56 protein-coding genes, 4 pseudogenes and 1 riboswitch (2 of these 61 cut by a window edge) are annotated in these 55,333 nt (G+C 67.4%); of the genes and pseudogenes, 38 read left to right on the top strand and 22 right to left on the bottom strand.

Translation table 11 applies throughout. The features are described 5' to 3' along the window. From LXE91_RS26870 to LXE91_RS26880, 3 genes are all read left to right on the top strand, one after another. Positions 1–664: the 3' portion of a LysR family transcriptional regulator gene (locus LXE91_RS26870; protein ID WP_039369879.1), read on the top strand. 257 nt of this gene lie to the left of the window's left edge; 664 of the gene's 921 nt are visible here — the last part of the coding sequence; its start codon lies off the left edge, out of view; its stop codon occupies positions 662–664. Positions 665–895: 231 nt separating this feature from the next. After that, entirely contained in the window at positions 896–1,246 is a 351-nt protein-coding gene (locus LXE91_RS26875; protein ID WP_039369881.1) for a hypothetical protein, read from the top strand. A 141-nt stretch (positions 1,247–1,387) separates the two neighbouring features. Next, positions 1,388–1,948, top strand: coding sequence for a hypothetical protein (locus LXE91_RS26880; RefSeq protein ID WP_039369883.1), 561 nt, complete (start codon positions 1,388–1,390; stop codon positions 1,946–1,948). Here the strand turns inward: LXE91_RS26880 and LXE91_RS26885 are convergent, their stop codons facing one another. Next, positions 1,949–2,824, bottom strand: a complete 876-nt coding sequence (locus LXE91_RS26885; RefSeq protein WP_034181902.1) for a LysR family transcriptional regulator — start codon at positions 2,822–2,824, stop codon at positions 1,949–1,951. Positions 2,825–2,985: 161 nt separating this feature from the next. Here LXE91_RS26885 and LXE91_RS26890 point away from each other — a divergent pair, with 161 nt between their 5' ends. The 3 genes from LXE91_RS26890 (at position 2,986) to LXE91_RS26900 (ending at position 5,245) form a co-directional block, all read left to right on the top strand. Further along, complete coding sequence (locus LXE91_RS26890; protein ID WP_039369888.1) at positions 2,986–4,305, top strand: DUF3422 family protein; 1,320 nt, start codon at positions 2,986–2,988, stop codon at positions 4,303–4,305. A gap of 34 nt (positions 4,306–4,339) precedes the next feature. After that, the gene (locus LXE91_RS26895; protein WP_039369922.1) at positions 4,340–4,543 is read left to right on the top strand and encodes a hypothetical protein; all 204 of its coding nucleotides are present in this window, start codon (positions 4,340–4,342) and stop codon (positions 4,541–4,543) included. A gap of 267 nt (positions 4,544–4,810) precedes the next feature. Further along, positions 4,811–5,245 (top strand): GNAT family N-acetyltransferase, encoded by a 435-nt coding sequence (locus tag LXE91_RS26900; RefSeq protein WP_039369890.1) that lies wholly within the window; start codon positions 4,811–4,813, stop codon positions 5,243–5,245. Positions 5,246–5,391: 146 nt separating this feature from the next. On the opposite strand, the gene LXE91_RS26905 is transcribed toward LXE91_RS26900, so the two are convergent. The 3 genes from LXE91_RS26905 to LXE91_RS26915 form a co-directional block, all read right to left on the bottom strand. Then, entirely contained in the window at positions 5,392–6,675 is a 1,284-nt protein-coding gene (locus LXE91_RS26905) for a cystathionine gamma-synthase family protein (RefSeq protein WP_039369893.1), read from the bottom strand. Positions 6,676–6,821: 146 nt separating this feature from the next. Next, positions 6,822–7,715 (bottom strand): LysR family transcriptional regulator, encoded by an 894-nt coding sequence (locus LXE91_RS26910; protein WP_046196719.1) that lies wholly within the window; start codon positions 7,713–7,715, stop codon positions 6,822–6,824. Positions 7,716–7,731: 16 nt separating this feature from the next. Beyond that, positions 7,732–7,854, bottom strand: a complete 123-nt coding sequence (locus LXE91_RS26915) for a hypothetical protein (protein ID WP_256093562.1) — start codon at positions 7,852–7,854, stop codon at positions 7,732–7,734. Between LXE91_RS26915 and tam the strand changes: the two genes are divergently transcribed. After that, complete coding sequence (gene tam, locus LXE91_RS26920) at positions 7,853–8,638, top strand: trans-aconitate 2-methyltransferase (protein ID WP_039353938.1); 786 nt, start codon at positions 7,853–7,855, stop codon at positions 8,636–8,638. The genes LXE91_RS26915 and tam overlap by 2 nt on opposite strands. Before the next feature lie 51 nt (positions 8,639–8,689). Here the strand turns inward: tam and LXE91_RS26925 are convergent, their stop codons facing one another. After that, complete coding sequence (locus tag LXE91_RS26925) at positions 8,690–9,280, bottom strand: GNAT family N-acetyltransferase (RefSeq protein WP_039353940.1); 591 nt, start codon at positions 9,278–9,280, stop codon at positions 8,690–8,692. 258 nt (positions 9,281–9,538) lie between these two features. Here LXE91_RS26925 and LXE91_RS43765 point away from each other — a divergent pair. After that, positions 9,539–9,793, top strand: a pseudogene (locus LXE91_RS43765) (porin); the annotation flags it as partial. Positions 9,794–9,843: 50 nt separating this feature from the next. Here the strand turns inward: LXE91_RS43765 and LXE91_RS26935 are convergent. The 4 genes and pseudogenes from LXE91_RS26935 to LXE91_RS43770 all read right to left on the bottom strand — a co-directional run. After that, positions 9,844–12,294 (bottom strand): phosphocholine-specific phospholipase C, encoded by a 2,451-nt coding sequence (locus LXE91_RS26935; protein ID WP_039353946.1) that lies wholly within the window; start codon positions 12,292–12,294, stop codon positions 9,844–9,846. A gap of 44 nt (positions 12,295–12,338) precedes the next feature. Then, positions 12,339–12,476: a hypothetical protein gene (locus LXE91_RS26940; protein WP_223274263.1), complete on the bottom strand. Its 138-nt coding sequence runs from the start codon at positions 12,474–12,476 to the stop codon at positions 12,339–12,341. A 169-nt stretch (positions 12,477–12,645) separates the two neighbouring features. Further along, positions 12,646–12,759, bottom strand: a pseudogene (locus LXE91_RS26945) (HAD-IB family hydrolase); the annotation flags it as partial. 74 nt (positions 12,760–12,833) lie between these two features. Beyond that, positions 12,834–12,968 (bottom strand): annotated as a pseudogene (locus LXE91_RS43770) (IS200/IS605 family transposase); the annotation flags it as partial. Between the two features lie 74 nt (positions 12,969–13,042). On the opposite strand from LXE91_RS43770, the pseudogene LXE91_RS26950 reads away from it, so the two are divergent. The 3 genes and pseudogenes from LXE91_RS26950 (at position 13,043) to LXE91_RS26960 (ending at position 15,551) form a co-directional block, all read left to right on the top strand. After that, a pseudogene (locus tag LXE91_RS26950) lies at positions 13,043–14,244 on the top strand (RNA-guided endonuclease InsQ/TnpB family protein). Between the two features lie 386 nt (positions 14,245–14,630). After that, complete coding sequence (locus LXE91_RS26955) at positions 14,631–15,122, top strand: molybdopterin-dependent oxidoreductase (protein WP_039353952.1); 492 nt, start codon at positions 14,631–14,633, stop codon at positions 15,120–15,122. Between the two features lie 105 nt (positions 15,123–15,227). Continuing rightward, complete coding sequence (locus LXE91_RS26960; protein ID WP_034188511.1) at positions 15,228–15,551, top strand: winged helix-turn-helix domain-containing protein; 324 nt, start codon at positions 15,228–15,230, stop codon at positions 15,549–15,551. Positions 15,552–15,660: 109 nt separating this feature from the next. Here the strand turns inward: LXE91_RS26960 and LXE91_RS26965 are convergent, their stop codons facing one another. From LXE91_RS26965 to LXE91_RS26990, 6 genes are all read right to left on the bottom strand, one after another. Further along, positions 15,661–17,007 carry a DUF2325 domain-containing protein gene (locus LXE91_RS26965; protein WP_039353956.1) on the bottom strand — a complete coding sequence of 449 codons (1,347 nt, stop codon included), beginning with the start codon at positions 17,005–17,007 and terminating at the stop codon, positions 15,661–15,663. Positions 17,008–17,356: 349 nt separating this feature from the next. Next, positions 17,357–18,304, bottom strand: coding sequence for a flagellar motor protein MotB (motB, locus tag LXE91_RS26970; RefSeq protein ID WP_039353959.1), 948 nt, complete (start codon positions 18,302–18,304; stop codon positions 17,357–17,359). Positions 18,305–18,314: 10 nt separating this feature from the next. After that, entirely contained in the window at positions 18,315–19,184 is an 870-nt protein-coding gene (gene motA, locus LXE91_RS26975; protein WP_039353960.1) for a flagellar motor stator protein MotA, read from the bottom strand. A gap of 420 nt (positions 19,185–19,604) precedes the next feature. Further along, positions 19,605–21,086 (bottom strand): aldehyde dehydrogenase family protein, encoded by a 1,482-nt coding sequence (locus LXE91_RS26980; protein ID WP_278068136.1) that lies wholly within the window; start codon positions 21,084–21,086, stop codon positions 19,605–19,607. Between the two features lie 22 nt (positions 21,087–21,108). Continuing rightward, positions 21,109–22,059 carry an agmatinase gene (gene speB / locus LXE91_RS26985; protein ID WP_039353965.1) on the bottom strand — a complete coding sequence of 317 codons (951 nt, stop codon included), beginning with the start codon at positions 22,057–22,059 and terminating at the stop codon, positions 21,109–21,111. A 165-nt stretch (positions 22,060–22,224) separates the two neighbouring features. Further along, positions 22,225–23,109: a helix-turn-helix transcriptional regulator gene (locus tag LXE91_RS26990; RefSeq protein ID WP_039353968.1), complete on the bottom strand. Its 885-nt coding sequence runs from the start codon at positions 23,107–23,109 to the stop codon at positions 22,225–22,227. A gap of 198 nt (positions 23,110–23,307) precedes the next feature. Between LXE91_RS26990 and LXE91_RS26995 the strand changes: the two genes are divergently transcribed. The 5 genes from LXE91_RS26995 to LXE91_RS27015 all read left to right on the top strand — a co-directional run bounded on the left by LXE91_RS26995 (position 23,308) and on the right by LXE91_RS27015 (position 27,811). Beyond that, positions 23,308–23,652 carry a cupin domain-containing protein gene (locus LXE91_RS26995; protein ID WP_039353971.1) on the top strand — a complete coding sequence of 115 codons (345 nt, stop codon included), beginning with the start codon at positions 23,308–23,310 and terminating at the stop codon, positions 23,650–23,652. Between the two features lie 83 nt (positions 23,653–23,735). After that, positions 23,736–25,193, top strand: coding sequence for an NAD(P)/FAD-dependent oxidoreductase (locus LXE91_RS27000; RefSeq protein ID WP_039354599.1), 1,458 nt, complete (start codon positions 23,736–23,738; stop codon positions 25,191–25,193). 106 nt (positions 25,194–25,299) lie between these two features. Then, complete coding sequence (locus LXE91_RS27005) at positions 25,300–26,490, top strand: MFS transporter (RefSeq protein WP_039353973.1); 1,191 nt, start codon at positions 25,300–25,302, stop codon at positions 26,488–26,490. A gap of 133 nt (positions 26,491–26,623) precedes the next feature. After that, on the top strand, positions 26,624–27,544 hold the full coding sequence (locus tag LXE91_RS27010; protein WP_039353976.1) for a LysR family transcriptional regulator: 921 nt from the start codon (positions 26,624–26,626) through the stop codon (positions 27,542–27,544). A gap of 144 nt (positions 27,545–27,688) precedes the next feature. After that, a complete protein-coding gene (locus LXE91_RS27015; RefSeq protein WP_256093561.1) occupies positions 27,689–27,811 on the top strand; it encodes a hypothetical protein in 123 nt (40 codons plus the stop codon). A gap of 57 nt (positions 27,812–27,868) precedes the next feature. Here the strand turns inward: LXE91_RS27015 and LXE91_RS27020 are convergent, their stop codons facing one another. The 4 genes from LXE91_RS27020 to LXE91_RS27035 all read right to left on the bottom strand — a co-directional run bounded on the left by LXE91_RS27020 (position 27,869) and on the right by LXE91_RS27035 (position 31,146). Then, complete coding sequence (locus tag LXE91_RS27020) at positions 27,869–29,254, bottom strand: MFS transporter (RefSeq protein ID WP_039353979.1); 1,386 nt, start codon at positions 29,252–29,254, stop codon at positions 27,869–27,871. Positions 29,255–29,436: 182 nt separating this feature from the next. Further along, on the bottom strand, positions 29,437–30,306 hold the full coding sequence (locus tag LXE91_RS27025) for an XAC2610-related protein (RefSeq protein WP_039353982.1): 870 nt from the start codon (positions 30,304–30,306) through the stop codon (positions 29,437–29,439). Positions 30,307–30,353: 47 nt separating this feature from the next. Next, a complete protein-coding gene (locus LXE91_RS27030; protein ID WP_039353986.1) occupies positions 30,354–30,722 on the bottom strand; it encodes a hypothetical protein in 369 nt (122 codons plus the stop codon). A 31-nt stretch (positions 30,723–30,753) separates the two neighbouring features. Continuing rightward, positions 30,754–31,146: a winged helix-turn-helix transcriptional regulator gene (locus LXE91_RS27035; protein ID WP_039353988.1), complete on the bottom strand. Its 393-nt coding sequence runs from the start codon at positions 31,144–31,146 to the stop codon at positions 30,754–30,756. A 136-nt stretch (positions 31,147–31,282) separates the two neighbouring features. On the opposite strand from LXE91_RS27035, the gene gstA reads away from it, so the two are divergent. The 10 genes from gstA (at position 31,283) to arsH (ending at position 41,581) form a co-directional block, all read left to right on the top strand. Then, positions 31,283–31,915: a glutathione transferase GstA gene (gene gstA / locus LXE91_RS27040; RefSeq protein WP_039353992.1), complete on the top strand. Its 633-nt coding sequence runs from the start codon at positions 31,283–31,285 to the stop codon at positions 31,913–31,915. A gap of 87 nt (positions 31,916–32,002) precedes the next feature. After that, a complete protein-coding gene (locus tag LXE91_RS27045) occupies positions 32,003–32,386 on the top strand; it encodes a hypothetical protein (protein WP_039353996.1) in 384 nt (127 codons plus the stop codon). A gap of 92 nt (positions 32,387–32,478) precedes the next feature. Then, positions 32,479–33,771 carry a TolC family protein gene (locus LXE91_RS27050; protein ID WP_039354000.1) on the top strand — a complete coding sequence of 431 codons (1,293 nt, stop codon included), beginning with the start codon at positions 32,479–32,481 and terminating at the stop codon, positions 33,769–33,771. Positions 33,772–33,782: 11 nt separating this feature from the next. Next, positions 33,783–35,324 carry an efflux RND transporter periplasmic adaptor subunit gene (locus tag LXE91_RS27055; protein WP_039354004.1) on the top strand — a complete coding sequence of 514 codons (1,542 nt, stop codon included), beginning with the start codon at positions 33,783–33,785 and terminating at the stop codon, positions 35,322–35,324. Further along, positions 35,321–38,527: an efflux RND transporter permease subunit gene (locus tag LXE91_RS27060; RefSeq protein ID WP_039354006.1), complete on the top strand. Its 3,207-nt coding sequence runs from the start codon at positions 35,321–35,323 to the stop codon at positions 38,525–38,527. The genes LXE91_RS27055 and LXE91_RS27060 overlap by 4 nt, the downstream gene beginning before the upstream one ends. Then, positions 38,524–38,892, top strand: coding sequence for a copper-binding protein (locus LXE91_RS27065; protein ID WP_039354008.1), 369 nt, complete (start codon positions 38,524–38,526; stop codon positions 38,890–38,892). The genes LXE91_RS27060 and LXE91_RS27065 overlap by 4 nt, the downstream gene beginning before the upstream one ends. Positions 38,893–39,023: 131 nt before the next feature. After that, entirely contained in the window at positions 39,024–39,356 is a 333-nt protein-coding gene (locus tag LXE91_RS27070) for an ArsR/SmtB family transcription factor (RefSeq protein WP_039354011.1), read from the top strand. Then, on the top strand, positions 39,353–40,423 hold the full coding sequence (arsB, locus tag LXE91_RS27075) for an ACR3 family arsenite efflux transporter (RefSeq protein WP_039354013.1): 1,071 nt from the start codon (positions 39,353–39,355) through the stop codon (positions 40,421–40,423). Before LXE91_RS27070 ends, arsB begins: the two co-directional genes overlap by 4 nt. A 20-nt stretch (positions 40,424–40,443) precedes the next feature. After that, complete coding sequence (gene arsC, locus LXE91_RS27080; protein WP_039354016.1) at positions 40,444–40,866, top strand: arsenate reductase (glutaredoxin); 423 nt, start codon at positions 40,444–40,446, stop codon at positions 40,864–40,866. Next, positions 40,859–41,581, top strand: a complete 723-nt coding sequence (arsH, locus tag LXE91_RS27085; RefSeq protein WP_039354601.1) for an arsenical resistance protein ArsH — start codon at positions 40,859–40,861, stop codon at positions 41,579–41,581. The genes arsC and arsH overlap by 8 nt, the downstream gene beginning before the upstream one ends. An 81-nt stretch (positions 41,582–41,662) precedes the next feature. Here arsH and LXE91_RS27090 read toward each other — a convergent pair whose 3' ends face one another. Beyond that, complete coding sequence (locus LXE91_RS27090; protein WP_039354019.1) at positions 41,663–42,673, bottom strand: sodium:calcium antiporter; 1,011 nt, start codon at positions 42,671–42,673, stop codon at positions 41,663–41,665. A gap of 73 nt (positions 42,674–42,746) precedes the next feature. Further along, positions 42,747–42,922: riboswitch (yybP-ykoY riboswitch) on the bottom strand. A gap of 120 nt (positions 42,923–43,042) precedes the next feature. Between LXE91_RS27090 and LXE91_RS27095 the strand changes: the two genes are divergently transcribed. The 4 genes from LXE91_RS27095 to LXE91_RS27110 all read left to right on the top strand — a co-directional run bounded on the left by LXE91_RS27095 (position 43,043) and on the right by LXE91_RS27110 (position 46,126). Then, entirely contained in the window at positions 43,043–43,318 is a 276-nt protein-coding gene (locus LXE91_RS27095; protein WP_039354022.1) for a metal/formaldehyde-sensitive transcriptional repressor, read from the top strand. A gap of 12 nt (positions 43,319–43,330) precedes the next feature. Then, positions 43,331–44,608: a CDF family Co(II)/Ni(II) efflux transporter DmeF gene (gene dmeF, locus LXE91_RS27100; protein WP_039354024.1), complete on the top strand. Its 1,278-nt coding sequence runs from the start codon at positions 43,331–43,333 to the stop codon at positions 44,606–44,608. A 2-nt stretch (positions 44,609–44,610) separates the two neighbouring features. Further along, positions 44,611–44,796 (top strand): DUF1289 domain-containing protein, encoded by a 186-nt coding sequence (locus LXE91_RS27105; RefSeq protein ID WP_082139547.1) that lies wholly within the window; start codon positions 44,611–44,613, stop codon positions 44,794–44,796. Between the two features lie 121 nt (positions 44,797–44,917). Further along, complete coding sequence (locus tag LXE91_RS27110) at positions 44,918–46,126, top strand: MFS transporter (RefSeq protein ID WP_039354029.1); 1,209 nt, start codon at positions 44,918–44,920, stop codon at positions 46,124–46,126. Here LXE91_RS27110 and LXE91_RS27115 read toward each other — a convergent pair. Beyond that, positions 46,123–47,544: a heavy metal sensor histidine kinase gene (locus LXE91_RS27115; RefSeq protein ID WP_039354032.1), complete on the bottom strand. Its 1,422-nt coding sequence runs from the start codon at positions 47,542–47,544 to the stop codon at positions 46,123–46,125. The genes LXE91_RS27110 and LXE91_RS27115 overlap by 4 nt on opposite strands. After that, positions 47,541–48,212, bottom strand: coding sequence for a heavy metal response regulator transcription factor (locus LXE91_RS27120; RefSeq protein ID WP_039354035.1), 672 nt, complete (start codon positions 48,210–48,212; stop codon positions 47,541–47,543). The genes LXE91_RS27115 and LXE91_RS27120 overlap by 4 nt, the downstream gene beginning before the upstream one ends. A 244-nt stretch (positions 48,213–48,456) precedes the next feature. Between LXE91_RS27120 and LXE91_RS27125 the strand changes: the two genes are divergently transcribed. The 8 genes from LXE91_RS27125 to LXE91_RS27160 form a co-directional block, all read left to right on the top strand. After that, the gene (locus LXE91_RS27125) at positions 48,457–48,861 is read left to right on the top strand and encodes a hypothetical protein (protein ID WP_039354038.1); all 405 of its coding nucleotides are present in this window, start codon (positions 48,457–48,459) and stop codon (positions 48,859–48,861) included. An 89-nt stretch (positions 48,862–48,950) separates the two neighbouring features. Beyond that, on the top strand, positions 48,951–49,232 hold the full coding sequence (locus LXE91_RS27130) for a hypothetical protein (protein WP_039354040.1): 282 nt from the start codon (positions 48,951–48,953) through the stop codon (positions 49,230–49,232). Next, the gene (locus LXE91_RS27135) at positions 49,229–50,725 is read left to right on the top strand and encodes a TolC family protein (protein ID WP_039354043.1); all 1,497 of its coding nucleotides are present in this window, start codon (positions 49,229–49,231) and stop codon (positions 50,723–50,725) included. Before LXE91_RS27130 ends, LXE91_RS27135 begins: the two co-directional genes overlap by 4 nt. A 1-nt stretch (position 50,726) precedes the next feature. After that, the gene (locus tag LXE91_RS27140; protein ID WP_039354046.1) at positions 50,727–52,022 is read left to right on the top strand and encodes a multicopper oxidase family protein; all 1,296 of its coding nucleotides are present in this window, start codon (positions 50,727–50,729) and stop codon (positions 52,020–52,022) included. A 68-nt stretch (positions 52,023–52,090) separates the two neighbouring features. Then, positions 52,091–52,438, top strand: a complete 348-nt coding sequence (locus tag LXE91_RS27145) for a copper-binding protein (protein ID WP_039354048.1) — start codon at positions 52,091–52,093, stop codon at positions 52,436–52,438. 14 nt (positions 52,439–52,452) lie between these two features. Beyond that, on the top strand, positions 52,453–52,833 hold the full coding sequence (copC, locus tag LXE91_RS27150; RefSeq protein WP_039354604.1) for a copper homeostasis periplasmic binding protein CopC: 381 nt from the start codon (positions 52,453–52,455) through the stop codon (positions 52,831–52,833). Further along, positions 52,830–53,771, top strand: a complete 942-nt coding sequence (locus LXE91_RS27155; protein WP_039354050.1) for a CopD family protein — start codon at positions 52,830–52,832, stop codon at positions 53,769–53,771. The genes copC and LXE91_RS27155 overlap by 4 nt, the downstream gene beginning before the upstream one ends. 221 nt (positions 53,772–53,992) lie before the next feature. Continuing rightward, positions 53,993–55,333: the 5' portion of an ExeM/NucH family extracellular endonuclease gene (locus LXE91_RS27160; protein ID WP_039354052.1), read on the top strand. It continues 474 nt past the right edge of the window; only the first 1,341 of its 1,815 coding nucleotides appear in the window; its start codon is at positions 53,993–53,995; its stop codon lies off the right edge, out of view.

Genomic DNA, 55,333 nt, shown 5'->3' on the forward strand with positions numbered 1-55,333 from the left:
CCAGGTGCAGAACGACGCGATCCTCGCGCTGAAGCAGGCGAGCAGCGACCGCGGCGTCGTGCGCTTCGGGCTGCCCGAGGACTATGCGGAGCTGTGGCTGCCCGACCTGCTGAAGTCGTTCTATGCGATGCGGCCGGGCGCACGCCTGCACGTGCATTGCCGGATGTCGCTCGAGCTGCTCGAACGGCTGCAGGCCGGCGAGCTCGACGTGGCGCTCGTCGTGCGGCACGGGCCCGGCGCGGGCGGGCGGGTGCTCGGCCGGCACGACGTCGTGTGGGCCGCGCACCGCGATTTCGCGCTCGACCGCCATGCGTCGGTGCCGCTCGCGCTGTTCCCGGAAACGTGCTGCTACCGGCAGCGCGGGCTGCAGGCGCTCGCGACGGCCGACCGGTCGTTTCATGTCGTCTACACGAGCCAGAGCCCGACCGGCATCAAGATCGCGGTGAACCACGGCGCGGCCGTGACGATGATCGATCGCTGCACGCTGCCCGAGAACTGGCGCGTGCTCGACGAGTCGGACGGCTTTCCGTCGCTGCCGGCGGCCGACCTCGAACTGCATCGCTCGCCGGGCATCTGCGATCCGCTGACCGACGATCTGGTGTCGCTGATCGAATCGATGGTCGACGAGCGGCGGCGCGCGTCGCTCGAGGCGTTCGCCGCGTAACGGGAACAACGCACAGGCGAGCGCGGCGCTGGTGAGAGCGACGCGAGCCGCGGCGCGCGATCACCGTGCGCGGACGGCGGCGCACCGCCGGCCGCCGGTCGCCGCACTGTGAAGTGATGTGTCCCCCCATGCCGTTTTTTGCATCGGCGGTCCGTTTTTTTGCACGACGTTTATGTCGTCTCTTCTAAGCTGGGGACGTGTCGAACAGCCGAGACGGCTTCCGTCCGCTCCATGACCTTCATTCGTCCCGTTCCCGCCTTCCATGTCGCCGGCCGCCCGGTGCGCGCCGGCGCACGCAACAACGTCATTCCCTTCCCGCCGCCGTGCCCGCGCCTGCAGTTGCCCGTCACGCTGACGGCCGACTCCGGCGAACACGCGCACGCCCGGCTCGCCGCGCTGCTGCATTCCCCGCTCGGCGTGTACGTCGTCAGCGCGCGCGCCGTGCGCGACGTGGTTCACGTGCACTTCGACATCGCGCCGGAAGACCTGGATTTCACGCTGCACATGCTGATCGCGCAGCAGGCCGACGCGGTGATCGGGCCGGTTGCGCGCCGCTTGCGCATCGGGCCGAAGGCGCGGTGAAGCGAGGAACGGTTGTTGCTCGCTCCTGGAGGACTTGTCCGATCCGTCGCCCGATTGCCGGCTGCCGTGCTGTCCGTCGCGAGACGGCGGACAGGCGTGCGGCACCGCGTGCGCGGCGCCGATCCTGAATATGGAGGGGTCATGGACCTCATGGAAGCAGTACCTGTCGCGCGGCCGGAAAGCCGCCGCGCGCGGACGGTGTCGCTGCCGTCGGGCCAGCAGCTCGCGCGTCAGCTCGTGACGACGGTGCGCGTGGCCGAAGTGCTGCTGCATCAGGCGATCGTCGTGCCCGCCCGGCATCAGTGGTCGGTCGACACCGAACGGGTCGACGCGGCCGGCGGGCCGCTCGCGGCGTGGGAAACCTGCGTGACCTGGCGAATCGGCAAGGTGTTCGCGTCGACGGTCACCCCGGCCGCGCGTGTCAACGATCGCGACCAGGTGGCGGTCGAGATCCGGCTCTATTTGCCCGAACAGGACTACGTGGCGGGGCGGCACGTGAACACCTTCGGCCTGCGCCACGGCAATGCCTTCTGCGCGACGTTGTCGGTCGCGTCGGGCGCGCAGTGGAGCTGGCAACGCAAGGAACACGTCGCGCCGGAACACCGGCATGTGCGCGGCGACACGCTCGAGGCGCTCGTCGATACGGTGGCCGCGAACGTCAACGCGGCGCTCGGCGCGGCCGGGTTCGGCCCGAAGCGCTGATCACGCGTCGCCGGTCTGCCCGGTCTGCCGCTGCAGGTCTTCCATCAGCTGCTCCGCGAGAAAGTCGCACGGCGGCCGCTTCGATTTCGTGCTGCGCGCGAGGATCAGTTCGAGCGGCGGCAGGTCGGGCAGCCCGTGCGAGCGGCCGAGCATCGACAACTGCGCGGGAATCGCGCAGCGCGCGAGCGGCGCGACGGCCAGGCCGGCTTCGACCATGCTGAGCAGCCCGAGCAGGCTCGGGCTCTCATAGGAGGTGCGGTACGGCACCTTGGCGCGCTCCAGGCTGCGGATCGCGTTCTCGCGCGCGACGCTGCCCGGCATGAACACCGCGATCGGCAGCGGCCGTTCCTCCCACACGCGCGGCCCGTTCGTCATCGCGGCCCACGCCATCGGCTCGTGGCGGATGAAGTCGCCGGTGAGCCCCTTGATGCGCGTGCCGCACACGAGATCGACGGTGCCGTCCTTGATCAGCGGCGCGAGCGCGCTGCTGGGCAGTCCCATCACCTGGATCTCGACCTTCGGGTAGGTCGCCGAGAATTTCTTCAGGACCGACGGCAGCAGCGACGACGCGTAGTCGTCCGGCACGCCGATCACGACCTTGCCGGTCACCTCCGGCCGCACGACGGCCGCCCATGCCTCGTCGCGCAGCGCCAGCATTCGTCTGGCGAATCCCAGCAGCACTTCGCCTTCGCGCGTCAGCACGATGCTGCGCGGCTTGCGCACGAACAGCGGCCGGCCGATCGCGTCTTCCAGGCTCTTGATCTGCATGCTCACGGCCGACTGCGAGCGGTTCACGGCCTCGGCGGCGCGGGTCATGTTGCCGGTTTCCGCGACGGCGACGACGGTGGCCAGCACGTCGTGATCGAGCATCTTCATGGGTATCAAGAAAACTGAACGTAACGATCAGCATTATGCGTTTTTATTGTTGCTGTGTGTCTGCCATAGTGCGATCACGCTGACGTTTCACCCGAGGGTGGCGCGGCGTTCGGGCCGGCCGAGCCGGCGTGCAGCACTGAACAGGAAAGCGTGGTGTCTCGATGATGGACCATCCGTTGCGCGCCGCACTGGCCGCGGAATTGCATGCGCGGCCGTTCCTGCGGCTCGCCGAAGCCGTATCGCTCACGCATTACGCGATCTACGCGGACGGCCAGCCCGACATCCACGAAACGCTGCTGCACACGCTGTGCCGCGAGACCGGCATCGCCGCGCCGCACGAAGGCGCGACGCACTATGCGGTGCAGTCGCCGAGCGGCTGGCACCTGAAGTGGGAACGCCACACCGAATTCTCGACCTTCACGTTCGTCGCGCCGCGTCGCGACACCGGCTATTTTGACGATCTCGCGATCGAAGGCATTCCGGCCGCGTGGTTCGCGCGGCTCGCCGGCATCCGCTTCGTCGCGGTGCGCATGGAGCTGCTGAGCGGCGACGCCGCGCGGCTCGTGTGCGCCGACCTGCGCCGCTGGATCGACGGGCCTGCGCTCGTCGGCAGCAACGTGCTCGGCGGCGGCAAGGTGTTCTGCGACTGGCACGTGCGCGACGACGGCTTCATGCGCTTTCTGGTGGTCGACGAGGATTTCCGCGAGGAGCAGGGCGGCCGGCTGCTGCAGCGCCTGTACGAAATCGAAACGTACCGGATGATGGCGCTGCTCGCGCTGCCCGTCGCGCGCCGGATGAGCCGCGAGCTCGACGAGATCCACGCGGCGCTGCACGCATTGATGCAGCGGATGGACGCGAGCGGCGCGGACGGCGACGATACGGCGCTGCTCGTCAAGCTCACGCATCTCGCGGTGCGGGTCGAATCGCTGTCGGGATCGGGCGCGCGTTTCAGCGCGTCGCGAGCGTACGAAAAGCTCGTGCTGGCCCGCATCCACGAGCTGCGTGAGGAGCGCATCGAAGGCATGCCGACGATCGCCGAATTCATGGAGCGCCGTTTCGCGCCGGCGATGGAAACCTGCCGCAGCGTATGGGCGCGCCACGAGCAGATCGCCGCGCGGATCGCGCGGGCGGTCGACCTGCTGCGCACGCGCGTGAACCTTGCCCAGGAAAAGGACGTGACGCGCCTGCTGGCGGGCATGGAGCGTACCGCACGCAATCAGCTTCACTTGCAGCACGCCGTTGAAGGGCTGTCGGTGGCGGCCATTTCGTACTACGTGCTGTCGCTCGCGACGGCGGCGTTCAAGGCGCTGCACGTGATGAACCTGCCGGTCGATCCGGAGCTGGCGGAAGGCCTGCTGATCGCGCCGGTCGTGTTCGCGGTGATTCACATCACGCGGCGCACGCGCGCGCAGCTGGCGCGATCGGAGGCCGCGCACGACGGCACGCCGGTGCCTGCGGCGGCATTGAAGCAGGTCGGTTAGAACATCGAAAACACAATCAATGAAAGGAATGGAGATGACTTTTTCGCACAAGCAAGCGGCGTTCTTCAGCGGTTTCGATGCCGCGTTCGATGAGCCGACACTGGATGAGCCGGGTGCGTCGGACGAGCCGCGCGTGACGTCGTATCAGGCCGTGCTGCAGGAGCCGATGACGTCGCTCGTCGGGAATACGATCGATCGGCCGGACGTCGCGGCGGTGGCGATTCTCGGGTACAACTGACGCACGGTTGCTTGCGGTTTCGACGTCACGCGGCTGTTCAGGTTGGCTGACGGGCTGCACGTCTGCGTGCAGCGGCTTCGTGTTGCGCCGGGCGCTGCCCGAATTGAGCCGGGCGATTTCCCGCGCGTCGCACGCGCACGTCCGTTTCGAATCGACCTTGCTGCCGGGTGCGCGGCCGGCGCCCTGCGTCGCGACACGCTATAGTCGTGCGACACCCGCGGTGCGTGCTGCGCACCCGGCGGCCCGTCCACGCACGCATTCGCTCCGATGACAGCCCATTCTGACGTGACGCTTCGACTGACCGACACCGAGCAGCCGGCCGCACACGACTTCATCAGCCGCAAGCTCGGCGAATTCAATCACGCGATGACGGGGCGCGCCGACGCGGCCACGCTCGACGTCTACGTGACCGATGCTGCGACCGGCGAGATCCTGGGCGGCCTCACGGGGCGCACGTCGCTCGGCCTCTTCTTCATCGATCTGTTCTACCTGCCTGAATCGCTGCGCGGCGGCGGCTTCGGCAGCCGGCTGCTGCGCGAGGCCGAAGCCGAAGCGAAACGACGCGGCTGCGCGCGTGCGGTGCTCTACACGATCTCGTTCCAGGCGCCGGATTTCTACCGGAAGCAGGGCTACGAAGCGTTCGGCGAAGTGCCGTGCGAGCCGGACGGCGCGTCGCGCGTGTTCATGGTGAAGGTGCTTTGAACCGGTTCTTGCGGCTCGCGTCGCGTGGCAAACAAGCTGGCGTAGCGCGAATGCCTGCAGCCGGCGCGGGCGGCGCCGCTGAGTCCCCGCACCGCGCCCGCCGGCTTCACCCCGTGCGAACCGCCACGGGGCGCATGTCGCCCGCGTCAGCAATGCTCCAGCGCGTACGACAGGTCGGCGATCAGGTCGTCCGGATGCTCGAGCCCGACCGACACGCGAATCAACCCTTCCGATACCCCCGCCGCCGCACGCGCATCGGCCGGCACGCCCGAATGCGTGGTCGACGCCGGATGGCAGATCAGCGACTCCGTGCCGCCTAGACTGACCGCCGACTTGAAGAGCGTCAGGTGGTTGATGAACCTGAACGCCTGCTCGCGGCCGCCGTCGAGAATGAACGCGAACGTCGAGCCGGGCCCGGTGCATTGGCGCTGATAGACGGCCTGGTAAGCCGGATCGTCGATGAGCTCGGGATGCAGCACGCGCACCGGCCGGTGCGGATTGTCGGCGAGCCAGCGAGCGACGGCGCTGCCGCTGCGCGCGGCCTGCTGCATGCGCAGCACGAGCGTTTCCATCGAGCGCGTGATCATCCACGACGAATGCGGGTCGAGCTGCGAGCCGAGCGTGCTGCGGACCGAGCGGATCTTCGTGATCAGCGCGCGATCGCCGGTGACGCCGCCGGCGACGAGGTCGCTATGCCCGCCGATGTATTTCGTCAGCGAGTACACGCTCAGGTCGATGCCCTGCCGCGACGGCTTCTGGTACAGCGGCCCGAGCAGCGTGTTGTCGCAGACCGACAGCGGGCGATAGCCGTGGCGTGCCTCGAACGCGTCGATCTCGCTGCGCAGCCCTTCGAGGTCGAACAGCGCGTTGGTCGGGTTGGCCGGCGTCTCGATGTAGCACATCCGCACGTTGCCCTTTTGCGCGGCCGCTTCGAGCGCGGCGCGGATCGCATGGGTGGACAGCCCGTCGGCGATCACTTCGGAGCGAATGCCCCACTCGGGCAGGAACTTCGAGATCAGCGTTTCGGTGCCACCGTAAAGCGGCACCGACTGGACGACGCAGTCGCCCGGCCGCAGGAAGGTCAGCAGGATCGCGGCGATGGCCGACATGCCGCTCGACGTCACGACGGCCGCTTCGGAATCGTCGAGCAGCGCGAGGCGATCCTCGACGATCTCCAGGTTCGGGTGATTGAACCGGCTGTAGACGAGGCCCGCGCCTTCGCCTTCGGGTGAAGGCTTGCGTCCGGCCACGACGTCGAAGAATTCGGCGCCGTCCTCGGCCGTGCGGAACGCGAACGTCGATGTGAGGAACACCGGCGGCTTCACCGATCCTTCCGACAGGAACGGATCGTAGCCGTACGACATCATCTGGGTTTCGGGATGGAGTTCCCGGTCTGCAATCTTGCGCTTGTGGTAGTTGCGATAGGCCATGCGGTGCTCCGTGCAGGGGTGGTGAGGAACGGCCGTTGCAGTGGTGGCATGACGCGCGCGGTGCCGGGTAGGCACCGGCCGTCGCGACCGCGTGTGGCGATACTACCGCGAAGGCGCTGCTTCGTGACGCACCCCTGACACTATCGTCAGGGTGTTGCCTGTTCGACGATCATGTCGTACAACGCACGGGCGGCCGGCGACAATTGCGCGCTCCTGCGCGTGACGAGCACGAGCGTGCGCGACACCGCCGGCTCGACGAGCTCGATCGTGCGGATCATCGGATACGCGTTCTTCTGGATCGCGAGCTTCGGCACCACGGCCGCGCCGAGCCCTTCCGCGACGAGCCCGAGCGCCGTCGAGCTGCGCTGGACCTCGTAGAACGAATGCAGCGATACGCCGCTCGTCTTCAGCGCGCCGTCGAGCAGCCCGCGATTGCCGCTCACTTCGCCGGCGAAGATCAGCGGGTGCGGCTGCAGTGCGGCCCAGCGAATGCGCCGCCGCCGCTTCGCGAGCGGATGATCGTCGCGGCACACCAGCACGTACGGATCGCTCGTCAGCGGCACGTTGACCAGTTCGGGATGCTGATCGCCGGCGATGCCGATGCCGAACTCGGCTTCGCGATGCAGCACGGCCTGCAGGACGGACGCCGACGCATGATCGAGGATCTTCACGCGATCGTGCGGCCGGTGCGCGGAGAACGCGCGCAGGATGCGGGGCAGGTATTGCACGCCGACCGTCGGCACGCACGCAATCGTGACGTCGCCACGCTGGCTCAGGCCGGTTTCGCGAATTTCGGTGAGCGCATCGGACAGCTCGTTCAGCAGCCGGCGCGCTTGCGGCAGGAAACGCCGGCCGATTTCGGTGAGTGTGGTGCGGCGCGTGGTGCGCTCGACGAGCGCGACGCCGAGGAAGGTTTCGAGCTTGCGCAGCCGCTGCGTGATGGCCGTCTGCGTGACGTGCAGCGTGTCGGCTGCCTGCCGGAAGCTGCCGCCGTCGGCGATTGCGACGAAGGCCTGGACACCGAGCGTATCGATTTTCATTAGATATATGAATCAATCACGATATTAAATTCATTTTACTGAACTCCGTGACGATCGCAGAATGCGGTGCATCGACGGCCACCGGCATCCCACGCGCATGGAAGGCCACGCCGTCCACGCCGACCAGGAGAAACGACATGACGACCCCACTCGATCGATACGCTGCGCAGTACGTGCAATTCGAGGACGAACGCACGCGGCCGATCCGCGACCTGCTGGCCGCCGTGCCGAACACGCCGATCCATACCGCGATCGACATCGGCTGCGGGCCCGGCAATTCGACCGAGGCGCTGATCGCACGTGCGCCGCACGCAACGGTCCACGGGATCGATGCGTCGGCGGACATGATCGACGCCGCGCGCAAGCGCCTGCCGGACGTGCGATTCGATGTCGTCGATATTTCGACATGGGACGATCCGGGCGGCTACGACCTGATTCTCGCGAATGCGGTGCTGCAATGGGTGCCCGCCCACGACACGCTGTTTCCGGCACTTGTCGGCCGGCTCGCGCCGGGCGGCCATCTCGCGGTGCAGATGCCCGACAACCTCGACGAACCCGCGCACCGGCTGATGCGCGAAGTCGCCGCGGCCGGGCCGTGGGCGGACAAGCTGAAGGGTGCTGCGCGTACCGAGCGGTTCGATGCGCGCTACTACCACGCGCTGCTGTCGCCGTTGTGCTCGCGGGTGGACGTGTGGCGCACGACTTACTACCACCCGCTGCGCGGCGGTGCCGACGCGGTCGTCGAGTGGTTCAAGGGCAGCGCGCTGCGACCGTTCCTCGCGGCGCTCGACGATGGCGAGCGCGCGGCGTTTCTCGCGCAGTATCGCGATGCGGTCGCCGGCCCGGGCGGCTATCCGGCGCTCGCTGACGGCACCGTGCTGCTGCCGTTCCCGCGCCTGTTCATCGTCGCGACGCGGGCGTAAAGCGGCAATGATTCGGCCATGATTCGGCCATGACGCGCGGGCAGCCGCGCGTCAGCGCGCCGGCCGCACCGACTCCGGGTCGACCGTACGGATGCGTGCGGTCTGCCCGTCACGCAGGTCCTTGTACCAGAACAGCGCCACTTCGCCGTCGTTCTCGTCGTCCGCGTACAGCAGGCGATCGTGTCCGCCCAGCACGAAGCCCGAGCGGGCATACGTGCTGCACGCGGCGATGTTGTTCGACTGCGTTTCCAGCCGCATGAAGCCGAACCCGTGGCTGCGCGCCCACGATTCGGCCGTCGCCAGCAGCAACTGCCCGATCCCTTGCCGCCGATACTGGCGGTCGACGGCCAGCTCCGCGATCTCCGCCATCCCGTTCCAGCTCTGGCCGATGGCCACGAACCCGGCGAGCCGGCCGCCGGCCGTCGCATGAAAGAGCGCCGTCTTGCCGGTCGCCTCGTCCGCCCAGCCGGCCGGATCGAAGCCGTAGTTCTTGCGGCGTGCAGGCAGCGCGCGCAGATCGAGCAAGTCCTGATACGGCGCATTCAATTCCCAGGCGATGTCGAACGAGAAGTCGCATCGGTCCAGTTCGTCGGCGGGCAGCCCGCTCGTCTGTTCGATGCTGATGTGCTCGGCTCGGTCCATGTGTCGGTGTCCTGTCTTCTGCGGGATGCGTGGTGGTGTCCGTGATGCGATCGCCGGCGCCATGATATGCGCCGCATCGAGTGTGTTCCTGCTTCGATTTTTTGCACCTGCACAATTCGCCGCGCGCGAGACAGGCACAGACAGGTTGCGTCCGTGGCGGTGGAGCGCGCTCAGGCGATGAACCGGACAGTCGCGCAAACGTGTGCGGAGTCCAGGCGCCGGCTGAGGCGCTCGTTCGATCGCCTGATTATGCTGGATTTCGGCGTTGGCCTGGTGAGCGCATCGAGTGCCGCATACACGAACATGCGGTTCCCGAACGGTGGGCCGCCCGCATTCGGCGTGAGTCTCGCGAACATCGGCAGGCAAGGGGTGCGCGACCTCGAGAGGGTCGGCGTTGGCGCGCGGGATGCGATCGCGGCGGCTCTCGTGTGGGCGAACTGGACGCGCACGAAGTTCGTGCCACTGTCGAGCGAAACATCGAAAGCATTCGGGCGCAACGGGGGACGTCGCGCCCGAGTGCGCGTCGGCCCCGTGCGGGCGGCCGACGCGGTCCGGCCACGCCGTCAGATCGTGATCGTGACGGGGCCCGCGAGCGGCGTGTAGCCGTCGTCGAACAGGTACCACGCATCGTACTGCCCCGAGCCCAGCGTGCTGTTGGCCGTGGACGAGAACAGCAACGAACCCGTGCTCTTCGGCAGGTACGCCCACGACTTGTAGCTGCCCTTGGTCGGCTGCGCACCACGCGCAAAGATACCCACCCAGTTCTTCGGGCTGTGGCTCCACGGCGGCGCGACGTAGTCGAACCGCAACGTGCCGAACGTCGAGCCCTGCGACGCGAGCGACGCGACGAACTTCTTGCTGGTATTGCCGATCGCCGAATCCGTGAGCAGCGTGCCGGATTGCGTCTGCACGCAACCGGCCACCCGACGCAGGAAGTTCGGATCGTTCGCGTCGCGGATGCTGGCGTCATACCAGCCGCCGTCGCCGTACCACGTGACCGCTTGCGTCGCGCCGGCGGCGACGGTGAACGACTGCCTCGTGTTCATCCCGTAGGCGTTGTCGGTGAGCTGAAACGTGGTCGCGCTGGCGCCCGCCGAGTTGTCGAGCGTGATCTGCACGTTGCCGTTCGCGACGTCGTAGCACAGGCTGATTTCGGCGGTCGAACCCGTGTTGCCCGACGAACCGATGCTGCCGCGGAACGTCTGCAGGAAACCATTCGGTCCGTAGATCGAATAGTCGTAGCCGCCGCCGCTGGTTAGCGCGAGCGAGTCCGACAGGTTCGCGCACTGGTTCGTGCCGGCCGCGATCGTGTAGTGCCGGGGGATCGTGCTCGTGCCGTCGACCCAGGCCTGCAGGTGCACGCCCGCGGTGCCGGTATTGGTCATCGTCAGCGCGAGCGCGCGGCCGGCGCGGTTGACCTTGCCTTGCACGAAGAACTCGTAGGGCAGGCGGCACGCGGTGCTGCGGCCGGCCGCCTGGGCCGGCACCGCGGTGGTGGTCGGGTAGGGGATCAGGACGGCCGGGCCGTTCGGGTTCATGTTGCTCGCGGGCGGCTGGATCGCGGGAACCGCCTGGTCGGCGTTCGAGAAATCGAAGGCCGACGTCAGGTCGCCGCACACCGTGCGCCGCCACGGCGTGATGTTGGTTTCCTGCAGCCCGAAGCGCGCCTCCAGAAAGCGGATCACCGAGGTGTGATCGAACACCTGCGAATTGACCTTGCCGCCCTTCGACCACGGCGAGATCACGAACATCGGCACGCGCGGGCCGAGCCCGATCGGCACGTCGCCGCTGGCCGAGCCGTCCGATGCGGCGCCGCTGCCGGAGACGAATTCGGCGGCCGTCGAGACCGTCGACTGCCCGGTGCCGGCAGCGGAGCTGGCGGGGACGGCCGGCGGCACGTGATCGAACAGCCCGTCGTTCTCGTCGTACATGACGAGCAGCACCGTGCTGGCCCAAACCGCCGGATTCGACGTCAGCGCATTGAGGACGTTGCTCACGTACCATTCGCCGCCGCTCGCGGCCCACGACGGATGCTCGCTGTACGCGTACGGTGCGGCGATCCACGATACCTGCGGCAGCGTGCCGTTGGCGACGTCGGCCCGCAGCTGGCTGAAGAGGTTCGTGTCGTATTCCTTGCCGCCGCCTGACGGGTCGATCTGCGTGCCGTTGAGCGCCGGCGCGAGCGGATCGCTGGCGCCGAGGTTCTGGTACTGCCTGAAGTTCAGGATGACGTTGTCGCCGTAATTGCCGTTCCACCAGAGATCGCTTTTGGAGCCGTTGTATTCGCCGTAGCCATGGCCGGCATCGAGGCCGTTGCCCTTGTCCTGGTAGAACTTCCACGTGACGCCGGCCGTGTTCAGGCGCTCCGGCATCGTGGTCCAGCCGGTGCCCGTCATCGTATTGGTGGTGTATGGCGAATAGCCGGTGACGTTGCCGCAGCACCCGGTCCACAGATACAGGCGGTTCGGGTCCGTCGGGCCGAGCATCGAGCAGTGGTACGCATCGCACACCGTGAACGCGCTCGCCAGCGCGTAGTAGAACGGAATGTCGTTCTGCGTGAAGTAGTACATCGTGCCGCTGGTCTTCGCGGCGGTCCAGTTGTCATAGCGGCCGTTGTTCCAGGCGCTGTGCGTGGTGCCCCAGTCGTGAGGGAGGTCGCCGTAGTAGGTGTCGCCGTTCGCCGTGCCGAAAGGCGGGGACGGGTTGAACGGGAACACGTAGGACAGCATCCAGGGCTGCCGCCACACCGGATACCCGCTCGAAATCACGGCCGGCCGCGGATCGCCGAAGCCGCGCGCACCGCCCAGCATGCCGAGGTAGTGGTCGAACGAGCGGTTTTCCTGCATCAGGATCACGACGTGCTTCACGTCCTGGATCGTGCCGGTCACGGTGGCTGCCGGAATGGCCTGCGCACGCGCGATGCTGTCGGGCAGCATGCCCGTGATCGCGGTGGCGCCGGCGAGCTTCAGCGCGTCGGCGATGAATTGACGTCGTGTCGTGGGTTTGTTTTGCATGATCGCTCTCTGTCGTGGATTGCTGGCCCGCGGGCCGGCGTCGGTCAGTGGCACGCGCTCGCGCAGTGCAGGACGGGTGTGGACGCCGAGCCTGGTGCGGCTGCGCGCGCGGCCGCCATGCTGGCCGCGGTGCCGGAGTCACCGTCGCCGCAAGCGGCCAGCGTGCACAGGAGTGCGATCATGAAAACGCCGCGCCAGTGCGGGAAGCGGCTTTCCGACCGATACGAGTTGACGATATGCTTTCGATCCGATTCGAGTCGGATTCCTGAATGATCGAGACTGTTGCTGCGTGCTCCGTATTTCATTACCCCTCCAGACATGAAAAATGGACAGCAGAGAATATCGCCCGAATCAGAACAACTTCATGACAGGCCAGCCGCGCGTGCCTGCCACGTGCAACAGCTTCGCGTCGGGATTGGTGGCGACCGGATGCGTGACGTAGTCCAGCAGCGGCACGTCGTTGATCTGTATGCGCGTCAAACATCGTACTTCAAGGCGATGAAGGATAGCGCGGACGCCGTAGGCGTCCTTTCGGGCGGCTAGTGGGGCGTTTTCTGTTGGTCGATGTCGATGTGTTTGCGAACGATTTCGACCGGCGCTCCGCCACAACTTCCGGCAATGTAAGACAGAGACTCCAGCGCGCCGCCCTACAACTTTTTACGAATGCTCGAGTAGCACTTGAGAGACGTAATTGCGACCGCGTCGAATGGCTTGACTCGCTCTTGTGGGCCAGACATACAATCGTCCGATGCGACGACTCCAGGCCTTTAAGTTCGAACTGATGCCGAACGGCGAGCAGCAGCGCGATATGCGCCGCTTCGCCGGATCGTGCCGGTTCGTCTACAACAAGGCACTGGCGTTGCAGAAGGAGAACTACGAGGCGGGCGGCAAGTTCATTGGCTACGTAGTAATGGCCAAGCATCTGACGGAGTGGCGTAACGGAGGCGAAACGCCATGGCTCAAGGATGCCCCCGTTCACCCGTTGCAACACGCCCTCAAGGACATGGAGCGGGCCTACAAGAACTTCTTCGCCAAGCGAACGGCGTTTCCGAAGTTCAAGAAGCGCGGCCAGCGCGACAGTTTTCGCTACCCGGATCCCAAGCAATTCAAGCTCGACCAGCCCAATGGGCGCATTTTCCTGCCCAAGCTGGGCTGGATGCGGCTGAGGCTGTCGCGTCCCGTGCCGGGCGAACTGCGCAACGCAACGGTCAGCTTCAACGCGGGCAAGTGGTGTGTCTCGATCCAGACCGAGCGCGAGGTCGAGCAGCCGGTGCCCCATGCCACCAGCGTGATCGGCATCGATGTGGGTATCGCCCGCTTCGCCACGATGAGCGACGGCACGTTTGTCGCACCGCTCAACAGTTTCAGGAAACACGAGGCTCGTCTGCGCCGATGCCAACGTGCGATGAGCCGCAAGGTCAAGTTCAGCAATAACTGGAAAAAAGCCAAGGCCAGCGTCCAGCGCATCCATGCGTGCATCGGAAATGCTCGCCGCGACTACCTGCACAAGGCCACGACCACGATCAGCAAAAACCACGCGATGGTGTGTATCGAGGACTTGCAGGTTCGGAACATGTCCAGGTCGGCGGCAGGCAGCACCGATGCGCCTGGCAAAAATGTTCGGGCCAAGTCCGGTCTGAACAAGGCGATCCTCGACCAAGGGTGGTTCGAGTTCAGGCGGCAGTTGGAATACAAGCTGGCCTGGAATGGCGGCTGGCTCGTGGCGGTTCCGCCGCGAATACAAGCCGGACGTGTCCGGCTTGTGGATACGTGAGTGCGGATAACCGGACCACGCAGGAAAAATTCGCCTGTGTCGAATGCAGTTACGAGGAGAACGCCGATGTCGTCGGTGCTCTGAACATTCTGGCGCGGGGACACCGCGTTGCAGCCTGTGGAGAGACGGTGCAGTCGGGCCGCTCCGTGAAGCAGGAACCCGCCGAGGCGATCTGAGATAAGCATCATCATTTCAGACGCGGTAGGAATCCCCCGTGTGTCTTCAGGCGGGGGAGGATGTCAACGAATCGCTGTAGAAGTAGGTGCGATCGAAATCGGACGACGCGGAGCCGAGTGATTCCAGCCACTCGGTGGTGCGCACGATCTTCCCTTCGCGGAAGCTCGGCACGCCCGTACTGCGCCTGGTAAATGCATCACCCAGCGTGCCGTCAGCGGTATCGCGCTCGATGCCGAGCAGGTGCTCTATGCCGAATTCCGCCTCGATCGGCCGCCGTTATGCCGCCCATGCGGCGCACCTTCTGTCGGCCGGCTTTTTAGCGGCGTAATATATCCGCCGATACAACGCAGGCCCGCTCACCGGCGGGCCGTCATGGAGGCGGGCGATGGAGATGGCAGGGACGGCGGCGCCTTCGGCGCATCAGGCGGCGGCAGGCTCGATCGCGCTGACGGGCGCATTCGAGCGGCCGATGACGGTGACGCTCGACGACCTGCGCCGGCACGCGAGCGCGACGGCTGAGCCGTTCGACCTGCGCTGCTTCACGACGAACCGCTTCATCCGTTCAGTCGCGCCGTATCGCGGCGCGCGGCTGAAAGACCTGCTCGACGCGGCCGGGCTGCGCAACGACGCGCCGGGCGACTTCAAGCGCATGGTGTTCATCGCGCATGCGCACGACGGCTACGCGGTCACATTTTCGTGGCATGAACTGTTCAACACGCCCGTCGGCGAACACGTGATCGTCGCGTTCGAATGCGGCGATGCGCCGCTGTCGATCGACGACGGCGCGCCGCTGTTGTTTTCGGGCGCCGACCTCTTGCCCGCACCGCGCCACGTGAAGCGGCTGGCCGGCATCGTCGCGCGCGTGCTCGAGGTCTGAGCCGTCGCGCGCCGCACCGGCCGTCGTGTATGCTTGCCCGCATCGTTCAAAGGGCGGGACAACATGAAGAAACCGGCACACCCCAAGCCTGAGGTGCGGTTCAGGATGCGTATCCAGCAAGCCGACACGATCGCGCTCGGGCCGGGCAAGGTCGCGCTGCTCGAAGCCGTGCGCGAGCACGGTTCGATTTCGGCGGCGGCGCGCAGCCTGAAGATGTCGTACCGGCGTGCGTGGTTGCTGATGGACGAGCTGAACCGCTCGCTGAAATCGCCGGCGACGGTGTCCGAACATGGCGGGCAGAGCGGCGGCGGCAGCGTGCTTACGCCGGTCGGCGAGGAGATCATCCGCCTCTATCGCGGGATCGAGGCGCGCGCTTACGCGGCGTGTGCCGACGACATCGCCGCGCTCACGAAAATGGTCCGGCGTTAAGGGCGTGCTGAACGTGTGTGTTCCCGCAGAGCCTCCGCAGGCTGACGACGGGCTTTCACTGGCGCCCTGAGGGCCAACGCGCAACGCCTGCCGCGAAACGAACCTGACCTCAACCGTGCCGCAGGCAAAAGCGCGACGCGTCGCCCGTGGCGGCATCCGGCGCCGTCACATCGCGCGCCTGCGCATCGAGCCGCCCGATCAGTTCGACGAAACTCGCGACGCTCGCCGTCCGCAGCGGGTAGTACGCGATGTGGTGGCGTTCGCAGATGCGCTTGAGCAGGTTCATCGAATCGTGGTCGATACAGTCGACCGGGAACACGACCATCCGCGCGCCCGGTAGCGCAGCGGCCAGCAGGCCCTTGCGATCCTCGATGCCGCCGTCGTGCAGCGTCACCTCGCCGCCCGCCGTTTCGACGATCCGCTTGATCGCGCGATTGGAGCCCGGGCGCCCGCCGACATACACCAGACGCGTACCGTGAAGGAGCGACGGCGGATCGGCCGCGCATTCGGCCGGATCGTCCGCCGACGCCTGCACCGCCAGTTCGATCGCGCTCGCTTCGGCGCGCAGCGTCTTGACCATCGCCGTCAGTTCGTCGAGCCGCGCGCGCATCGCGCGGGCGCTCGCCTGTTCCGCGGCGATCCGCTGCTCGGCCGCCTCGCGGCGGCTCGTGTGCAGCGCGAGCCGTTCGTCGCGCGCGGCCAGTGCTTCGCGCAGTTCGTGCACTTCGTCACGCAAGGCGCTGTCCGCCGCCACCGGCTGCGCGTTCCGGCGCGCGGCAAGGGTATCGAGTTCCTGGCGCGCCGCGTCGCGCTGCGCGCTCAGTTCGTGCAGGCGCACCTGCTGCCGTTCGATCGTCGCGTGCAGCGCTGCATTCTCTTCCTCCAGCGCGACCAGCCGCCGGATATCGGCGCGATTGGCCGCGCCGACCAGGTGCGACAGCATGTGCAGGTCGCCGAACGCGGCCTGGCGCACGCCCATCGTCGTGCGCGGATGTGTCATCAGCGCCCAGTAAGCGGGCGGAATGTCGCCGCTCTTCAGCGCTTCGTTCCAGCGCGCGAGGAGTTCGTCCGCATCCTTCGCGCTGTCGAACGCGCGGATCGCGCCGGCGTAGCGCTCGTCGAGCGCCTTGTGCAACGCCTTGGCACCGGCCGTGCCGTCGATGGCGAGTTCGACGGCCGCGTGATGGATCTCCAGATCGGTCGCGTGCCGGCGATCGAGGTCGGTGAATTTCGGCACGAGCTTGCGCAGTTCGTGCGTGGTCAGGCAGGTGCCGATGATCGAGCAGTGCAGGTTCGCATCGAGTTCGGACAGGCGCGTGCGGCGCTTCGGCTCGGTCGGTTGCGCGCTCGACCGCGCGCAGCATGCGTCGATCCGCGTGCCGGTTGCCGCGGGCAGGTTGCCGCCGGGCGACGAGAGATCCGCCGTGCGGGACAGGCGAAAGGGCGGAGCGTGCATGTTGACCTCTGTCCGGCAGGGTCGGGCCGGGGACGGATGCGCGAAAGATTGGCGAAATATACCACGGAATATAACGCACGAAATTCCGGGAAAATCACGACGCCAGGCCGCGCGGCGCGGTCAGCAGAGCGCGGTTGAATCGTCGGTGAGCGGCACTGAGGCGGGGGAGAGGCTGAGGTGGAGGCTGCATGCGAAACGGGGAGCGATGCCGGCGCGGGATGCGAGATCACCTCCTCGACACACCGCCCGACGAACAATACGTCGATGCGCTCCGGCGGCATGCTGCCGGGCACGACGCGGCGCGCGAGGGTCGCGCGCGTCCGCCCCGAAGTCGTGAATGCCAATGCGTCTAGTGCCCTCGCGTAACCGCCGCCGGCAGCGCCGCGGCCCGCGCGCCCGCCGTCTCGTCCACGGTCGCCCGGCCACCGTCGTGAAAGAAAGCCTGCTCGGCGGCATTGTTCATCACGAGGATGCTGATGCGGCGATTGGTCGGCTCGTCCGCCACGTTCTTGTCGAGCGGCAGGACATCCGCAAGCCCGCGCACCTGGAGCAGCTTCTCCTCCCGCAACCCGCCCGCGACCAGCGCGCGCCGCGCGGCGTTCGCTCGATCGCTGGACAGCTCCCAGTTCGAATAGCCGGTCGAGCCGCCGGAATACGGCGTCGAGTCGGTATGCCCCGCGATCGACACGCGGTTTTCGACATCGTCGAGTGTCGTCCCGATCTGGGAGAGGATCGCGGTGGCGTAGCTTTCAGGCTGCGCACTACCCGACGCGAACATCGGTCGCTTCAGCGAATCGACGATCTCGATGCGCAGGCCCTCGTTGGTGATCGCGATCCGGATCTGGTCCTGGTACGCGCGCAACGACGGGCTATGTGCGATCGCCGCGCTCAGCTTCGCCTTCAGGCGTTCGAGCTTTTGCGTATCGACGATGCCGGCGAGTGCCGCGGGCGAGCTGGCCGGCACCGGTTGCGCCTGGGTGTCGATCGCCGGCGCCGGGTTCGTCATGTCGCGGCCGCCACCCTGCACGACGCTCGGGCGCGGCGCCTGCCCGTCTTTCCCGCCGGAGAGGAGGGTCGACAGCGGCGTGTTGAAGTAGTCCTCGATCCCCTGCTTGTCGTACTTGGACACCGAGCCGAGCAGCCACATCAGCAGGAAGAACGCCATCATCGCCGTGACGAAATCGGCGTACGCGATTTTCCAGGCGCCGCCGTGGTGGGCGTCGTGGTCCTCGCTTTTCCTGCGGCGCACGACGACGAGCGGAGCCTGTTTCGGCGGATTGGAGCGACTGTCGGCCATGGTGCCCCCGTTACGCGGCCTTGGGCGACTTCGTCGCGCGCACGGCCTCGTCGAGCTCCTTGAAGCTCGGGCGATCGGCGGTGAACAGCACCTTGCGGCCGAATTCCACCGCCACCGCCGGTGCGTAGCCGCTCATCGACGCGAGCAGCACGGCCTTCACGCAGTGGAACGGCTTGGCCGCCGCGCGGCCCTTCGCGTTGAGCAGATCCGCGAGCGGGCCGACGAAGCCATACGCGAGCAGGATGCCGAGGAAGGTGCCGACGAGCGCGCCGGCGATCATCTTGCCGAGCACGGCGGGCGGCGCGCCGACCGAGCCCATCGTATGCACGACCCCCATCACCGCGGCGACGATGCCGAACGCCGGGAGGCCGTCCGCCATCTTCTGGATCGCATTGGCCGCGACCGATGCCTCAGCGTGGTGCGTATGCAGTTCCTCGTCCATCAGGTCCTGCATCTCCAGCACGTTCACGTTGCCGCTCGACATCATCCGCAGATAGTCGACGATGAAATCGAGCAGGTGATGGTCTTCGAGCACGTGCGAATACTTCTGGAACAGCGGGCTTTGCTCGGGCGCATCGACGTCGGCCTCGAGCGCCATCATGCCGTCCTTGCGCGCCTTCTGCAGCAGTTCGTACAGCAGCGCGATCAGTTCGACGTATTGCTGCTTCGTGTAGCCGCCGCCCTTGAAACAGGTGGGCAGGCTCTTGAGCGTCTTCTTCAGCGTCGTGACCGGATTGCTGACGACGAACGCACCGAGCGCCGCGCCGAAAATGCATAGGAGCTCGAATGGTTGAAGCAGGGCCGGCACATGGCCGCCCACGCCGACGAAACTGCCGATCACCGACCCGATGACGACGATCCACCCGATGGCTACAAACATGATTACCTCGTCCGCGACTTGCGCTGCTGCATCCGTTGTCGAAAAGCGAGCGGGACGTCCGGTTGTTCCGCTCCATGCCCGCGACGGCGTCGATTCGCTGCAAGAAGACGTCGATCGACGGGTGTTGATGCAATAACGGCGATCGTCCGGACAACTGAACCCGTGATTCCACGCATCGCGCGTGATGCCTGTGTTGCACACGTTTGCGCATGCCGATCTGCGCGATTTTCTTGATCGAAGTCAAAAAATGCATGGCCGTTACGTGAGTTGCCGGTCGGAAGAGATCCGGAAAAAGGTAACGAATACCCTAAGGTTGCCCGGCTGCCCGGGGCCTCTTTCCGGAAATCGATAAAAAAACGGCACCGTGCCACGAGACACGGTGCCGCCAACGGCCTGGAAGGCCCCACTGGTCAGTCGTCGTCAGTCGATCGCGCGCATCGCGTGGCGCAGTTCCTGATAGCTTCGCAGCCCCGCCACGCCGAGTTCACGCCCGATCCCGCTGAGCCCGAAGCCGCCCCAGCACACGTGCGGGTAGATGAGCTGCGGCGCGTTGATCCACACGAGCCCTGCGCGCACGCGCTGCTGGAATTGCTTCGCGATGACCGCATCGCGTGTGACGACGGTCGCGACGAGCCCGTAGCGCGTGTCGTTCGCGAGCGCGATCGCTTCGTCGTCGGTGCGGAACGATTTCACGCACGCAACGGGGCCGAACACTTCGTCGGTCCACAGCGGGTTGTCGGCGGCCGGCTCGGCGATCACGACGGGCGCCATGAAGAAGCCGTCGCCGCCGGCATCCGCCACGCGGCCGCTGAACGCGACGCGTGCGCCCGCCTCGATGCCTTGCTGGAGCATCGCTTCGACGCGCGTACGCTGCGCGGCGGAGATCAGCGGCCCCATCGCGACCTGTTCCGCGGCCGGCGGCGCGACGACGAGCGCGCGCACGGCCGTCTCGAACGCGGCCATGAAGCTGCGGTACACGCTGTCGTGCACGAGGATGCGCGCGGTGGCCGAGCACATCTGGCCCGCGTTCGTGAAGGCGCCCGCGACGGCGAGCGACACCGCGACGTCGAGATCGGCATCGTCGCGCACGATCAGCGACGACTTGCCGCCGAGTTCGAGCGTCACGCGCTTCATGTCGACGGCCGCGGCCTGCATGACCTTGCGGCCGGCCGCGGTGCTGCCGGTAAACGAGATCTTGTCGATCAGCGGGTGCGCGGTCAGCGCCGCGCCGACTTCGGCGCCGCCGTTCACGACGTTGACGATGCCGGCCGGCACACCGGCTTCGGCGACGATGTCGAGCAGTGCGTGCTCGGTGGGCGACGTGAGTTCGGACGGCTTCAGCACGACCGCGCAGCCCGCTGCGAGCGCGGGCGCGAGCTTCCACGCGGTCGTGACCATCGGGAAGTTCCACGGCATGACGAGCGCCGCGACGCCGACGGAGTCGTAGAAGCGTTCGGCCGTGACGGCGTCGCTCGGCAGTGCGACCGGTTCGGCGGCGAACAGCGCCGGGTCCTCGCACAGCTTCGCGTAGTACGCGAACGTGGCGGCCACGTCGCCGACATCGGCGTCGGCCTCGAACGGCGGCTTGCCGCTCACCTGCATCTGCAGCGCCGCCGGGCGATCGCGCGAGGCTTCGACGCGCGCGGCGATCGTCGCGAGAATGCGGCCGCGTTCGGCGGGCGGCGTATCGCGCCAGCCGGCGAACGCATCGCGCGCGGCGCGCACCGCGGCATCGACGTGCGCGGCCGTCGCGAATTCCTGCCAGCCGATCGCGGCACCGGTCGACGCGTCGAAGATCGGCGCGCCGGGCGCATCGGCATGTGTGCGCACGGGCTGGCCGGCGATGTGCGCTGCGGGCAGCACGAACGTGGCGGTGGAGCGGGAAAGCTCGGCGGTGGACATGAAGGTCATCCTGTCGGTCGGGTTAGCGGTAGGCGACGCCCGGCATCACGCAGAGCATCTCGAACGCGAGGTTCGCGCCGGTGAGCGCGGTGGTGCCGGCCGGATCGTATGGCGGCGCGACTTCGACGAGGTCGGCGCCGACGATGTTCAGCCCCTTCATGCCGCGCACGATCTCGAGGCCCTGCTGGATGGTGAGGCCGCCGATTTCGGGCGTGCCGGTGCCGGGCGCGAACGACGGATCGAGGCCGTCGATGTCGAAGCTCAGGTAGACCGGCGTGTCGCCGACGCGTTCGCGCACCTGCGCCATCAGCGGCGCGAGCGACTTGTTCCAGCATTCCTCGGCCTGCACGACGGTGAAGCCCTGCTCGCGGCACCAGTCGAAATCGTCCGCGTGGTAGCCGGTGCCGCGCAGGCCGATCTGCGTGACCTTGTCGCATTGCAGCAGGCCGTCTTCCACCGCGCGGCGGAACGGCGTGCCGTGCGCGATCTTCTCGCCGAACATCGTGTCGTTCACGTCCGCGTGCGCGTCGACGTGCACGACGGCGACCTTGCCGTACTTCTTGTGCAGTGCGCGCAGGATCGGCCACGCAATCGTGTGGTCGCCGCCGAGCGTGATCGGCCGGCAGCCGTTCGCGACGATCTCGTCGTACGCCTCCTCGATGCGGCGCACCGAGTCCTTCAGGTCGTACGGGTTGGTCGCGACGTCGCCGATGTCGGCCACCTGCAGCGAATCGAACGGGGCCGCGCGCGTGGCCATGTTGTACGGGCGCAGCAGCACGGATTCGGTGCGGATCTGGCGCGGGCCGAAGCGCGAGCCCGAGCGGTTCGACGTGCCGAGGTCGAGCGGCACGCCGACGAAGCACACGTCGAGGCCGTCGGTCGTCGCGGCTTGCGGCAGCCGCATCATCGTGGCGATGCCGCCAAAGCGCGGCATTTCGTTGCCGCCCATCGGTTGATTCAGTTCGCGGGGCATGGGCCGTCTCCTTTATTTGAGGTCAAGCGATCGGCCGATGGTAGAGGAGAACACGCACGCGAAGATTTTGAAGTCGCAACGTTTACATCGACGGGCTTCGATGCAAGCGGCGCCGCCGCATCGACGCGGCGTAACCGAACGCGGCCGTGCGGCGCGGCCGGTGTGTCAGCGCGGGATGCCCGGCGGCGCGGTGCCGTCGTGCGCGCCGGCGGAAGGGAACGCCGTGGCGGCCGACCCCCACGCGGCGAGTTCGCGCTTCGTGCGCACGCCGAGCTTCGCGAATGCGCGCTTCACGTACGACTCGGCCGACGCGACCCGCACGCCGAGGATCTCGGCCGTCTCCGGCACGGTCTTGCCGGAGAGCAGGTGCTTGCAGGTTTCGTATTCGCGCTTCGACAGCTTCACGCCGTCGGCCGCGATCCGCGCATCGAATTGCGCGAGCGGGTGGACTTCGGGCGTCGGGTGCGCGACGCGCCGCACGGCCGTGGTCGACGCATGCAGTTCGAGCAGCGGAAACAGCACGTCGCTGATGCTGCGAAAGCGGTTCATCTCGGCGAGCGTGAACGGCGGCCGGTCGCGGCCGCGCTCCAGCGCGATCGAATGCTGCGAATAGCGCGTGCCGCGCGCGAGCACGCATTCGTGCCCGATCCGCACGTCGTCGAACAACCGCTGGCGGAATTCGCCGGGCGGGATCGCCGCGATGTCGCGCACCACGAGCATCGTGCCCGTCTTGCCGCGCAGCCCCGCGAACAGCGGGTCGCTGTCGAGAAAGCGCTCGTAGTAGAGCGTCATCACGTCGGAGATTTCGGTGGATTCGGTATCGATGCCGCTGCTGCCGATCCATTCGCATCGATAGCCGGTGGGCATCGAGCCGTCGACGCGCGAACGTTCGACGTGCGCGACGTCGAGCGGCACGACTTCATTGAGCAGTTGCGTGAGGCGCGGCACGAAGTGCGGCGTGCCGACCGTCTCGATCAGCTCGCCCAGCGCCTTGAACGACACGTTGAAGCGGTCGTTGTCGCGGTGGAAGGGGTTCACGTTGAGCAGCATGCGGTTCCCCGGGTGAAAAGCCGGCGGATTGTAGCGTTCGCAACGAAAAACGTCATTAGGGGGAAACACCGTCGGTTGTCCTGCCGACCCGTTCGCCCCGGAAAACACGGCTTGTCCCCCCCGGAGGGGGGCATACCGGGGCAGTGTAAATGAGTAACTTTGTCTCTGCTTTTTTCAATCGAGAGACGAAAGATTCACATGACCAAACTGATCAAGGACATCCTGCCGCTCGGCGCAGGCATCGGCGAATTCACGAAGCTCGACTTCGGCATGGACGAGAGCGACTGGCGCGCGGCGGAAGGCAAGAGCGGCAACTACATCATCGGCTGGTGGGAAGGGAAAGCCGGCTCGGTGGAGTTTCCGGAAACCGCGGCCGACGAAGCCGTGTGGCTCGTCGAGGGCCGGATCGCATTGACTGACGTCGAAGGCAACCGCAAGGAATTCACGCCGGGCCAGGGCTACCTGCTGCCGGCCGGCTTCGCGGGCCGCTGGGAGACGATCGAGGACGCGAAGAAGTTCTACGTGCTGCTCGAGCAGTCGTGATGTCCGGGGCCGCCGCAGGGCGCGTCGTCCGTGTGACGCGCGCCTGGCGGCGGTTTCGCTTTTCGCGTGTGATGGCTGGGATCATGGAAATGGAAGTCAAGACAAGAGAGACTGCACCGGAGCAGGCGCACGCCATGCGTGGCGCACCGGTCGCACTGGGCGTCGAGGCGGCGCTCGCGAATACGAAGCTGTTCCCGTACTGGCTCGACAACCCGGCGGCGCCGGCCACCGAGCCGGAACTCGTCGGCGACGTGACGGCCGACCTGCTGATCGTCGGCGGTGGCTTCACGGGGCTGTGGGCGGCCGTGCAGGCGAAGGAACAGATGCCGCACCTGAACGTGGTGCTGATCGAGGCCGGCAAGGTGGCGCATGGCGCATCGGGCCGCGCGGGCGGGATCATCTCGACGTCGGTGATGCACGGGCTGCCGAACGCGGTGCGCGTGTTCCCGAACGACATCGCGCAGCTCGAGGCATTCGGCCATCACAACCTCGACGGCTTCGAGGACACGCTGAAGCGCTACGACATCGACGCCGACATCGAGTGGAACGGCGAGATGACGGTGGCGGTCGATCCCGAGCACATCGCGCACCTGAAGGGCGACTACGACCTGCATCGCGAGTACGGCCACAACGTCGTGCTGCTCAACCGCGAGGAAACGCTCGAACAACTGAATTCGCCGCTGTTCGCGGGTGCGCTGTGGTCGCGCAATCGCAGCGGCATCGTGCATCCGGCGAAACTCGCGTGGGGGCTGAAGCGCGCGGCGCTGCAGCTCGGCGTGAAGCTCTACGAGCACACGCCGCTCGTGACCTTGGCCGACGAAGGCAGCACGGTGTTCGTGACGACGCCGAAGGGCAGCGTGCGCGCGCCGCGCGTGGTGTTCGGCAGCGGCACCGCGAAGGTCGGGATTCCCGACATCAACCGCCGCGTGATGCAGGTGCGCGACCACGTGCTCGCGACCGAGCCGCTCACCGACGAGCAACTCGCGCGGATCGGCTGGAAGAACCGCCAGGGCGTGTACGACACGCGCACGCAGCTCAACTATTTCCGGCTGACGAAGCACAACAACATCATCTTCGGCGGGCTGGTGAGCTATCACTTCGACGGCGATCCGGAGCCGCACCAGGACGGCCGGCGCGAAACGTACTACCGGCTCGCGGAAGCGTTCTACCGCACGTTCCCGCAGCTGTGCGACGTGCGCTTCTCGCACGCGTGGGGCGGCCCGATCGACTACTGCTCGCGCGGCTCGGTATTCGCGAAGCGCTACCTCGGCGACAAGGCCGTGTTCGTCGCCGGCTATACGGGCTTCGGCGTCGCGGCGAGCCGGTTCGGCGCGTTCATGGGCCTGAACATCCTGTTCGATCGCGACAGCCCCGAGCGCAAGCTCGACATCGCGAACCAGAGCCCGAGCTACATCCCGCCGGAGCCGATGCGCTGGGTCGCCGCGAAGATCACGTTCCATGCGTTCGACGGCGCGGATGCGGAAGGCGGCTGGAAGCGCGCATGGATCAGCGGCATCAAGGCGATGGGCTTTCCGATGTAAGCGGCGACGGGGCCGCTCCGCGCCGGGCTGCCCCGTCATGCCGACACGACAAGACACGATCCCCAGAGGAGACGGTCCGCACCGCGGACACGGAGACAGACACCAGATGAATGTAGTCAACCTGCAGGATGAAGCGCGGCAGGAAAGCGCGCTGTTCGTCGTCGTGATGCTGCTGCTCGGCATGCTCGGGCCGACGGTCTTCCTCGGCCTGCCCGCGATCGTCGGGCAGGTCGAGCGTCATTGGGGCTTCGGCGAAGCGGCGCTCGGGCTGTCGAGCTTCATCGAGGTGCTCGGCGAATCGACGGGCACGTTGCTCGTCGCGTTCGTGCTCGGCCGCCAGCCGGTGCGGTGGGTGCTCGCGGGGGCGGTGACGCTCGCGGCCGGCGCGAACCTCGGCACGCTCGCGACGCACGGGCTCGTCGCGTATTCGGCGTTGCAGTTCATCGCGGGCGTCGGCTCGGGCGGGCTGAACGGCATCGCGCTGCGCTACCTGTCGTATTCGCGCGCGCCGGAACGCAATCTCGGGATCATGCTGATGGGGCAGGTGACGTGGAGCATGGTGCTGCTCGCAACCATTTTTCCGATGCTGAGCGACACCTGGGGCGCGCACGGCGTGTTCGGCTTCGTCGCGTGCGTGCTCGGCATGTTCGTGCTCGCGACGCCGCTGTTTCGCCGCGGCGAGACGATGGCCGCACCGGCGCCGGACGGCGTGGCCGGCCGCATCGACCGCAAGGGCGCGATGCTCGTGCTGTGCGCGCAGCTCGCGCTGTACGGCGGAGTCGGCGTCGTGTGGACCTTCCTCGAGAAAATCGGCACCGCTGCCGGCCTGAGCGGCCGGTCGGTGTCGCTCGTGCTCGGCGCCGCGAACGTCGCGAGCCTCGTGATCTGCGCGGCGATGCCGAAGCTCGGCGCGGGCGCGGGGCTGCGCCGCTGGGCGCTCGTGAACCTCGGCGGCTGCGCGGTCGCGGCCGTGCTGCTCGCGCTGCCGGCGTCGGCCGCGACGTTCACGCTCGGCGCGATCGTCTTCATCGGCTGTTGGACCGGCGGCGCGCTGCTGATCTACGCGACGATTCCGCAGTACGACCTGGTCGGCAAGTCGGCCGCGCTGTCGCCGGGCTGCGTCGCGCTCGGCTATGGCGTCGGTTCGGTCGCGGGCGGCTCTCTGATCGAGCGCGCGGGCACGCAGTCGGCGCTGATTGCGGCGATCGTGCTGTGCGCGGTGGCGTTCCTCTGCTATCGGCGGCTGCGGCCGGCCGTGTTCGGCATGGAACGCGCGCTCGCAGTGGCATCTGAATGACGGTGGCGACGCGCGCCGCTGCCGATGGCGGCGCGCGTCCGGTTCGGTTCATCGGCGCAGGCGGCGAGCGTGGCGCGCGATGCGCGTCGGGCTGGCCGCCCGGGTAACGCGCACACGCGCAGCGGCTTGAAGCATGTTCTCGAATACCTCCGATCTCGATCTCCGGCTCATCCGGGTTTTTCTGGCCGTCGTCGACGCACGCGGCATCACGGCCGCCGAGGCATCGCTCGGCGTGCGGCAGTCGACCATCAGCACGCAGCTGTCGGCGCTCGAAGCGCGCGTCGGCTTCAAGCTGTGCGACCGCGGGCGCGGCGGCTTTCGCCTGACGTCGAAGGGCGAACGCTTCGCGGCCACCGCGCGCACGCTTGTCGCGGCCACCTCCGAATTCGTCGCGCGCGTGCGCGACATCGATCGCAAGCTGGTCGGCACGCTGTCGATCGGCCTGATCGGCCAGGCGCCGCTCGTCGAGAACGCGCGCGTGGCCGACGCGATCGGCGCGTTCCGCAAGCGCGACCAGGCCGTCACGTTCGCGATGAAGGTCGCGTCGCCGCAGGAGCTCGAGGAAAGCCTCGTCAACAACCAGCTCGATCTCGCGATCGGCTATTTCTGGCATCGCGTGCCCGGGCTGCTCTACACGCCGCTGTTCACCGAGCAGCAGGTGATCTACTGCGGGCGCGGGCATCCGCTGTTCCATGCATCGCGGCCCGTGACCGCGGACGATTTGCAGCTTCACGACTGGGTGTGGCGCACCTATCCGGTGCCGGAGGAGCAGTATCCGCTGCCCGAGCGGCGCGTGACCGCGAGCGCGGACAGCATCGAGGCCGCGACGATCCTGATCCTGTCGGGCGGCCATCTCGGCTACCTGCCCGCGCACTACGCGGAGCCGTTCGAGCAGCGCGGGCTCGTGAAGGCCGTCGGCCGCACGACGTTCAGCTTCGACGTGCCGCTGCATCTCGCGATGAAGCGCAGCGCGAGCGACAAGCCGATCGTCGACGCGTTCTGCGAGGACCTGCTGCGCGCCTTCAACATCAAGGCGGCCGCGCTGGCCGCATAAGCCGGCGGCGCGCGTTCAGCAGTCGACCGGCACCCGGTCGAACAGCTCGCGGCGCGTGCGCACGCCGAGCTTCGCGAACGCGCGGCGGCGATGTGCGGGGCGGCCGGCGATCAGGCCGTCGTGTGTTTCCATCCGGACCTGTCGATGCCCGACACCGAGCGCTGGGAAACGCTGCTGACCGTCGGCATCGATACCGATGCGTGCGCGCTCGACTACGTGGCGGGCAATCCGCACGACCTCGCGCGCGACGGGGCGCTGCGGTTCTGACGCGACGTGCGGTTAGTGGCAAGGCCGGGCGGCACGCGCGTGCCGCCCCCGTGACGCTTATGCGTCGATACGTTCGACCTTGCCGACGAGCAGCCCGTACGACAGGCTGCCCGCAAGCGCCATCGCGGCGATGTAGGTGATCGCGCGCGAGAAGTCGGCGCCGTCCACCAGCAGCCCGATCACGATCGGCGTCGCGATCGCTGAAAGATTGCCGATCAGGTTGAACACGCCACCGGTGAGGCCGATCAGCCGCGCAGGCGCGAGCCCCGACACGAGCGACCACGTGATCGATGCGAAGCCGTTGCCGAAGAACGCGATCGTCATGAACGCGATCACCCAGCCCGTCGACGTCACGTAGTTCGCGCCGATGATGCAGGTCGAGATCAGCAGCCCCGAGATGATCGGCAGTTTGCGCGCGAAGCCCTGCGATGCGCCGCGGCGCATCAGCCAGTCCGACAGCACGCCCGAGCACAGTACGCCGACGAACGCGGCGAGGAACGGCAGCGACGCGAGGAAGCCGGACTTGATGAAATCCATCCCGCGATACTTGACGAGGTAGGTGGGGAACCACGTGAGGAAGAACCACAGCGTCGAGTTCAGCGCGAACTGGCCGAGATAGATGCCCCACAGCTTGCGCCGGCCGAGCACGACGCCGAGGTCGCGCCACGTCGACGGTGCGCGTTCGGTGCGCGCCGCGACGCGGTCTTCGAGATCCACGAGGCCGCCGCCGTCGCGGATCAGTGCGATCTCGGCCGCGTTGACGCCGCGAAACGCGCGCGGCTCGCGATATACCGCATACCAGATCGCGGCCCAGACGATGCCGGCGAGGCCGGTCGCGACGAACACCATGTGCCAGCCGAGATGCACCTGCAGCCAGGCGAGCACCGGCGTGAGAAACGCGAGACCGACGAACTGCCCCGACGTGTAGCCGCCGATCGCGCTTGCGCGTTCGCGGGTCGGGAACCAGGTCGTCACCACCCGGTTGTTGATCGGGTACGCCGGCGCTTCGAGCGCACCGACTGCGAGGCGCAGCACGATCAGCCCGACGAACGAGCCCGCGAAACCGAGCAGCAGCGTCGCGGCGGACCACAATGCGAGCGCGCCCGCATACAGCACGCGCGGCGACACCTTGTCGACGAGCCAGCCGCCCGGGATCTGCATCAGCGCGTAGGTCCAGCCGAACGCGGAGAACACGAGGCCCGCGCGCACCGGATCGATGTTCAGTTCCTTGAACAGCGCGGGCGCGGCGATCGACAGGTTGCTGCGGTCGAGATAGTTGATCACCACTGTGACGAACAGCAACGCGAGGATCAGCAGCCGCTTGCGGCTGGGCGTTGTTGTCTGCGCGGCGGCTGCACGGGCGGCAGGATCGGATGCGATGCCGGCATGTGCGGGCAACTGTTCCGGCTGATTGGCGTGGGTGCGCGACGCGGAATGAGCCACGGTTGTCTCCTGTGTTCTGTGCCAGGCCGTCACCCGCGAGCGGGGCGGCCGAATCGAATGGCGTTGGGGCGAACGTTAGAGCCGTGGCGGGAAGCACGTCAACATTTGGACAGGCATCCCTATTAATGGGACGTGACGCGCTCAATATGTGGGAATGAGCGGCGATCACGCCGCCGCGTGCATCAGTTGGCCATCGCCTCCTTCGCGCTGACCCAGCCCTGCACCGCGCCTGCGTGCGGGTTGCGATACCGCACCTTCAGCCACTGGAAATCGGCGCTCGTGTCGATCAGCTCGACCGTGTCGCCCGCGACGACGTAGCGGCGCGTGGGTGCGTCGTTCATCGCGTCGTGCAGCGGCAGTCGCGCCGGGCGCACCTTGAACGTGACGGTGCCGCCGCCGTACGCGTCGGGGCGGCGCGACACGCGCTTGCCTTGTGCGTCGTAGGTCAGCAGCATCGACGACGGGCCGGAATCGGTGTCGAGCAGGTCGCGCAGGTCGTCGGGGATCGCTTCGCTGGACTGGTACAGATACAGCTTGCCGCCGGCATCGTAGCGGTACGCATCGGTGTACCAGATTGGGCCGCCGCGGCACGAGCTGTACAGCGTGCGCTCCTTCGGCTTCGCGACCACGTTGACCAGGTCGTCGCAGTTGCCGTGCGGCATGTTGCTCGCCGGCATGTGCAGCGGCGCGAACTGCTGGCGCGTGGCGTCATACAGGTAGATGCCGTAGCTGTCGTTGACCATGCCGAGCGTCGCGTGCATGGCGAGATCGCGGTGGCCGTCGAAGTTGTAGTCGTCCGACGAGAGGTGATAGTGGCCTTCCTCGTCGCTGGCGGTGACGTCGAGCGTTTGCGTCTTGCCGCTCGGCAGGAAGCGCACGGTGATGTGCGCGCTGTCCGCGCGTTCGACGCGGGCCGTGACGGTGTCGTCGACCTTGAATGCGAGCAGCGGCTTGGCGGCATGCGCGGCACGCGTGAGCGATACGCACGCGGCGAGAAGCAGCACGGTCGCGGCAACGCGGGGAAGCGGGTGGAGTCGCGGGGAGCGCGTCATGGGCAGGCGTAGGAGCGAAAGTCGAGGATGAACCGGCTGGCGACTGCCTAGCCGCGCGTGCTGTCGTCCTGAAAACCGTCCTTGCCGACGAAGATCTCCTTCAGCGCGGCGCGCAGCGTGACCGGATCGTATTGACCGGGCGCGAGATGGATCACGTAGCGTGTCTGGCCGTCGAGACGCGCGGCGATGCCGGGTTCGATCTCGACGTCGATCGTGTCGTCCGTCAGGCGGACCGACAGATCCTTGACGCGCACGTTGACCTGGTCGCGCACCATCACTTCGATCAGCGCGTCGTCCGGAAAGCGCGACAGCGCGAAGCAATAGTCCTGCTCGGCGTCGTGGCAGTAGATGTTGGCGAAGCTTTCGTCGTCATCGAGATCGGACGTCGCCGCGCCGATGGTGGCGTGAAGTTCCATGAATCGGGGTTCCTGCGTAAGGGAGTAGGGGTTATCGGGTTGAATGAAGGGCCGTGTCGATCGCGGTTGCCGCGCCGGGCGTCACGCCGGTGTCGCACGATGCATCGGCATCGCGCGCCTTCAGCCACAGCCCGAATTCGCGCATCACTTCGACCACGGGCCGCAGCCGGTCGCCGTCGGCGGTCAGGTCGTACTCGACCCGCACCGGCACTTCCGGATAGACGGTACGCCGCACGAGCCCGGCATCTTCCAGCGCGCGCAGGTCGAGCGTCAGCATCCGTTGCGAAATGCCGGGCATGTCGCGCCGCAGGTCGCTGAAGCGCCGCGGCCCGTCGAGCAGATACGACACCAGCAGCAGCCGCCAGCGGCCGCCGAGCAGGCGCATCGCTTCTTCAACGGAACATCCTGTCGCACTCGTTTTCATCGTGCCGCATCCTGGTCGGTAAATTTTTTGTGACTACGGCACAAACGACTGCCGTCTTCTCAGCCCTGCGCCGATGCGAGATATTAGCGCCCGCGTCGCGGCGAATCGATACATGGACAACCCACGAAGGACACGCATGAAGCTTTATCACGCTCCGGGAAGCTGTTCCCAGGCCATCTGCATCGTGCTGCGCGAAGGCGGCATCGACGCGGAGGTCATCAAGGTCGACGCGCGCAAGCATGTCATTGAAGACGGGCGCAATTACTACGATGTGACCGAACTCGGCTACGTGCCGCTGCTCGAACTCGACGACGGCACGCTGCTGCGCGAAGGGCCGGTGATCGCGCAGTATCTCGCGGATCTGCGTCCGGATGCGGGGCTCGCGCCCGCCTATGGCTCGCTTGCACGCTATCGGCTGATGGAGTGGCTCAACTTCCTCGGCACCGAGATCCACAAAGGCTTCATCCCGCTGCTGTACGCGGTGCAGGCAGGGAAATACGTCGACCCGGCAAGAACGAAGCTCGATAGTCGTTTCGCCTGGATCGACCGTCAGCTCGAAGGCAAGACGTTCGTCACGGGCGACACGTTCACGGTGGCCGATGCGTACCTGTTCGCGCTGACGGGTTGGGGCAAGGCCGACTGGATGCGGTCCGTGTACCACGCGGATATCGACCTGACCCGGTATGCGCATCTGCGTGCGTGGTACGAGCGGGTGCGGGCGCGGCCGGCGGTGCAGCAGGTGCTGGAGGCCGACGGGCTCGCGCGGTAGCAGGCGACGGCGGTGGCGGAGTCGGCGCATCCTTACGCTTCGTCGACGCCCCGCCACACGGCAAAACCCCGCGCTATAATCCCCGCCATGAAATTCCTCCGGACGATCATCCTGCTGCTGCTCTGCGCGGTGCTGCCCATCAGCGGGCTGGCAGCCAGCGGCCTGGCCGGGGAATGTCCGATGATGCAGCAGGGCATGTCGATGTCGACTGACATGGACGCCGGCATGTCCGCCGACATGCCGGGCTGCGATTCGACGAAGTCGTCGTCCGTCGACAAGTCCCACGCGAAAGCAAAGGGCATGGCCTGCAAGCTGACGGCGCAATGCCAGTTCGGCAGTCTCTATCATCCGGCCGCTCGCGCCGAAGTCAGTCGCCCCGCAGCATTCGCCAGCACCGTCGCGTTCCACTACGTGCAAATCCTCCCGGTCCGCGATCCGAACGGGTTGTGGCGCCCTCCACGCATCAGCTGATCCCGATCCGATAGGTTCGCCGCGTTCGCGGTGAGGTTCGTCCTGTATCAGGACGTGGAATCCCTTTGGGGTTCCGCCGTTGGGGTTCAACCATGTCATTCCATTTCGGCACGCCGCTTGCGCGGCGTGCGCGTCGGCGCGCGCCCATGCTTTGGGCGGCGCTGCTGGTGGCGGGCGTCGTTCACGCGCAGCCATCGCCGTTCACGCTGGACGCCGCGCTGCAGGCTGCCACCGATCATTCCGCTTCGATGCAGGCCGCCCAGGCGTCGGTGCACGCGAGCGCGGAGGCGGCCGTGAAGGCCGGCCAGCTGCCCGACCCGATGCTCAAGGCCGGCATCGACAACCTGCCGGTCAATGGCGGCCAGCGCTTCACCGTCGGCCAGGACTTCATGACGATGCGCCGCATCGGCATCGAGCAGGAGTGGGTGTCCGGCGACAAGCGGCGCCTGCGCTCGGCGCTTGCCAACGAGCAGGTCGGGCGCGAGCGCGCCGGCTATCTCGCGCAGCTCGCGAGCGTGCGCCAGCAAACCGCGACGGCATGGCTGAACGCCGTCTACGCGAAGCAGGCGCTCGCGCTGCAGCAGGCGCTGCTCGATCACATGAACCATGAGCTCGAAGCGACGAAGGCGTCGTATCGCGGCGCGAAGACGAGTGCGGCCGACGTCGTCCAGGCGCGGGCGATGCTCGCGCAGACGCAGGATCAACTGCTGAAAGCGCAGCAGGTCTACCAGACCGCGCTCATCGCGCTGTCGCGCTGGACCGCCGTGCCGGTTGGCGATGTCGCCGGCACGCCGCCCGCGCCGGAGTCGTTCGTGTCGTCGCTGCCGCCGGACGAGCTGCGGCTGTCGCAACCGGCGCTGATCACTGCCGCCGACGATATCGCGGTTGCCGAAGCGGATACCGCCGTCGCGAACAGCGAACGCAGCCCGAACTGGACCTGGGAAGTCGCGTACCAGCAGCGTGGCGGCGCGTATTCGAACATGGTGTCCGTCGGCGTCACGATCCCGCTGCCGCTCAATCGCAAGAACCGCCAGAACCGCGACGTCGCCGAAAAGGCCGCGCTCGCGACGAAGGCGCGCCTGATGTACGAGGACACGCTGCGCCAGGTGCAGGCCGATATCCGCACGCAGTCCGCGATGCTTGCGAGCGGTCGTGCGCGCATCGCGAATCTCGGCGACGCATTGCTGCCCGCCGCCGACCAGCGCGTGCAACTGGCGAACGCGGCCTACCGCGCGGGCACCGGCTCGCTCGCCGATACGTTTGCTGCCCGCCGCGCGCAACTGGATGCGCAACTGCAGATGCTCGATCTCCGGCGCGAGGTGTCGCTGACCTGGGCGCAGCTCGAATACCAGGTCGTGCCGTCGACGCTGGCCGCCGCGCAATAAGGGAGAACGACATGACGAAGCAAACATTGGCCCGCGCGGCCGTGCTGGCGTTCGCCGGTGCCGTGCTGCTCGGCACGGGTTATTTCGTGGGCGCCCGCCATGCGGCGAAGGCCGCGGCGGCAACGGACACCGCCGTTGCCGCCTCGACGTCGCCCGGCAATACCGACCCCAAGACCGGCCGCAAGGTGCTGTACTGGCACGACCCGATGGTGCCGAACCAGCACTTCGACAAACCGGGCAAGTCACCCTTCATGGACATGCAGTTGCAGCCCGTCTATGCGGACGAAGGCGGCGGCGCGTCCGGCATCCGGATCGATCCGGGCCTGCAGCAGAACCTCGGCATCCGCTATGCGACCGTGCGCAGGCAGCAGACGGCGGCAGGATTCGATGCGGTGGGCACCACGCAGTTCGACGAATCGCGCGCGGATGTCGTCCAGTCGCGCGTGACCGGCTACATCGACCGTCTCTATGCGCGCGCACCGATGCAGCGCATCGCGAAAGGCGCGCCGGTGGCGTCGCTGTTCGTGCCCGACTGGCTCGCGCCACAGGAGGAATACCTCGCGCTCAAGCGCGGCGGGATGGACGCCAGCCTGCTCGATGCGGCGCGCGCACGGATGCGGGCGCTGTCGATTCCCGACGGCATGATCGCGAGCCTCGATCGCACCGGCCGCGCGCAGACGCACGTCGTGCTGAGCGCGCCGGAAACCGGCGTCGTCAGCGAACTGAACGTGCGCGACGGCGCGATGGTCGCACCCGGTCAGACGCTCGCGAAGATCGCCGGGCTGTCGACACTGTGGCTCATCGTCGAGGTGCCGGAAGCGCTCGCGCTGAACGTGCAGCCGGGGATGGCGGTCGACGCGACGTTCGCGGGCGATGCGGCACAGCATTTCACCGGACGCATCCGCGAAGTACTGCCCGGCATCAGCACGAGCAGCCGCACGCTGCAGGCGCGCGTGGAGATCGACAACGCGGCGCTGAAGCTCACGCCCGGCATGCTGATGCGCGTGCGGGTCGCCGCGCGGCAGAGCGTGTCGCGCCTGCTCGTGCCGTCCGAAGCGGTGATCGCGACCGGCAAGCGCTCGATCGTCATCGTGAAGAACGGCGATGGCCGGCTGCAGCCCGTGACGGTGACGACGGGCAACGACGTCGGCAGCGACACCGAAGTGCTTGGCGGACTGAGCGAAGGCGACACGGTCGTCGCATCGGGACAGTTCCTGATCGATTCCGAGGCGAGCCTGAAAAGCGTGCTGCCGCGGCTGGAAGGCGGCACCGGCGCGAGCGCGGCAGCGACGCCGAAAGCGTCGACGCCGACCGCGGCAGCGCCGATCTACGAAACCACCGGCAAGGTCGAACAGGTCACGGCCGACGACATCACGTTCTCGCATCAACCCGTTCCCGCGCTCGGCTGGGGCGCGATGACGATGGCGTTCGGCAAGCCGTCGGCCACCGCGTTCCCGGACGTGAAGCCGGGCCAGACGGTGCGCTTCGCGTTCACGCAGGGCGACGACGGCTACCGGCTGACGAAGGTCGAACCGCAGGGAGGCGAACGATGATCGCGCACATCATTCGCTGGTCCGTCCGCAACCGGTTCCTCGTGCTGCTCGCCACCGTGCTGATTGCCGCGTGGGGCGTTCATTCGCTGCGGCAGACGCCACTCGATGCACTGCCCGACCTGTCGGATACGCAGGTGATCGTGAAGGCGTCGTATCCGGGCAAGGCGCCGCAGATCGTCGAGGATCAGGTGACCTATCCGTTGACGACCACGCTGCTCGGCGTGCCCGGTGCGAAAACCGTCCGCGCGTATTCGTCGTTTGGCGACGCGTTCGTCTATGTGCTGTTCGACGACCGCACCGATCCGTACTGGGCGCGTTCGCGCGTGCTCGAATACCTGAGCCAGGCGCAGAGCCGGCTGCCTGCCGGCGCGACGGTGTCGCTCGGGCCCGATGCGACCGGCGTCGGCTGGGTGTACGAGTACGCGCTCGTCGATCGCACCGGCCGTCACGATCTCGGGCAACTGCGCGCGCTCAACGACTGGTTCCTGAAGTTCGAGCTGAAGGCCGTGCCTGACGTGTCCGAAGTCGCGAGCATCGGCGGCATGGTGCGGCAATACCAGGTCGTGCTCGATCCGGACAAGCTGCGCGCGTACGGCATCACGCAGGCGGAAGTCGCGACCGCGCTCGGCAACGCGAACCAGGCGTCCGGCGGTTCGGTCGTCGAGCTGGCCGAGTCGGAGTACATGGTGCGCTCGACCGGCTACCTGCGTACGCTCGACGACTTCCGGCACGTGGTGCTGCGCACGAACGACGCCGGCACGCCGGTGTTGCTCGGCGACGTCGCGCGCATCCAGGTCGGCCCGGCGATGCGGCGCGGGATCGCGGAACTGAACGGGCAGGGCGAGGTGACGGGCGGCGTCGTCGTGATGCGTTCGGGCAAGAACGCGCTGACCACGATCGATGCGGTGAAGGCGAAGCTGGCCGACCTGAAGCGTTCGCTGCCGCCCGGCGTCGAGATCATCACGACCTACGATCGCTCGCAGCTGATCGAGCGCGCGGTGGGCAACCTGAAGGACAAGCTGATCGAGGAGTTCGTGATCGTCGGGCTCGTCTGCGCGGTGTTCCTGTTCCACCTGCGCAGCGCGTTCGTCGCGATCCTGTCGCTGCCGCTCGGCGTGCTGGCCGCGTTCATCGTGATGCGCTACCAGGGCGTGAACGCGAACCTGATGTCGCTCGGCGGGATCGCGATCGCGATCGGCGCGATGATCGACGCGGCGATCGTGATGATCGAGAACGCGCACAAGCATCTCGAAGCGTACGACCACGCGCATCCCGGCGAACCGCTCACGCCGGCCCGACGGTGGGAACTCGTCGCGACGTCGGCCGCGGAAGTCGGGCCCGCGCTGTTCTTCTCGCTGTTGATCATCACGCTGTCGTTCATTCCGGTGTTTTCGCTGGAGGGGCAGGAAGGCAAGCTGTTCGCGCCGCTGGCGTTCACGAAGACCTACACGATCGCCGCCGCCGCCGGACTGTCGGTGACGCTGGTGCCGGTGCTGATGGGTTATCTCGTGCGCGGCCGCATTCCGCACGAGCATGCGAACCCGATCAACCGCGTGCTGATCCGCGCGTACCGGCCGCTGCTCGAGGCGACGCTCAGGCGCCCGTGGGTTGCAATCGGCATCGCGGTCGTCGCGCTCGTGCTGACGGCCGTGCCGGTGTCGCGGCTCGGCGGCGAATTCATGCCGCCGCTCGACGAAGGCGACCTGCTGTACATGCCGACCGCGCTGCCGGGCATCTCCGCCGACAAGGCGAGCGAACTGCTGCAGCAGACCGACCGGCTGATCAAGACCGTGCCCGAGGTCGACACGGTGTTCGGCAAATCGGGCCGCGCCGATACCGCGACCGATCCCGCGCCGCTCGAGATGTTCGAGACGACGATCCGGTTCAAGCCGCGCAGCGCATGGCGGCCCGGCATGACGCCGGAGAAGCTCGTCGACGAACTCGATCGCGCGGTGAAAGTGCCGGGGCTGTCGAACGTACGGGTGCCGCCGATCCGCAACCGGCTCGACATGCTGTCCACCGGGATCAAGACGCCCGTCGGCGTGAAGATTTCCGGGCCGGACCTGGCCGGGATCGACGCGATCGCGAAGCAGGTCGAGGCCGCGGTGAAGCCCGTGCCGGGCGTGACGTCCGCGCTCGCGGAGCGGCTGAACGGCGGCCGCTACATCGACGTCGACATCGACCGGCTCGCCGCCGCGCGCTACGGGCTGTCGGTGGCCGACGTCCAGTCGGTCGTGTCGACGGCGATCGGCGGCGACGATGTCGGCGAGGTGATCGCGGGGCGTGAGCGCTTTCCGATCAACGTCCGCTACCCGCGCGAGGTGCGCGATTCGGTCGAGAACCTGCGGCAACTGCCGGTCGTCACCGCGCGCGGCGCGCAGATCCGCCTGGGCGACGTCGCGCGCATCGCGATCGCCGACGGCCCGCCGATGATCCGCAGCGAGAACGCGCGACTGTCCGGCTACGTGTACGTCGACCTCCGCGGCACCGATCTGCAGAGCGCCGTGCGCGCGATGCAGCAGGCCGTCGCGCGGCAGGTTGCGTTGCCGCCCGGCTATTCGATCGCGTGGTCGGGGCAGTTCGAGTATCTCGAGCGTGCGGCGGCCAAGCTGCGCACCGTCGTGCCGGTGACGCTCGTCGTGATCTTCGTGCTGCTGTTCCTCACGTTCGGCTCGGCGGCCGATGCATTGCTGCTGATGTCGACGGTGCCGTTCGCGCTGGTCGGCGGCTTCTGGCTCGTGTGGGCGCTCGGCCATGCGGTGTCCGTCGCGACATCGGTGGGCTTCATCGCGCTGGCCGGCGTGGCCGCCGAGTTCGGCGTCGTGATGCTGCTGTACCTGAAGGGCGCGCTGCAGCGCCGGCTCGACGCCGGCGAACCGCTGACCGATGCGCTGCTGCTCGACGCGATCCGCGAAGGCGCGGTGCTGCGCGTGCGGCCCAAGGCGATGACGGTCGCCGTCGTGCTCGCCGGCCTCGTGCCGATCATGGTCGGGCACGGCGCCGGTTCCGAGGTGATGCAGCGCATCGCCGCGCCGATGGTCGGCGGCATGGTCACCGCGCCGCTGCTGTCGATGTTCGTCATTCCCGCCGCATGGCTCCTGCTGCAGCGCCGTCGTGCGCGAAGCGCGGGTCATGGATGGCATTCCGAAGCAGTTCCCCACGGCACGCACGTGCCATCCCCCCCAACCGGAGAAACCCGATGAAGAAACTGATTACCGTTACCGTTGCTGCCGCCGTTCTTGCTGGCGGCACGTTCGTCACCCCCGCCTTTGCTGCCGGCGACATGGCCGGCATGGACATGTCCGGCATGAAGATGTCGTCAGGCGGGGCAACCGAATCGAGTGCCGCGCTGACCGACGCCGAAGTGAAGAAGGTCGATGCCGCGAGCGGCAAGATCACGCTGAAGCACGGCGCGCTCGAGAACGTCGGGATGCCGCCGATGACGATGGCGTTCAAGGCGAAGGACGCAGCGATGCTCGAGCACGCGCATGCGGGCGACAAGGTCAAGGTGCGGATCGAGAAGGTCGACGGCACGCTGACGATCGTCAAGCTGGTGAAGGCGTCCTGACCTGACGATGTGCCGGTGCGTCGCCTGTCCGTGAGGCGGGCGGCTGCACCGGCGCCAGGCGTGCGGGGCCGGAGGCGGTTATATTTCAACGATACTTGAAATGTTGAAATGAAGCCGCTATCCTTCGCGCCATGGACTCCAATCTCGTCGTGCGCGCCCTGGGCGCGCTTGCGCATGAAGCGCGCCTGGCCATTTTTCGTGCGCTGGTCGTGGCCGGGCCCGAAGGGCTGCCGGCCGGCGCGATCGCCCAGCAGATCGGGCTGTCGCCATCGAGCCTGTCGTTTCATCTGAAGGATCTGGCGCACGCCGACCTGGTCACCGCGCGCCAGGACGGCCGGTTCATCTATTACGCGGCGAATTTCGAATCGATGAGCGGGCTCATACGGTTCCTGACCGAGAACTGCTGCGCCGGCGCGGCCTGCGGCGTACCGGCAGCACCCGACTGTTGCGGAGGCGGCGCATGACCGGCTCGAACATTGCGCGGCCGCCGGCCGTGGCGGCCCCGCCCGCCATCGGTTTCTTCGAGCGCTACCTGAGCGTGTGGGTCGCGCTGTGCATCGTGCTCGGCATCGCGCTGGGCCAGGCGCTGCCCGGGCTCTTTCAGCACATCGGCCGCATGGAATACGCGCAGGTCAACCTGCCCGTCGGGCTGTTGATCTGGGTGATGATCGTGCCGATGCTGGTCAAGGTCGATTTCGGCGCGTTGCACGAGGTTCGGCAGCACGTGCGGGGGATCGGCGTGACGCTCGTCGTGAACTGGCTCGTCAAGCCGTTTTCGATGGCGCTGCTCGGCTGGCTGTTCATCCGGCAGCTATTTGCGCCGATGCTGCCCGCCGACCAGATCGACAGCTATATCGCCGGCCTGATCCTGCTGGCCGCCGCGCCGTGCACGGCGATGGTGTTCGTGTGGAGCCGGCTGACGGGCGGCGATCCGCTGTTCACGTTGTCGCAGGTCGCGCTGAACGACAGCATCATGGTGATCGCGTTCGCGCCGCTGGTCGGCCTGTTGCTGGGGATGTCCGCCATCACGGTGCCGTGGGCGACGCTGCTCACGTCGGTCGTGCTCTACATCGTCATCCCGGTGATTCTCGCGCAGGTGTGGCGCAGGCTGTTGCTCGCGAAGGGGCCGGCGGCGTTCGACCGCGCGATGGCGAAGATCGGCCCGTGGTCCATCGCCGCGCTGCTGGCCACGCTGGTGCTGCTGTTCGCGTTCCAGGGCGAGGCGATCCTGAAGCAGCCGCTGGTGATCGCGCTGCTCGCGGTGCCGATCCTGATCCAGGTGTTCTTCAACGCAGCGCTCGCGTACGGGCTCAATCGCCTCGTCGGCGAGAAGCACAGCATCGCGTGTCCGTCGGCGCTGATCGGCGCGTCCAATTTCTTCGAGCTGGCCGTGGCCGCCGCGATCAGCCTGTTCGGCTTCCACTCCGGCGCCGCGCTCGCGACCGTCGTCGGCGTGCTCATCGAAGTGCCGGTGATGCTGCTCGTCGTGCGCGTCGTCAACCGCTCGAAGGGCTGGTACGAGTGCGCGTGAAATCATTCAGGAATCCGGAAATGACCGACATCACGATCTATCACAACCCCGATTGCGGCACGTCGCGCAACACGCTGGCGATGATTCGCAACTCGGGCGTCGAGCCGCGCGTCGTGCTTTACCTCGAAACGCCGCCGAGCCACGCAGCGCTGCGCGCGCTGATCGCGGCGATGGGCGTGCCGGTGCGCGACGTGCTGCGTCGCAAGGGGACACCCTATGACGCACTCGATCTCGACAATCCGAAATGGAGCGACGACGACCTGATCGGCTTCATGGTCGCTCACCCGATCCTGATCAATCGCCCGATCGTCGTCACGCCGCTCGGCACGCGGCTGTGCCGCCCGTCCGAGCAGGTGCTCGATATCCTGCCCGATCCGCAGCAAGGGCAGTTTGCGAAGGAAGACGGCGAAATCGTGATCGATGCGGAGGGCCGGCGTGTCTGAGCGATTGAACGATCTGCCGCAACTCGATGCCGCGCTCTTTCATGTGCCGGACGCGAGCCGGCTGCAGCCCGCGCAGCCGTCGACCCATCCGCCTCGAATCGTCCTGCTCTACGGGTCATTGCGTACGCGCTCGTTCAGCCGGTTGCTGGTCGAGGAAGCGGCGCGGTTGCTGGCGGCGATGGGCGCCGAAACAAGGATCTTCAATCCGGCCGGCTTGCCGCTGCCCGACGATGCGCCCGACGACCACCCGAAGGTGGCCGAGTTGCGCGAGCTCGTGCAATGGTCGGAGGGCATGGTGTGGTGCTCCCCCGAGCGGCACGGCGCGATGACCGGCGTGATGAAAGCGCAGATCGACTGGATTCCGTTGTCGGTCGGCGCGGTGCGGCCGACGCAAGGCAAGACGCTGGCGGTCATGCAGGTCAGCGGCGGATCGCAATCGTTCAACGCGGTCAACCAGATGCGCGTGCTCGGACGCTGGATGCGCATGCTGACCATCCCGAACCAGTCGTCCGTCGCGAAAGCGTTCATGGAATTCGGCGACGACGACCGGATGAAGCCGTCCGCGTATTTCGATCGCGTCGTCGACGTCATGGAGGAGCTGGTCAAGTTCACGCTGCTGACGCGCGACGTGGGCGCGTACCTGACGGACCGCTACAGCGAGCGCAAGGAAAGCGCCGAGCAACTGTCGCAGCGTGTGAACCAGGCGCGCATCTGAATCGCGTGCGGTCTGGCGGCGCGACGATGCTTCGTTCGCGCCGGGCAGCGGAATCATGCCCGGCGCGGCCGTCGAGCAAGCTCAGCGCGCCAGCGTCAGGACCAGATACCCCGCATACCCCGCGCCGTTCGCCAGCAACGCCCAGATCGCGAGCCCGCGCGTGCGTGCATTGACGCGCAGCCACGCCGCCGCCGCGAGCGTGATGATCACGCCGGTCAGCACTTCGGGGCGCGGCTCCCACGGCGTCAGCATGATGCCGATCGCCGGCAGCAGCGTGCCCTGGAACACCATCGCGCCGGTGATGTTGCCGAACGCGAGCGTGTCCTTCCTGCGGCGGATCCACAGCACGCTGTTGACCTTCTCCGGCAGTTCCGTCGCGATCGGCACGATGATCAGCGACAGCAGCAGCGCCGATACGCCGAGCACGTGCGACACGCCTTCCACGCCGTGAATGAAGCCCTTCGCCCCACCGACCAGCAGCGCGACGCCGAGGAGCAGTTGCAGCGCGATCGTCGCGAGGTTGGTCGGCACGCCCAGGCGCGACAGGAACATCGTGTGCGGCGCTTCGGTGCCGTGCCCGGCATCGACGAGCTGGTTCGACGCCCGGAACGTCATCACGACATACATCGCGTAGATACCGACCAGCATCGCCGCGAGCAGCGCGCGCACGGCCCAGTTCTGATGCGGGACGAACATCGCGGCGGTGGCCAGCGAAAACGCGGCGAGAAAGTAGTTCATGTCGCGCACGAAGCCCGTGCGCTCGGGCGCGATCGTGCCGCGCAGCCCGCGCGAGCGGATCACGGCGAGCGTCATCAGGAAGGTGGTGAGCGTCGCGAGCATCAGCGGTGCGCCGAGAATCGCGCCGACGCCGATCTCCTCGTTCACGGCCTGGTTCGCCGTGCCGCCGGCGAGCGCGAGCAGCGGCACCATCGTTTCGGGCAACGCGGTGCCGACGGCGGCGAACAGCGAACCGGTGACGCCTTCGGAAATCTTCAGGCGCTCGCCGAGATGTTCGAGTGCATTGGTGAAGACCTCGGCGGCGACGAGGATGACGACCAGCATGAACGCCAGTTCGAGGAACATGAAAGTCATGCGGCACCTCCGCAGGCATGGGCGCGGACGGCGGCGAAACGCGGGGAGAAGGCGGCGGGAAACATGGGGACTCCGTGGTCGGACGCTGACAAACCATGGCGCATCCGCCGACGTCCGACCAGGAACGACGCGATGCGCCCATGGTCTCGCCAGGCCGATCAGGCTGAACGCGCCACGGCCGCAGGCCGAGTGTGTTGACGCGTTCGCTTTCCGGGGACGGAAAGCAGGCTACTCCCCAAAGACGAAGGGCAGTCTAGACGAGCGGATGGCTTTCGACAAGCCTTCATCTCGAAAAAATATACCCCTCTCCCCTATAGGGGCAGCGCTCCGGATATATACTCCCCCTCCCTATCCAGGAGTCAGTCGGCGATGAGCCATACCGTTCGTGAAAAACAGAAGCTGCTGAACCGCGTGCGCCGCATCAAGGGCCAGGTCGAGGCGATCGAGCGCGCGCTCGGCGAAGAGCGCGGCTGCAACGAGGTGCTGCAATTGATCACGAGTTGTCGCGGTGCGATGAACGGGCTGCTGGCCGTCGTGCTGGAAGACCACATCCGCGAACACATGGTCGATGCACATGGGCCGGATGAGCACGAAGGCAGCGCGACCGAGCAGCTGATCGACGTGGTGCACAGCTATTTCAAGTAATCGGGGCGGAACATGAGCAATTTCATCGATGACGCGTTCGGCGCGGGGCACGACCATATCTTCCTCGGCGCCGCGCACGAGCAGAACGAGCGGCGGACGTGGATGGTGATCGGCCTGTGCTCGGCGATGATGGTGGTCGAGATCGTCGGCGGCACGCTGTTCGGGTCGCTCGCGCTCGTCGCCGACGGGCTGCACATGTCGACGCATGCGGGCGCGATGCTGATCGCCGCGCTGGCCTATACCTATGCACGCCGGCATGCCGACGATCCGCGCTTCGTGTTCGGCACCGGCAAGCTGGGCGACCTGGCCGGGTTCACGAGCGCAATCGTGCTCGCGATGATCGCGATCCTGATCGGCTACGAGGCCGTCGCGCGATTCCTGTCGCCGGTGCCGATCCATTTCGGCGAGGCGATTCCGATCGCGGTGCTCGGCCTCGGGGTCAACCTGGCGAGCGTGTGGCTGCTGAGCGGTGGACATCACGGGCACCATCACGGGCATCACCACGGGCATGACCACGGCCACGCGCACGACGATCACGCGGACGAAGCCATGCGGGTCTTCTCGCAAGCCGGCGCGTTCGACGTATCGGTGTTCGAGGACGGTGTGCCGCCGGTGTTCCGGATCGCGCCGGCAGCCGGCGAGTCGAGCGTCGACGGGGTTTCCGCATCGATCACGACCGTCCGTCCCGACCAGTCGCGACAGCATTTCACGATGGTTGCGCGGAACGGCTTCCTGGAATCGCGCGAGACCATTCCCGAGCCCCATGCGTTCGATGCGATCGTGACGCTGAACGGCAACGAGCACGCGCTGACGTTCGTCGAACACGATCATCACGAAGGCGTGCACGCCGCCGCGGCCCGCGATCACAACATCCGGTCCGCCTACGTTCACGTGATCGCCGATGCCGCCGTGTCGGTGCTGGCCATCGTCGGGCTGCTGCTCGCGCGTGCCTTCGGCTGGGTCTGGATGGATCCGCTCGCGGGCATCATCGGCGCACTCGTCATCGCGAACTGGGCGTACGGGCTGATGCGCGATACGGGCGGGATCCTGCTCGACGTCAACGTCGATCGCAAGCTGGCGGAGCGTGTACGTCACGCGATCGAGGCGCTCGGCGACAAGGTCAACGATCTTCACGTGTGGCGGGTCGGGCCCGGGCACATGAGCGCGATCGTGTCGGTCGAAACACGCGACGCCGCGCGTGACGCGCGGTTCTACCATGCGCTCGTCGCGCGCTTCGACGGCGTTTCCCACGTGACCGTCGAAGTGATGGCGCCGGCGAAGGCGGCCTGATCGTGGCCGTGAAATCGCCATGCGTCGAGCTGTGCGCGTTCGACGGCCGCACCGGATTCTGCGTGGGCTGCCTGCGCACGCGCGACGAGGCGCGCGACTGGAAGAAGATGACCGACCATCGCCGGCACCAGATACTGAACGACCGCACGCGCCGGCAAGCGAAGATCCGGCGCGAGACGACGGAATAGGGCGGCACAAGGTGGCATAAAGCCGGCGTGCGACAACCGGTGCGTGCGGTTTCGTCGCGGGGCGCAGTAGTATGACGAGCACCGGCATCCAGCGTCGGCAAGCCTGAACCGGGAGCAGCCCATGCAGACCGAAACGTCGCCCCGCATTCTTCGCCAGATTCCACGCAGCGTCTGGGTGCTCGGGTGCGTCAGCCTGCTGATGGACGTGTCGTCGGAGATCATCCACAGCCTGTTGCCGATGTTCCTGATGGTGGGACTCGGCGCGAGCGCGACCGCGATCGGCGTTATCGAGGGAATCGCCGAGGCGACGGCACCGGTCGTCAAGGTGTTCTCCGGCACGCTGAGCGACTACCTGCGCAATCGCAAATGGCTGGCCGTCGCCGGATACGGGCTCGGCGCGCTCAGCAAGCCGTTGTTCGCGCTCGCGCCGACGATCGGCGTCGTCGTGACCGCACGGATCGTCGACCGGATCGGCAAAGGAATCCGCGGCGCGCCGCGCGATGCGCTCGTGGCCGACATCACGCCGGTTCACTTGCGCGGTGCAGCCTACGGGCTGCGGCAGGCGCTCGACACCGTGGGCGCGTTCCTCGGGCCGCTGCTGGCCGTCGTCATCATGTTGGCGTGGCACGACGACTTCCGCCTCGCGTTCTGGCTGGCCGTGATTCCCGGCGTGCTGGCTGTGGCGCTGCTCGCGTTCGGCATCGAAGAGCCGGCGCGCGCGCCGGGCGACGTGCGCGTCAATCCGATCCGCCGCGATGTCGTCGCGCAACTCGGCGCCCGCTACTGGTGGGTCGTCGCCGTGGGTGCCGTGTTCGCGCTGGCGCGCTTCAGCGAGGCGTTTCTGGTGCTGCGCGCGATGGGCAGCGGGGTGTCCGTCGCGCTCGTGCCGCTCGTGATGGTGGCGATGAACGTCGTGTACGCATGGTCGGCCTACCCGTTCGGCAAGCTCGCCGACACGACGAGCCACGCGAAACTGATGGTGGCCGGCCTCGTCCTGCTGATTGCGGCCGATATCGTGCTGGCACACGGCACGCACTGGGGAATCGTACTCGTCGGCGTCGCGCTGTGGGGGCTCCATATGGGGATGACGCAAGGGCTGCTCGCGACGATGGTCGCGCAGGCCGCGCCGGCCGATCTGAGAGGGACGGCGTTCGGCGTGTTCAACCTGGTCAGCGGCGTCGCGACGCTCGTATCGAGCGTCGTCGCAGGATTCCTGTGGGATCGGGTGGGCGCCGCGGCGACGTTCTATGCAGGGGCCGCGTTCAGCGCGGCGACCATCGTGTTGCTCGTCTGCTTGCGCACTTCATTCGGCGCCGGCCAGGCGCACTAGCACGCAATCTGGCGCGTGGTGCCGCGCGGAAAGTACAGCGCGAACGTCGTGCGCCCGTCGCGGCTCGCGACCTCGACCTTGCCGCGATGCAGCTCCGTGATCGACTTCACGATCGCGAGCCCGAGCCCCGCGTTGCGCGCCGCGCCGTGCCGCGACGAATCGATGCGGTAGAAGCGTTCGAAGATCCTGTCGACCTGTTCGGGCGGAATCGCGGCGCCGCGATTCGAGACTTCGACCACCGCGTAGCTGCCTTGCATGGAAACGGCCAGTTCGATCGTCGACGCGGCTTCCGCATGTTCGAGTGCGTTCGACGCGAGGTTGCTGACGGCACGCCGGAACAGCGTCGCATCGGCGACGACCGGCGCTTCGCCGTGCACGTCGATGCGCACGCCGGCTTCGTCGGCCAGCGCCTGGAAATACGATGCGAGCCGGCGCAGTTCGCTGCCGGCGTCGAGCTCGGTGGTCTTCAGGTGCTGCCGTGCGTTATCGGCGCGCGCGAGGAACAGCATGTTCTCGATCATCCGCTGCAACCGTTCGCATTCCTCGATGTTCGAATCGATCAGCGCTTCGTATTCCTCGGTCGTGCGCGCGCGCGACAGCGTGACCTGCGACGAGCTGATCACGTTGGCGAGCGGCGTGCGCATGTCGTGCGCGAGATCGGACGAGAACTGCGACAGCCGCACGAACGCGCGTTCGAGGCGGTCGAGCATCCGGTTGACCGACGTCGCGAGTTCACGCAGCTCGACCGGGCCGCCGCGCGCGTCGAGCCGTGCGTTCAGGTTGTGCGCCTCGATGCGCGACGTCTGCCGGCCGAGGCTCTCGACCGGGCGCAGGCCGCGCGACGCGACCGCGTAGCCGAGCGCGCCGACCAGCAGCGCGCCCGCGGCCGCCGCGAGCCAGATGTCGACGCGATAGCTTTCGAGCAGCGACTGGCGATCGGTCGCCGTGCGGGCGAGCGCGACCTGGATCGCGTCGCCGGACGGCAGCGTGGCGCGTGCATACACGCAGCGCGACGTGCCGATGCCGGGCGGCGCGCACGTGAACGGGATGCCGGTCGCGCCGGCCGGATGCGGCGCGGCGATCACCGACGCCAGCGTATTGCCGGCTTCGTCGGAATGCTCGACGAGCGCACGGTTCCGCGCATCGTAGATGCCGAGATACACGCCCGGGTGCGACAGCAGCACCTCATGAAACACGGCCGGATCGGCCCGCAGCGCGGCGATCGAGCCGCTCGCGCGTGCGAGCTGCAGGAACTGGTTGAGCTTGCCGGAGATCTCGATGTCGTCGCGCCGCGTCAGCTCGGCGGACAGCGAGCGATACAGGTACGCGCCGGTCAGCGCGAACACGAGCGCGGCGACGACGGCGAACGCGAGCGTCAGCCGCCGCAGCAGCGAATACGAGGCCGGGTGCTGCGTCACGAACGATCCTCGAGCACGTAGCCCATGCCGCGGATCGTGTGGATCAGCTTCTTCTCATACGCGTTGTCGATCTTCGCGCGCAGGCGCTTGATCGCCGCGTCGACGACGTTCGTGTCACTGTCGAAATTCATGTCCCAGATCTGCGACGTGATGAAGGTGCGCGTCAGCACTTCACCCTCACGCTCGGCGAGCAGCTGCAGCAGCGCGAATTCCTGCGCGGTCAGGTCGATGCGCGTGTCGGCGCGGCGCACGCGGCGGCGGATCAGGTCGACTTCGAGATCGGCGACATGCAGGATGTCGCGCACGTTGCGCGGCGCGCGCCGCAGCAGCGAGCGGATGCGCGCCAGGAACTCGGCATACGCGAACGGCTTGAGCAGGTAGTCGTCGGCGCCCAGTTCGAGCCCGGCGACCTTGTCCTCGATCGCCTCGCGCGCCGTGAGCAGCAGCACGGGCGTCTGCTTCTGCGCGCGCAGCCGCTTGACCACCTCGAAGCCGTCCAGTTCCGGCAGCATCACGTCGAGCACGATGAGATCGAAATCCTCGTGCAGCGCGAGGAACAGCCCGTCCTTGCCGTTTTCCGCGACGTCGACCGTGTAGCTCGCCTCCATCAGCCCCTTTCGGAGGTACGACGCCATCTTGGGTTCGTCTTCGACTATCAGTATCCGCATGGTGAGGCAGGCCGTCCGTGATTCATCCGTGATTCCAGCCGGTCAGTGTAACGCGTGAGCTTAGGGCGCCGCGCGTGCCCGAAGCGTGACCGCGGGATGACGGAATTGTCATGAAACCGCGGTCATGTTTCGGCCATGTCGTCGTCACCGCGGCGACGATAAGCTGCGGCCGTCGTGTCCCCGGAGCGCGCCGTCGTGGCGCTGCGCCGGCCCATCCGGTCGTTGCCTGCGTGATTCCGCATCCATGTCGTACTGGCGCAAATTCCTCGTCGTCGTGCTGCTGGCGCTGAGCCTGCCGATCCAGTCGTTCGCGGCTGTGTCGATGGCGTGTGCGGGCGCGGATGTGGTCGTGGCAATGCCGCACGTGGAAGACGGCGCACGCACCGATGACAGGGTCGCGCCGCATGCGATGTCGAGCGCGCACGGTGGCCAGCATGAAGACGAGCACACGGACGACGTCCATGCGCGACACGCACAGCCGTGTTCCGCATGCGGGTCCTGCTGCATCGGTGGCGGCATGGCGGACTTCCCCGCGACGCCCGTTGCGTCGGGTATCGGTATCGCGCTCGCCTCTTTCGCTCCGACGCCGGTCGTCGTGTCGTTCCTGACCGGCGGCATCGACCGGCCGCCGCGCCGGCTGCTCGCCTAGCCCGTGCCCGCGGCCCGATCGGCCGCGCTCTGCAATCCGCTCCGGCAGCGGCATCACGCCCGCCGGACGACTCACGACGAAACCTGTTCATGCCATTGACTACTGCGGCGCTGCTCGGCGCGGCGGCCCTCGTGCCGTCGCTCGCGCTTGCGCAAACCCCGTTGCCCGATCCCGCGGACGCTGCCGCCGCGGTGCCGGATATCACCGTGACATCCGTATTCGACAGCTACCGGCCGTATCGGGACGACGAAGGCCCCGGCTGGAAACATCTGAACCGCGACGTGATGGAACGGCCCGCGAAAGGACGGTCGACGGGCGGCACGGCCGGAAGCGGCGCCGCCCATTCGAAGCACGGAGGCGCCGCGCCATGACGATGCTTGCGATATCGCCGAGGATCGGCGCGGCCGCGGCCGTGCTGGCCTTCCTCGCGGGCTGCACGACGTTTTCGAAGGACGGCGGCTTCGACGCGGTTTCGTCCGCCGCGTCGGAACGCATCGGGAAAGACGCGGTCGTGGTCAGAACCGACGCCGACCGCGAAGCCGTCGACAAGCGCACGAAGGAGCTGCTTTCAAAGCCGCTGTCGATGGACGACGCGGTGCAGGTCGCGCTGCTGAACAACCGCGGGCTGCAGGCTTCGTATGCGGAGCTGGGCCTGTCGGAAGCCGATCTCGTCCAGGCCGGCCGGCTGCCGAACCCGCGCTTCGCGTTCAGCCGCACCCGCGCCGGCGACGGCGAGCTGACGCTCGGCCGCACGTTCTCGGCGAACGTGTTCGCGCTGCTGACGATGCCGCTCGCGACGAACATCGAACGCCGCCGCTTCGAGCAGACCAGGCTGGAGACGGCCGACGCGATGCTGAAGGTCGCAGCCGACGCACGTCGCGCGTACGTCGAGGCCGTCGCTGCCGAGCAGGCCGCGAACTATGCGCAGCAGGTGCGCGATGCCGGGAGCGCGGCCGCCGAACTCGCGCTGCGCATGCGGCAGGCCGGCAATTTCAGCCGCCTCGATTACGCGCGCGAGCAGGCGTTCCATGCCGATGCGGTTGCGCAGCACGCGAAGGCACGCCAGCAGGCCGTCGCCGCGCGCGAGAAGCTCACGCGTGCGATGGGCCTGTGGGGCGAACGCACGCGGTACGCGCTGCCCGAGCGCCTGCCGGACCTGCCGAAAGCGCGGCCGAACCTGCCCGATCTCGAACGGTTCGCGATGAGCAACCGCTTCGACATCCAGGCCGCGAAGCTGCAGACGCAGGGCGTCGCGTCGTCGCTCGGGCTGAGCAAGGCGACGCGCTTCGTCAATGCGGTCGACCTCGGTTACGTGAACAACTACGAGACCGGCAAGGGTCACGAGCACGGCTACGAGATCAGCGTCGAGATCCCGCTGTTCGACTGGGGCGGCGCGAAGGTTGCACGCGCCGAGGCCGTCTACATGCAGTCGGCGAACCGGCTCGCGAAGACGGCGATCGACGCACGCTCCGAAGTGCGCGAATCGTATGCGGCATACGTAACGAGCTACGACGTCGCGACCCACTATCGCGACGAAGTCGTGCCGCTGCGCAAGACGATCTCCGACGAACTGCTGCTGCGCTACAACGGGATGCTCGCGAGCGTGTTCGAACTGCTCGCCGATGCGCGCGAACAGGTCGGCGCGGTCAACGGCTACATCGATGCGCTGAAGGACTACTGGCTCGCCGAAACCGATCTGCAGATGGCCGTCGGAGGCCGGCTGCCGTCCGACGGTGCCACGCCGCGCGCGACGCAACCCGCCCAACCCGAACCCGCTTCAAACGCCGACGCTGCGCCGCAGCCGGCATCCACCCCCGCGGCGCAACCGGCGCCCGCGACACAACCGCATCCGGAAGGTCATTGACATGGTGTCCCGTCGACAATTTCTCAGCGGCTCGGGCGCCGCGCTGCTGGGCGCCGCGATGGTCAGCAAGGCCGGCGCCGCGTCGCTGCCCGAAGCGCCCACGATGGCGAAAGCGGCGACGCAGCCGCCGCTCGTGCCGCCGAACGGCCGCCCCTACACGCCCGTCGCGACGCTGAACGGCTGGACGCTGCCGTGGCGGATGAAGAACGGCTGGAAGGAGTTCCACCTGACGGCCGAGCCCGTCGTGCGCGAGATGGCGCCCGGCATGAACGCGAACCTGTGGGGCTACAACGGCCAGTCGCCGGGCCCGACGATCGAGGCCGTCGAAGGCGACAAGGTGCGCATCTTCGTGACCAACCGGCTGCCCGAGCACACGACGATCCACTGGCACGGGCTGCGGCTGCCGAACGGGATGGATGGCGTCGGCGGCCTCACGCAGCCGCATATCCCGCCCGGCAAGACCTTCGTCTACGAGTTCCAGCTGGAAGCGCACGGCACGTTCATGTATCACCCGCACGCCGACGAGATGGTGCAGATGGCGATGGGGATGATGGGCATGTTCATCGTGCACCCGAAGGATCGCGGCACGATGCCGGTCGATCGCGATTTCGTGTTCCTGCTCGCCGCGTACGACATCGATCCGGGCAGCTACACGCCGCGCGTGAACGAGATGACGGACTTCAACATGTGGACCTTCAACTCGCGCGTGTTCCCGGGCATCGATCCGCTGCCGGTGCGAGCGGGCGACCGCGTGCGGATTCGATTCGGCAACCTGACGATGACGAACCATCCGATCCACCTGCACGGCTACAGCTTCGAAGTCGCGGGCACCGACGGCGGGTGGATTCCGCCGGCCGCGCGCTGGCCGGAAGTGACGGCCGATGTCGCGGTGGGCCAGATGCGCGCGATCGAGTTCACCGCCGATCGCCCGGGCGACTGGGCGTTCCACTGCCACAAGTCGCATCACACGATGAATGCGATGGGCCACCAGGTGCCGAACCTGATCGGCGTGCCGCAGAAGGATCTCGCGCAGCGCATCGGCAAGCTCGTGCCCGACTACATGGCGATGGGCAGCACGGGCGGCGCGATGGGCGGCATGGAGATGCCGTTGCCCGACAACACGCTGCCGATGATGACGGGCACGGGCCCGTTCGGGCCGCTGGAGATGGGCGGCATGTTCACGGTCTGCAAGGTGCGGCAGGGGCTCGGCCGCAACGACTATCGCGATCCGGGCTGGTTCCGGCATCCGAAGGGGACCGTCGCGTACGAGTACACCGGCGAACTGCCGGACGGTTGAGCAGCAGCATACGGCGGCTGCGTGAATGCAGCCGCCGGTTTCGTTTCATTTATTCGGGAGTCGACACGATGAAGAAGGGACTGGTTTCGATGGCAACGGGTTGTGCATTGGCGTTTTCCGCGGCGTCCTACGCGGCCGGCGACATGGCCGGCATGGACATGAGCGGCGGCGCGACGCAGGCAGCCGCGGCGCAACAGGGCATGTCGCACGGCGAAATCCGCAAGGTCGACACGGCCGCCGGCAAGCTGACGATCAAGCACGGCCCGCTGGACAACCTCGGGATGGACGCGATGACGATGGTGTTCAAGGTGAAGGACCCGGCGATGCTGTCGCAGGTGAAAGCGGGCGACAAGATCGACTTCGTCGCGGAAGACGTGGGCGGCGCGCTGACCGTCGTCGAACTGAAGAAGCCGTGACGCGGAGCGTGCACATGAAGATGACGAACCTCACGCGGCTGGCCGCGATCGTCGCGACCGGCGCGATGCTCGCTGCGGCACCGCTCGCGGCAGCCGCGCACGGCAAGCTGGAACGTGCCGCGCCGGCGACGGGCAGCACGGTCGACATCGCGCCCGACACGGTGCGGCTGACCTTCAACGAAGACCTCGAACCGGCGTTCAGTTCGGTGAAGGTAGCGGATGCGAACGGCAACGCCGTCACGCAGGACACGGCGAAGGTCGATGCGGCGAACCCGCGCGTGATGACGCTCGCGATGCCGAAGCTCGCGCCCGGCGCGTACACGGTGCAGTGGGCGGCGATGACGGCCGACGCGCATCGCACGAAGGGCACCTATACGTTCCGGGTGAAGGGGTGAACGACGGCCTCGTCGGTCTCCTGCGGCTCGTGTCGGTGGCGATCCAGAACGCCGGGTTCGCCGTCGTCGTCGGCGCGCTGCTCGGCCGCCACTGGCTCGCGCACGGCGCATCCGCGTGGCAGCGCGGCATCGGGCGGCGGCTCGTCGCGACGCTGCGCATCGCGTCCGTCGTATCGCTGGTCGCGAGCATCACCGCGTTCTGGGCGCACTGCGCGCTGATGAGCGAGGTGTCGTTGCTCGACGCGGGGCCGGCCGTCTGCTCGATGCTCGCGGGCACCGGGTTCGGTCATGCGTGGCTGGCCGGCGCGGGGTTCATGCTCGTCGTGGTGGTGCTGTCGTTTGTCCGGCGCGGGAACGACACGCGCTTGCGGTTCGCGATGTGGGCCGCGCTCGCGTGCGTCGCACTCGCGCGCAGCAACGGTGGGCATCCGGTGGATGCCGGGTTGTTCAGCGTGCCGGTGTGGATCGACTGGCTGCATCTGCTGGCGATCAGCGCATGGGTCGGGCTCGTGCTCGTGACGGCAGTCGGCGTGATGCCGAGGCTCGTCGGCATGCCCGCAAGCGAGCGCACGACCGGCGCATCGTTCGTGCAGTCGCTGTCCGATGCGTCGACCTGCGCATTGATCGTGCTGTTCGCGACCGGCGCGTACAACGGCTGGCGCGGCGTCGATACGCCCGCCAACCTGCTCGCGTCGGCGTACGGGCAGATCCTGCTGTTGAAACTCGCGCTCGTGCTGATCGCCGCAGCGCTCGGCGGACACAACCGCTTCTTCGGAATGCCGACTTTGCTGGCCGCGTTGAACGATCCGACCGCCTCGATGCCGGCCAGCGCGTTGAAACGGTTCGGCACAGTGCTGAGGATCGAGGCGGTCGTGCTCGGCGGCGTGCTGATGGTCGCGGCGGTGCTCGTGTCGAGCGCGTTGCCGGGCACGGTGTAGCGGGGCGGCGCGACGCAGCGGCAGCGAAGGCCCGCGGGGGAGTCGCCTCGTTCACGGCGGATTTTCATCAGACGATTTCCCCGCTTTTTCAGGTGCAAACGTGCGCTCGACGGCGATCGCAGCGCGATACCTGAAATTACATCAACCTGTCTCTCGATTACCAAAAACTGTCATTGAGCGCCGCTAAGCTTTCGCCACCCTCACAACCGGGATTCCCCGTCATGCGCTCGACAATCCGCCTCTTCACCCCGCTATTGCTGCTCCCGACGCTCGCTGCGCCGGTTTTCGCCGCCACTGCCGCGCCCGTCAGCCCGAACTGCGGCGGCAGCACGACGCCGATCGCCGATATCCAGGGGCCGGGCGCGCCGTCGCCGCTCGCCGGCCAGAACGTGTCGATCGAAGCGGTCGTCACCGCCGATTTCGGCGGCACGGACGGCTTCGGCGGCTTCTTCGTCCAGCAGGCCGACGCGCAGCGCCGCAACCAGCCGGGCGTGTCCGAAGGGCTGTTCGTCTACGCGCCGAAGGTGCGTGCGACAGCGGGCGACCTCGTGCATGTGACGGGCAAGGTCGAGGAGAAATACGGCCAGACGCAGCTCACGCAGTCGGGGGCGATCGCGGTGTGCGCGAACAACCAGACCGTCACGCCCGTGACGCTCACGCTGCCGGTCGACAGCCCGAACGCGTTCGCCGCGTATGAAGGGATGCGGGTGCGCCTGCCGCAGACGCTGAACGTCACCGACAACTACGAACTCGGCCGCTACGGCAGCGTGATGCTCAGCAACGGCCGCCTGCGCACGCCGACGAGCGTCGTGCCGCCCGCCCAGGCGCAAACGCAGATCGAGGCGAACGCACGCAACCGGCTGATCCTCGACGACGGCTCGAACAAGCAGAACCCCGCGACCGTGCCGTACCCGGCGCCGGGCCTGTCGGCCGCGAACACGCTGCGCGCGGGCTACACGGTGCGCGACGTCGAAGGCGTGCTCGAAGTGCGCTACGGCGCATGGCGCGTGCAGCCGCTGCCGGGCGCGGCGGTGCCGGCATTCGACGCGCGCACGAACCCGCGCACCCAAGCACCGGCGCGCGATCCGAAATCGAACCTGCGCGTGGCGTCGTTCAACGTCCTGAACTACTTCAACGGCAACGGTCTCGGCGGCGGTTTCGACGATCCGAACAATCGCGGTGCGAAGAACTTCCAGGAATTCCAGCGCCAGGAAGCGAAGATCGTCAGCGCGCTGAAGGCGATCGACGCCGACGTGATCGGCCTGATGGAAATCCAGAACAACGGCTACGGCGAACTGAGCGCCGTGCGCCAGCTCGCGGCGAAGCTCGGCACCCAATGGCGTGTCGTCGATCCGGGCGTGTCGCGCCTCGGTGGCGATGCGATCACGGTCGCGATGATCTACGACAGCCGCAAGGTCGAACCGGTCGGCCGCGCGGCCACGCTCGCGATCGACGACAAGAACCGCCAGCCGCTCGCGCAGTCGTTCCGGCTGGTCAACGGCAACAAGCAGTCGCTGACGGTGGCCGTGAACCACCTGAAGTCGAAGAACTGCCCGGACGCC

This window comes from Burkholderia contaminans, from assembly GCF_029633825.1.
GTDB classification, from domain to species: Bacteria; Pseudomonadota; Gammaproteobacteria; order Burkholderiales; family Burkholderiaceae; genus Burkholderia; species Burkholderia contaminans.

Excerpts from the sequence above, each read along its gene's own strand:
- motB (WP_039353959.1), bottom strand. The coding sequence starts at position 18,304 with ATGGCCGACAGTCGCTCCAATCCGCCGAAACAGGCTCCGCTCGTCGTC.
- LXE91_RS26915 (WP_256093562.1), bottom strand. The coding sequence starts at position 7,854 with ATGTCGTTTCTCCTGGTCGGCGTGGACGGCGTGGCCTTCCATGCGCGT.
- LXE91_RS26890 (WP_039369888.1), top strand. The coding sequence starts at position 2,986 with ATGATGGACCATCCGTTGCGCGCCGCACTGGCCGCGGAATTGCATGCG.
- LXE91_RS26935 (WP_039353946.1), bottom strand. The coding sequence starts at position 12,294 with ATGCAAAACAAACCCACGACACGACGTCAATTCATCGCCGACGCGCTG.
- LXE91_RS27060 (WP_039354006.1), top strand. The coding sequence starts at position 35,321 with ATGATCGCGCACATCATTCGCTGGTCCGTCCGCAACCGGTTCCTCGTG.
- LXE91_RS26910 (WP_046196719.1), bottom strand. The coding sequence starts at position 7,715 with ATGAAAATCGATACGCTCGGTGTCCAGGCCTTCGTCGCAATCGCCGAC.
- LXE91_RS27035 (WP_039353988.1), bottom strand. The coding sequence starts at position 31,146 with ATGAAAACGAGTGCGACAGGATGTTCCGTTGAAGAAGCGATGCGCCTG.
- tam (WP_039353938.1), top strand. The coding sequence starts at position 7,853 with ATGACGACCCCACTCGATCGATACGCTGCGCAGTACGTGCAATTCGAG.
- arsC (WP_039354016.1), top strand. The coding sequence starts at position 40,444 with ATGACCGACATCACGATCTATCACAACCCCGATTGCGGCACGTCGCGC.
- LXE91_RS27000 (WP_039354599.1), top strand. The coding sequence starts at position 23,736 with ATGGAAATGGAAGTCAAGACAAGAGAGACTGCACCGGAGCAGGCGCAC.
- copC (WP_039354604.1), top strand. The coding sequence starts at position 52,453 with ATGAAGATGACGAACCTCACGCGGCTGGCCGCGATCGTCGCGACCGGC.
- gstA (WP_039353992.1), top strand. The coding sequence starts at position 31,283 with ATGAAGCTTTATCACGCTCCGGGAAGCTGTTCCCAGGCCATCTGCATC.
- LXE91_RS27130 (WP_039354040.1), top strand. The coding sequence starts at position 48,951 with ATGCCATTGACTACTGCGGCGCTGCTCGGCGCGGCGGCCCTCGTGCCG.
- dmeF (WP_039354024.1), top strand. The coding sequence starts at position 43,331 with ATGAGCAATTTCATCGATGACGCGTTCGGCGCGGGGCACGACCATATC.
- LXE91_RS26955 (WP_039353952.1), top strand. The coding sequence starts at position 14,631 with ATGGAGATGGCAGGGACGGCGGCGCCTTCGGCGCATCAGGCGGCGGCA.
- LXE91_RS27110 (WP_039354029.1), top strand. The coding sequence starts at position 44,918 with ATGCAGACCGAAACGTCGCCCCGCATTCTTCGCCAGATTCCACGCAGC.
- LXE91_RS26880 (WP_039369883.1), top strand. The coding sequence starts at position 1,388 with ATGGACCTCATGGAAGCAGTACCTGTCGCGCGGCCGGAAAGCCGCCGC.
- LXE91_RS26980 (WP_278068136.1), bottom strand. The coding sequence starts at position 21,086 with ATGTCCACCGCCGAGCTTTCCCGCTCCACCGCCACGTTCGTGCTGCCC.
- LXE91_RS27070 (WP_039354011.1), top strand. The coding sequence starts at position 39,024 with ATGGACTCCAATCTCGTCGTGCGCGCCCTGGGCGCGCTTGCGCATGAA.
- LXE91_RS27015 (WP_256093561.1), top strand. The coding sequence starts at position 27,689 with ATGCCCGACACCGAGCGCTGGGAAACGCTGCTGACCGTCGGCATCGAT.
- LXE91_RS26875 (WP_039369881.1), top strand. The coding sequence starts at position 896 with ATGACCTTCATTCGTCCCGTTCCCGCCTTCCATGTCGCCGGCCGCCCG.
- LXE91_RS26885 (WP_034181902.1), bottom strand. The coding sequence starts at position 2,824 with ATGAAGATGCTCGATCACGACGTGCTGGCCACCGTCGTCGCCGTCGCG.
- LXE91_RS26995 (WP_039353971.1), top strand. The coding sequence starts at position 23,308 with ATGACCAAACTGATCAAGGACATCCTGCCGCTCGGCGCAGGCATCGGC.
- LXE91_RS27055 (WP_039354004.1), top strand. The coding sequence starts at position 33,783 with ATGACGAAGCAAACATTGGCCCGCGCGGCCGTGCTGGCGTTCGCCGGT.
- LXE91_RS27005 (WP_039353973.1), top strand. The coding sequence starts at position 25,300 with ATGAATGTAGTCAACCTGCAGGATGAAGCGCGGCAGGAAAGCGCGCTG.
- LXE91_RS27010 (WP_039353976.1), top strand. The coding sequence starts at position 26,624 with ATGTTCTCGAATACCTCCGATCTCGATCTCCGGCTCATCCGGGTTTTT.
- LXE91_RS26960 (WP_034188511.1), top strand. The coding sequence starts at position 15,228 with ATGCGTATCCAGCAAGCCGACACGATCGCGCTCGGGCCGGGCAAGGTC.
- LXE91_RS27145 (WP_039354048.1), top strand. The coding sequence starts at position 52,091 with ATGAAGAAGGGACTGGTTTCGATGGCAACGGGTTGTGCATTGGCGTTT.
- arsB (WP_039354013.1), top strand. The coding sequence starts at position 39,353 with ATGACCGGCTCGAACATTGCGCGGCCGCCGGCCGTGGCGGCCCCGCCC.
- LXE91_RS27090 (WP_039354019.1), bottom strand. The coding sequence starts at position 42,673 with ATGACTTTCATGTTCCTCGAACTGGCGTTCATGCTGGTCGTCATCCTC.
- LXE91_RS27025 (WP_039353982.1), bottom strand. The coding sequence starts at position 30,306 with ATGACGCGCTCCCCGCGACTCCACCCGCTTCCCCGCGTTGCCGCGACC.
- LXE91_RS27140 (WP_039354046.1), top strand. The coding sequence starts at position 50,727 with ATGGTGTCCCGTCGACAATTTCTCAGCGGCTCGGGCGCCGCGCTGCTG.
- LXE91_RS27125 (WP_039354038.1), top strand. The coding sequence starts at position 48,457 with ATGTCGTACTGGCGCAAATTCCTCGTCGTCGTGCTGCTGGCGCTGAGC.
- LXE91_RS26905 (WP_039369893.1), bottom strand. The coding sequence starts at position 6,675 with ATGGCCTATCGCAACTACCACAAGCGCAAGATTGCAGACCGGGAACTC.
- LXE91_RS27065 (WP_039354008.1), top strand. The coding sequence starts at position 38,524 with ATGAAGAAACTGATTACCGTTACCGTTGCTGCCGCCGTTCTTGCTGGC.
- LXE91_RS26925 (WP_039353940.1), bottom strand. The coding sequence starts at position 9,280 with ATGGACCGAGCCGAGCACATCAGCATCGAACAGACGAGCGGGCTGCCC.
- speB (WP_039353965.1), bottom strand. The coding sequence starts at position 22,059 with ATGCCCCGCGAACTGAATCAACCGATGGGCGGCAACGAAATGCCGCGC.
- LXE91_RS26900 (WP_039369890.1), top strand. The coding sequence starts at position 4,811 with ATGACAGCCCATTCTGACGTGACGCTTCGACTGACCGACACCGAGCAG.
- LXE91_RS27050 (WP_039354000.1), top strand. The coding sequence starts at position 32,479 with ATGTCATTCCATTTCGGCACGCCGCTTGCGCGGCGTGCGCGTCGGCGC.
- LXE91_RS26965 (WP_039353956.1), bottom strand. The coding sequence starts at position 17,007 with ATGCACGCTCCGCCCTTTCGCCTGTCCCGCACGGCGGATCTCTCGTCG.
- LXE91_RS26940 (WP_223274263.1), bottom strand. The coding sequence starts at position 12,476 with ATGATCGCACTCCTGTGCACGCTGGCCGCTTGCGGCGACGGTGACTCC.
- LXE91_RS27120 (WP_039354035.1), bottom strand. The coding sequence starts at position 48,212 with ATGCGGATACTGATAGTCGAAGACGAACCCAAGATGGCGTCGTACCTC.
- LXE91_RS27095 (WP_039354022.1), top strand. The coding sequence starts at position 43,043 with ATGAGCCATACCGTTCGTGAAAAACAGAAGCTGCTGAACCGCGTGCGC.
- LXE91_RS27135 (WP_039354043.1), top strand. The coding sequence starts at position 49,229 with ATGACGATGCTTGCGATATCGCCGAGGATCGGCGCGGCCGCGGCCGTG.
- LXE91_RS27045 (WP_039353996.1), top strand. The coding sequence starts at position 32,003 with ATGAAATTCCTCCGGACGATCATCCTGCTGCTGCTCTGCGCGGTGCTG.
- LXE91_RS27030 (WP_039353986.1), bottom strand. The coding sequence starts at position 30,722 with ATGGAACTTCACGCCACCATCGGCGCGGCGACGTCCGATCTCGATGAC.
- LXE91_RS26895 (WP_039369922.1), top strand. The coding sequence starts at position 4,340 with ATGACTTTTTCGCACAAGCAAGCGGCGTTCTTCAGCGGTTTCGATGCC.
- motA (WP_039353960.1), bottom strand. The coding sequence starts at position 19,184 with ATGTTTGTAGCCATCGGGTGGATCGTCGTCATCGGGTCGGTGATCGGC.
- LXE91_RS26990 (WP_039353968.1), bottom strand. The coding sequence starts at position 23,109 with ATGCTGCTCAACGTGAACCCCTTCCACCGCGACAACGACCGCTTCAAC.